This is a genomic window from Asticcacaulis biprosthecium C19, from assembly GCF_000204015.1.
Classification (GTDB): Bacteria; Pseudomonadota; Alphaproteobacteria; order Caulobacterales; family Caulobacteraceae; genus Asticcacaulis; species Asticcacaulis biprosthecius.
In genome coordinates, this window is the sequence record NZ_GL883080.1 from 1 (window position 1) to 57,671 (window position 57,671).

Genomic DNA, 57,671 nt, shown 5'->3' on the forward strand with positions numbered 1-57,671 from the left:
AAAAACTGGCAAGAGGATGTGTCGCCGCAGGATGCCCTGGGGCTGGTCGCGCGGATGGACGGTGTCAAACAGGAGATTCTGGCCAATCGCCACCTGTCGCTCAACCATGCGACGGTTTCGTAGAGGGCAACGACCCTATTCCGGATCGTTGGCGCGGAGCGACCATGAACTGGGGGACAGGACGAGAAGGACAAACAACCCGCCGAAGATGGTGAAAATTCCGCTCGTCAGTACAAAGAACACGTCATCCATGACAGCACCTGTTGTTTACACACAAACACATTCCGCCAGCTAAGCTGACGGCCTAGCGCCACAATGCGTCCGCTGGATTACCGGCGCTTTAATCAATTCTTACAGCGGCGACAGAAGCGCCTCCTGCCGAATGAGCAGCGTGCTCAGGCAACATTTTTACCTCTGACGGCTGGGTAACAAAAGACTTCAATATTCCGCTGGAAGAGGTCAGGACCGTTGTGGGCTATATCCAAAAGGCGGATTTATGCGCACCAAGCTTGCAATGATTGCGGCCATGTCGATCATGGCCATGCCGGGTTTCGCTCTGGCGGCGGCAGACCTGTCCAAAATGACGCCGGGTTACACCTACTACAATAAGTCGGGCGCCACGATAGCCGACCACGACGTCGAAGTGGTCGCCTGCGCTACCGAAGCCATGAAGGTCCAGTCCTTTGGCGGCCAGGTCAATCGGGCCACGGCCAATGGCCTGTTGGGATTCATGATCTCTGACGCGCTATCGGACGCCGCCGATCGCGGCGCCTTCGCCATCAGTCTCGAAAATTGCATGGTGGTTCATGGCTGGCGCGTTGTCCGGGTTCCGGATGCCGAAGGCAAGAAACTGGCGAAATTGCCGCCGGCGGAACTGGTGGCCCAGATCAGCCCCTAGGTAGGGGCCGAGCAGCCTCATGGCGAGGTCGTAAGCGCCCTGGTCACCGGCGCCGCCAACGCCGCCGTGCCACGGTTCGCCATCCGGCCGAAACATAACAATGAAGGGGTGTTGAGCTTCAAGGCCGCCACCGAATCGCCGCTGACAAAGGTCGCCCTGCCCGAAATGACCCCGCTGAAACCGGTGACGCTGGATCCCAAATGGCTGCTAAAGGTCCTGCAACCGTCGGACATCGATTCCGTCATTCCGGATGCCGGGGTTGTCATCATCAATCTGAAAGGCATCAGTGCCAAAAACGGCGTCGGCATTTCGCTGGTGCGTATGGGCGCCGATAAGAACAGCTTCCCGTCGGCCACGGATCATGCCCCGGACCAGCTCGGTTTTTATATCGGCACGCTTTTCGCCAAGAAAACCGGAAACCTGCTGGCCATTGCGGCGCCGCCGGGCCGCTGGCGCATTGCCTCGATCGGCCTGGCGCCGGCCCTGGGCTTTTGCCTGGGAGCGCCGTCCTTCAACCTCGAGGTCGGACAGGTGGTCTATGCCGGTGCTTTCGACCTGAGCGGCGCGGACTTGGGGCAGGATCTGTCCCTGGATGCCCCCAAGGCGTGGCTGGCGGGACAGCCGGCGGCGCAATCGATCCTTCCTGCGGTTTACACCAACGGCGCGGAAGGCCCGTGCGGCTATAACGGTATCTATGCCCTGGAAATCGAAGGGGCTCCCTTCGAGCCGGGTTACACCTGGGGCAGTGCCGCCACGAAAGCGCGGCCGGCTGAAGCCGCGCCTCAATAACAACGGCCTTTTCGATCCAGAAGAGAGCCGCGCCGGTTCCGGTGCGGCTTTCTTTGTAGCGGTCGCCACGCCCTTTACCCGATAGCTCCCCTAAGCCTTGGCTTTGAAAAAGCTGGCTTGTAGACAGCGCGGTAAGCCCCTATCCGTTACAGCCGCAACTTTACCGTCCGAGCCCCCGTGTCGCTGATCCAGTTCGAAGCCATTGCCAAACGTTTCACCGCTTCCGGCCGTTCGCAGGATGCGTTGAGTGACGTCAGTTTCGATGTCAAACGTGGCGAGGTGTTCGGTATTATCGGACTGTCCGGTTCGGGAAAATCGACCCTGGTCCGGCTGATCAACCGGTTGGAAACGCCCACCCGCGGGCGTGTGCGCATCGACGGCACAGACCTAAGCACCGTTTCGCCCCGCGACCTCATACAGTTGCGTCGCAAGCTGGGCATGATCTTTCAGCAGTTCGGCCTGCTATCGTCGCGCACCGCCCGCCAGAATGTCGCCTTCGCGCTGGAACTGGCCAAGCCGAAGCTCGAAGCTACCGACCATAAAAAAGTCGATGATCTGCTCAATCGGGTGGGCCTCGCCGACCACGCCCACAAATATCCGGCGCAGTTGTCTGGTGGACAAAAGCAGCGCGTGGCCATTGCGCGCGCCCTCGCCAACAGCCCGGACATCTTGCTGTGCGACGAGCCGACCAGCGCGCTGGATGGCGAGTCGACCCAGGGTGTGCTCGACCTGTTGAGCGAACTGAACCGCGATCTGGGGCTGACCGTCGTCATTGTCACCCACGAGATGGAGGTGGTGCGCCGCATCTGCGACCGTGTCGCCGTGCTGGATCATGGCCGCCTCGCCGAGGTCGGCACCGTCGCCCAGGTTCTGTTCGACCCGCAAAGCGAGGCTGCCCGCAGCCTGAGCCGCCACCTGCTGCCGGTGCCGCCCGCCGAAATCGGCGCGTCCGAAGACCGACTGCGCCTGACCTATTTCGGCGATGTGGTCACCGGTGACGCCCTAAGCGCTGCGACCCAGGGCGCGCACGTCCGCTTCAGCATCCTCTCCGGCCAGGTCTCGGCGCTGAAGTCCGTGCCCTATGGTCATCTGATCGTCGATATTGCCGGCCCCGACCGCGGCCTGGTCATCGAGCGCCTGAAACACAGCGGCGTCCGCGTGGAGGCGGTGGCATGAACGACGTCCTCCAGTTTTTCAGCAACATAGACCCCGTTGAGATCGCCCTGGCCAGTTGGGAAACCGTGGCCATGCTGCTTGGCTCGCTGGTGCTTAGCGTAGGGCTGGGCCTGCCTCTGGGCGTGTGGTTGTCGGTGACCTCGCCGACCGGCCTGGCGCCCAACCGGCTGACTTATGGCTTGCTCAGTTTCGTGGTCAATGTGCTGCGTTCGATCCCGTTCGTCATTCTGTTTATCTTGCTGATCCCTGTAACCCTGGCCTTGGTCGGCACGTCTTTGGGTGTGCGTGGCGCTATTCCGCCGCTTGTCCTGGGTGCCGCGCCCTTCTTCGCCCGCCTGGTCGAGACGGCGCTTCGCGAAGTCGACCGCTCGGTCGTCGAGGCGACCCAGGCACTCGGGGCCAGCAAGCGCCAGATCGTGCTGCACACACTTGTGCCCGAAGCCATGCCCGGCCTGGTCGCCGCCGTCACGGTGACCGCCATCGCGCTCGTCTCCTACACCGCCATGGCTGGTGTTGTCGGGGCAGGGGGGCTGGGCGACCTGGCCGTGCGCTACGGTTACCAACGTTTCCAGACCGACGTCATGGTCGTCACGGTCGCCCTGATCATCGTCCTGGTACAGGGTCTGCAAATGTTCGGCGACGCCCTGGTGGCGCGTTTCCACAAACGATAGGAGCTTCCGATGCTGTCTCGCCGTCTTTTCATCCTGTCGGGCCTTGCCGTTGGCGCCTGCGCCCAACCACAATCCAAGGCCAATGTCCTGACCGTGGCCGCCACGGCCGTGCCGCACGCCGAGATCCTGAAGGCCATCCAGCCGGACCTGGCGGGGCAGGGGATCGACCTGCAAATCAAGGTATTCAACGATTACGTCCAGCCCAACCTGCAGGTCGACCAGAAGCTGATCGACGCCAACTATTTCCAGACCCTGCCATATCTCGACGCGTTCAATACCGAGCGCGGCACGAAGCTGGTGCCTGTGGTCGGCGTCCATGTCGAGCCGTTCGGTGCCTATTCGCGCAAGGTCAAGACCATCGCCGAGCTGAAGCCCGGCGCGGTCATCGCCGTCCCTAACGATGCGACCAATACCGGCCGCGCCCTGATCCTGCTGCACAAGAACGGTGTCATCACCCTGAAGGATCCCAGCAATATTGCCGCCACGCCCAAGGACATCGTGGCCAATCCGAAGGGGTTTGTGTTCAAGGAGCTGGAATCGCCGTCCCTGCCGCGGGTGCTGGGCGAGGTCGACCTGGCGCTGATCAACACGAACTATGCCCTGGACGCCAAGCTGGATCCGCAGAAGGATGCCCTGATCATTGAAGGTCCCGACAGCCCGTATCTCAACTATCTGGTGGCGCGTGAGGAGAACAAGACCGATCCGCGGATTATGGCTCTGGCGGCGGCTTTGACGTCTCAGAAGGTGCGCGATTTTATTGCGGCGACCTATCATGGTGCGGTGATCGCGGCCAAGGCTTAGGCCAACGGCCCCACCTACTCCGTCAGATACGCCTTCATCTTCCGAAGGTGCCCCACGAACGCCGCCAGTTCACCGTCGTCCAGTTGGCCGAAGGCCGCTTCCACCGGCGGATAGGCGGCCCGGCGCGCCTGGTTCAGCACGTCGAGACCCTTGGCTGTGATCTTGACTTGCTTCACCCGTGCGTCTTCGGCGGAATCGATCTTCTCCACCAAACCCTTGTCCGCCAGGGCGGCCACCGCCTTGGTGACGCCCGGCTGATTGATCGCCATGACCTCGGTCAACTCGGTGATGCTCTGGGCATGATCGGGCCGCCACGAAAAGTGGTTCAGCAAACTCATCTGGGTCAGGTTGATCCCGACCGGGCGCAGGGACGTCTCGATCTGAAAGCGCAAGCGGTCTGTCGCGATCATCAAATCGACGATTCCGCGTTGGATCAAGGGGGCGCGCTGGTCAGTCATGGGCAGGGTTCGGTCCGCATATTGGGTATCACATAAAGCGATCTGGTTGAACTTGACAATGCATTCTGAGGAATATAATAAAACATTCTAAGGAATATAAAAATTGAGGAGAGCTCCTGTGATCACATCGCTCTTATCCCGTTTTCCGCTGTGGGTTTGGTGGATCTCCGCCATAGCCCTGGTGGCGGTCAGCCAGTTTGCCCAGCATGAGTTGGATGCGCTTTACAAGTTGTCGCAGTTTCCGGTGAGCTTCTTCGAAGGGCAGACGAGTTTCGATGCGGCCAAGGTCAAGTCCTGGTACGCCATCCTGGCTGAACGTGGCACCTTCGGCACCTATGTCTGGGTGCAGGTCTTCGACTATGGTTATATGCTGACGGTGTTTGCCGCCTTTTTTACCCTTATGGCGGCGGTGTACCGCAGCCTGCCGGCCAAATCCTGGGCCAGGGGCGTCGCCAAAGCTATGATCGTCATCGCGCCGATGGCGCCGCTGTTCGACGCCTTGGAGAACCTCGTCTCCCTTGTGATGCTGGCCGATCCGCTGAGTTTCGCCGACTGGCTCGTCTATCCCTATTCCACTTTCGCCTGTCTCAAATTTGCGATTTATGGGCTGACCTATCTGTGGGCCATTGCCGGCGTCGTCATCGCCTTGGTGTCCGCGATCATCGCCGTGTTCAGGCCGCGCGCCCAACACGTGGCCTGAACGGAGAAAAGCCGCAGTCAATTAGCCGATCGTCGCGGTGTTCCTTAGCCCATCGTATGTAACAGCTCTCATGTCCATCGTTCTGCTCCCTTGGCCCGAGGCGCGCGCCCAATGACAGAGCTTTTCGTGGCGTCGGGTCTGTGGTTAATGCCGCACAACGGACATTCGTATGTCAACTGTTGCCGTCCGTCATCACCGGATCGTTTTGATGGAATTTCCGCCATGGGCTTGTCTTTTCGTGCCGGGTCATATTCATTTGCGCTTTCTGATTTGCGGACCATATTGAAATGAATTCCAGTACGGCGGGGACAGCCTCAGATTCACGGTTTCTCTATATGCAGGGCCAGCAACAACGAGCCGCCGGCGACGGTCGCGGCGCGCTGGATCTGATGTTACAGGCCGAGGCCTGCGGCAGCCCGTCACCGCATCTGCTGACCGATATCGGTGGACTCTATCTGAAGCTCCGCGACTTCGACGCAGCCGCCCAGTACCTGGCCCGTGCTATCGCCGCCGGCAACAAAGCGGCCGTCGTCTATAAGGACTACGCCTTTGCCCTGCTGGAGTCGGGAGACCACGCCGGCGCCGAGGCCGTCCTGCGGCCCCACGTCACCAAGGGCAAGGACCTGTCGCTGATGAACCTGATGGGCGTCACGCTGAAACGCCAGGGCCGCCTGCGGGAAGCCCTGGACGTCCTGCTCCTGGCGCACCGCAAGGACCCCAGAAGCATCATGCCGGTGGTCAATCTCGGCAATGTCTATTTCGACCTCGAAGAGGCCGAAAAGGCCGAGGCCATGTTCCTCAAGGCGACTCAGTTGCAACCCAAGGAGGGGGAGTATTTCCGCCTGTTGGGGCGGACGCGCCAGCAGAATGGCAAATCGGACCAGGCGGTGCGCGACTTCCGCATGGCACTTGGCCTGTCGCCGGGAAACCTCAAGGCGGTGTCCGACCTGATTTTCACCCTGACCCGCCTCAACCGGACCGAGGAGGCGCATACGGCGCTGGACCGCTATTTACGCCAGTTTCCTAACGAGCCCGGCCTGTTGCTGTCGCGCGCCGACCTACTGCGCCGCACCGGAAAGACCGAAGAGGCCATAGCCGCCTACAACCACCTGTTGCCGCTTCATCCCAACCATGTCGACGGCTGGATGGGCTTTGGCAACATGCTTCTCTTCCTCGATCGCGAAAAGGCCAATAGCTGTTTTGCCAAGGCCATCAGCCTCGATGGCGGCTCCCTGCGCGCCCTGGCCACCCTGTGCGATAGCCTGAATGCCAGCCGCTACGGCAATGAAGCTGCCCATATCCAGGCCTCTTACGACCTGGCCCTGGATATCATTCGCCGCTATCCTCAGGGCGTCCAGAAGGAAGCGTCGCGGCTGAAGGGGGTTCTGGTGCGGTGTCTGGACTATGCCGCGACCGAGCGCCTGGGTCCGCCGAAGGACCTTTATGACGCCTGGCAACGTCAGAACAACATCTCCGCCTTTCACGCCGAAATGGCCCGGGTGGTCACCCTGGACGACCGCCTGCGCCTGCTGGGCTACCACACGACCTGGGGCAACCGGGTATCGCAGCGCGTCGCTTCGAACCGGATCGATGCCAAGCCGCGGGGCAAGCGCGACAAGATTCGCGTCGGCTTCATGTCGAGCGACCTGCGCAATCACCCGGTGACCTATTTCGCCCTGCCGCTGCTCGATTCCTATGACCGCGAACGCTTCGAAGTCTATTGCTATTCGTTCTACGAACGCGAGGCCGACGGTCATCAACGCCTGATCGCCGATACAGTCGACCATTTCCGCCTGTGGCCGAAGATGGCTGATGTCGATGTCGCCCGGGGAATCGCCGCCGACGAACTGGATATTCTGTTCGAACTGGGCGGTTCGACGGCGATGAACAAGATCGAGGTCATGGCCTACCGGCCGGCGCCGGTCCAGGTGAGCTGGCTGGGCTATCCTCATTCGATCGGCCTGCCAGAAATCGACTATATCCTGGTCGACCCCTATATCAATCCGCCCGACACGCGGCTTCTGGCCGAAAAGCCGTTCGAACTGCCGGAAACCTGGGTCACGCTGGGACGTCAGCATCTGTTCACCGATGTCGCCATCGAATCGTCGACACCGGAAGACCGCAACGGCGTCATAACCTTCGGCACGGCCAATAATCCGCTCAAATACGGCGCCGACGCCATCGCCGCCTGGGCGAAGATCCTCAACCGCGTGCCAGGTTCGCGCTTCCTGTTTCTGCGGCCGGAAGGCGACGTGCCGGCCTTCCGCGCTAATGCCGAAAAGCTGTTCGCCGAGCATGGCGTCACGGCTGACCGCATTGCCTATATCGCTATCCGCGGCAACCACCTGCCGCATTATAACCAGATCGACATCGCCCTGGATCCGTTCCCTCATACGGGCGGAACCACGACCTGCGAAGCCCTGTGGATGGGCGTGCCGACTATCACCCTTGTGGGCGCCGCCTTCTTCGAACGCATCAGCTATTCCAACCTGTCCAACACCGGCCTGGCGGATTTGTGCACCTTCACGGTCGACGACTATATCGAAACGGCCGTGACCCTGGCCGGCGACCGGGCGCGCCGGCAGGACCTTCGGCAAACCCTGCGGCAACGCATCGCCGACAATCCCTTGGGCCAGGCCCAGCGCTTCGTCGACAACTTCTACGCAAAGGTAGCCGAAGTGGTGGCCGAGGTGGTGACATGAAGGCGATGATCCTGGCCGGTGGCCGTGGCACCCGCATCAGCGAGGAGTCCCAGACGCGCCCCAAACCGATGATCGAAATCGGCGGCATGCCCATCCTGTGGCATATCCTGAAGATCTACGCCGCCCACGGCATCCGCGAATTCGTCATCTGCCTGGGCTACAAGGGCTATATTATCAAGGACTTCTTCGCCAACTACCTGATGCACCGCTCGGACCTGACCATCGATCTGCGCGACAACCGGCTGCATTTTCATGACAGCCAGGCCGAGGACTGGTCGGTCACCCTGGTTGAAACCGGCGAGGACACCGAAACCGGCGGCCGCGTCCGCCGGGCCGCCCGCTATCTCGGCGACGATGACGACTTCTGCCTGACTTATGGCGACGGCGTCGGCGATATCGACATCTCGGCCGCTATAGCTTTTCACAAGGGCCATGGCGGCCTGGCCACGGTCACTGGGGTCCAGCCGCCGGGTCGCTTCGGCGCCCTGGACATCCAGGGCGAAAAGGTCGGCCACTTCCTTGAAAAGCCACGCGGCGACGGCGCCTATATCAATGGCGGGTTCTTCGTGTTGTCGCGTAAGGTCATCGACTATATCGCCAGTGACGCCACAGTGTGGGAGCGCGAACCGCTGGAACGCCTGGCTGCCGAAGGCCAGCTCAGCGCCTACCGCCATGATGGTTTCTGGCAGCCGATGGACACCCTGCGCGACAAGACCCAGCTCGAGCAGCTCTGGGCGACCGGGAAGGCGCCGTGGCGGGTATGGTAAGCCCGGACTTCTGGCGCCGGCGCCGCGTCCTGCTAACCGGCCATACCGGCTTCAAGGGCTGCTGGACGCGCGTGGTCCTGGAACGTCTCGGCGCGAAGGTCACCGGCCTCAGCCTGGCCGCCGATACCCCGAGCCTGCACGGACTTCTCGGTGGTGGCGATGACGCCGCGGTCGACATCCGCGACCGCGCCGCCGTGCGCGCCGCGGTCGATGCCGCCGAACCCGAGGTCATCCTGCACCTGGCAGCCCAGGCTCTTGTGCGGGCGTCGTTCGACCGGCCGTTCGAGACCATGGAAACCAACATCGCTGGCAGCCTCAATCTGCTGGAAGCTGTCCATGCCGGTGGTGGCGACCCCGCTATCCTGATGATCACCAGCGACAAGGTCTATCGCAACCGCAACACCGGCCAATTCTTCACCGAAGACGACGCCCTTGACGGCGAAGACCCCTACAGTGCTTCGAAGGCCGCTTGTGAGATCGCCGTCCACGCCGCGGCACGGGCCTGCCGGCTGCGCGTTGCCACGGCGCGGGCCGGCAATGTCATCGGTGGGGGTGACTTCGCCGCCGATCGGCTGATCCCCGACATCGTCCGCGCCGTCCAGTCGCAGTCCGGGCTTAAACTTCGCCACCCGGAAGCGACACGGCCGTGGCAGCACGTACTCGACATCATTTTCGGCTACCTGATCTATGCGGAACGCCTTGGCCAGCCAGGCCTGCCGCCGGCGCTCAACTTCGGCCCCGGCGCCGAAGGTTTGACAGTGCGAGAGGTGATTACTCTGATGGAAGCCGCGCTGGGCCAGACGGTGCCGTGGCAGGTCGTGCCATCGGACGACAAGCCCGAACGCACCCGTTTGGAGCTGGATGTAGCCTTGAGCCGTTCGGTGCTGGGTTTCGACAATGCCTTGTCTCAGGACGACGCCATTCGCTGGGCCGGCGACTGGTACCGTCGCTACCTGACCGGCGAGCCCGCCACCCGCGTCACCCACGACCAGCTCGACACCTACATAAAGGACTATCGCCGTGGCTGATCCCCAGCTTTGCCGGTTCTGTAACCGGCCTTTGAACCGCATCTTCCTTGACCTCGGCGAGACGCCCCTGGCCAATTCCTACCTGAAGGCCGAAGCGCTGGACCGGCCGGAACCGTCCTATCTGTTGATGGTGCGGTTGTGCGACGATTGCCTGCTGGTCCAGGCCCAGCCGGTGGTGCCGGCTGACCATATCTTCTCCGACTACGCCTATTTCTCGTCCTTCTCCTCAAGCTGGCTGAAACATGCCCAAGCGTACAGCCACGACATGATCGAACGGCTGAAACTTGATGGCCAAAGCTTCGTGGTCGAGATCGCCAGCAATGACGGTTACCTGCTGCGCAATTTCGTCGCCGCCGGCATTCCGTGCCTTGGCATTGAACCTGCCGAAAACGTCGCCGAAGCCGCCCGAGCCCAGGGTGTGCCGACGGAGGCCGTCTTTTTCGGTGCTGACACCGCAAGGCGTGTCGTGGCAGAACGCGGCCCGGCCGATTTGATGGCGGCCAATAACGTCCTGGCCCACGTGCCCGACCTCAATGATTTCGTGGCGGGGTTCAAGATCCTGCTGGCGCCGACGGGCACGGTGACGATCGAATTTCCGCACGTCCTGCAACTGATCCGTCACGTCCAGTTCGACACCATCTATCACGAACACTATAGCTACTTCTCGCTGGTCACCCTGAACCGCGTCTTCGCGCATCATGGCCTGACCCTGTTCGACGCCCAGGCCTTGCCGACCCACGGCGGATCGCTGCGCATCTTCGTCTGTCACAGCGACGATCCGCGCGCGGGCCTTCCCACCGAGCGCCTGCTGGCCCTGCGCCGTGAAGAGTCCGACGCCGGGCTCGACACGGTTGACGGCTATTCCGGCATGGCGGACAAGGTGGCGCAGGTCGTGACAGAATTGCGCCAATTCCTGGGCGATGCCCGCCGGGACGGCAAGTCGGTCGCCGCCTATGGCGCCGCCGCCAAGGGCAATACCTTGCTCAATGTTGCCGGCATCGGTAGCGACCAGATACTTTTTGTCGCCGACCGCAGCCCGCACAAACAGGATCACCTCCTGCCGGGCAGCCATATCCCGATCGTCGCGCCCGAACGGATCGCCGAGGTCAAACCGGACTACCTGCTGGTCCTGCCGTGGAACCTGATCGACGAGATCCGCGCCGACTGGAAAGACATTGCCGCCTGGGGCGGGCGCTTCGTCACGGCCATTCCTCAGCTCAAGGTCTGGTAATGCGACTGACCCCGACCCTCATCGACGGTGTCGTGGTGGTGGAAAGCGAATCCGCCGCCGATGACCGCGGCAGCTTTGTGCGCACCTGGTGCCGCGACACGTTTGCGGCGGCGGGACTAGACTTCGAGCCAATCCAGGAAAGCCTCTCGCGAAACCTCAAGACGGCGACCCTGCGCGGCATGCACATTCAGGGCGCGCCCTTCGGTGAGCAAAAGCTCGTTCGTTGCCTGCGTGGCCGGATTTTCGACGTCGCGGTCGACCTGCGACCTGACTCGGCCAGCTATTGCCGCTGGTTTGGCCTCGAACTGGACGAAAGCCGTGACGCGGCGCTGTTCCTGCCGCGCGGCGTGGCCCACGGCTTTATCACCCTGAGCGATGATGCCTGGGTCCACTACATGATCGACACCGCCTATGCGCCGGGCCATGCTGGCGGGGTGCGGTGGGACGATCCGGCGTTTGGTATTGCCTGGCCGACCGAACCCGTTGTCATTTCGGACCGCGACCGCAACTGGCCTGACCATGTCTAGGATCCTGGTCACCGGCGCGTCAGGCCTCATCGGCCGCCATACCCTGGCCCACCTGGTCGGCGCCGGTTTCGAAGTTCACGCGGTCGGCCGGTCGACGGCGGAACCGCTGGACCTGCTCAACACGGCGGCGGTGCGGGCGGCGATGGCGCGTATCCGGCCGACCCATCTGCTGCACAATGCCTGGTACACCGAACACGGCCGGTTCTGGCACGCACCGGAAAACGCGGTCTGGCTTGACGCCAGCAAGGCGTTGTTTGCGGCCTTTGCCGAAGCGGGGGGGCGGCGTGTCATCGGCGTCGGCACCTGCGCCGAATACGACTGGGTGCGTTCCGATACGACGCCGTGGCGCGAGAACGATCCGCTGGCCCCGGCGACACCCTATGGCCGCGCCAAGAACGACCTGCACCAATGGCTGGCCGGGCAGGGGATCGACTACGCCTGGGCACGCCTGTTCCTGCTGTTCGGTCCGGGCGAAAACCCGGCGCGGATCGTGCCGCACCTGATCCGTTGCGCCCTGACGGGCGAGCCGGCGCGCTGCTCGTCCGGCCGTCAGGTGCGTGATTTCCTAAGCACCCAGGCGTGTGGCGAGCGCGTGGCGGCCGTGGCGACCTCGAACCTGAGTGGTGCCGTCAATATCGCCAGCGGTGTCGGGCTCAGCCTGCGCGATTTGGCACCGTTGATCGAAGCCGCAACGGGCCGGCCTTTGCGGGCCGAGTTCGGCGCCTTGCCGGACCGTCCGGAAGATCCGCCGTACATGGTGGCCGACGTGGCCAGACTGAACGCGCTGGGTATCCCGACGTTCGACCTGAAGGCAGCCTTGAACATCTATGTGAGCGGGTTCCGATGACCTGTTCCGCTTTTGGGTGCGATAGCGCGGCTCAGGAGAGTGCGAGAACCGTGGCTGCAGTTCGCGCAGATCTTACGACTTGGTCGTCTGCTCTTTGACAACCTATTCCTGAGGATGGGTAGAGTGCACCGTGCAAATCGGACATGAAAAAAGCCCCGGCCGTGACAGCCGGGGCTTGCGATCGAGACGTCGCGAACCTTACCGCGTCCACTCGGCAACCTTGAGGGCGCCGGTGTGGGTCGCCTTCTTGGCCGCGCTGCCGAGATGGCGGCGGGTTTCGTTCAGGCGGTCGAAGTCGACCTTGTTGTAGGTCGAGCGCAGATGGCGGAAATCGACATCCGACAGCCCTAGCTGGTCGCGCAGGCGCTCCAGGCGGCTGGCTGGCTTGCGCTGCTCGTGGCGGTAGTTGGCGTAGGCAGCCACCGCGCCCACGACAGCGGCGCCTGCGGCGACATAGCCCGCCACCTGCCACCAATTGATCTTGCGAACGGCATCCTTGACGTCCTGAACCACCTCGTCAGCCTTTCCGGCGACCTGGGCTTGCAGGTTGCCGGGGGCGTCGATGTCGAAGTCGTCGTCATTGTAGCGGCCGGTCAGAGGCGGCGTTTGCGGTGTGGTGACCTTGTCCAACGTATCCATGTTCGGGCTCCTTGAAGGGGGGAATATCGCAGCGCACCCTAGCAGCCCGGGTGTAAGTAATATCGCAGCACATCGGGTGGTGGGAATTAAGAAGCCATAAGTATTGGAAAGGCCGTCACGCCTGACTGGCCTTGCAGAACTGGCCCGGCGTCCGCCCCGTCCACCGCTTGAAGGCGCGGGCAAAGGCGGCCGGTTCCGAGAACCCGACCAGATAGGCGGTCTCATAGATCGAGGCCTTGCCGCCGCGCAGATAGTCCTCGGCCAGACGCCGCCGCAAACCGTCCAACACCGCAGCAAAGCTCGTGCCTTCCTCCTTCAGCTTGCGGAACAGGGTCTGGCGGCTGAAGCCCAGGCGCGACGCCATGGCGTCGGCGCTGACGTCGCCCCCAAGATCGCCTTTGTGCAGATCCGCCAGCAGCAGAGCTTCCAGCCGGCCTTTCAGGGTGCGCGTGGCGTCCAGCTCGGCCAGCAGGCTATCGGCATGTTTGGTCAGCAGGCCGAAGACATAGCGCGGGTTTTGCGCTACCTTCCAGCCGGTGATCTCAGGGTGCAACTCCATAGCGTTCCAGTCTGAGGAGAAATGCACCGGGCATTGAAATACGCGATCATATTCCGAACGGTAGACAGGTGCCGGATGGGTGACATGGATGGCCATGACGTGCGGCTGGGGCAGGAAGCGGCGCGGACCGCAGACCAGGCGGGCGAAGGATTCCTCGGTCATTTCGGGAAAGTCGTTGGGCTGGCTGCGGTTGAAAACCATGTACAGCTTGCCATCCCTGGGCATGAGCATGACCCGCGGACCGGGATCGCTGTCGACGAACTCGGTGGCCAGGCGGCCATAGCGCTGAAGCTGCAGGAACGCCTCTCCCATCGTCGCCGAGGCCTCCATGATCAGGCCAAGGACCGAGACCTCGGACATGCCGACCTGCTCGCCGAAATGCAGCGCCAAAGCGGGATCGCCGGTCGCTGCCTGGGCCAGACGCATCAGGTCAGTATACTGATGGAACGGGATGCGGTTGTCCGGGTTTTTCAGCTTGTGCGGCGAAAGACCGGCGCCTTTGATCAGGGCATCGCGGTTGGCACCGCCGGCGGATGCAAAATCGATAAGCCCTGATGCCAGCCCGGCTGAAACCGTTGCTTCCACGCTCAAACACCCTTTTTGTTACGCACGGTCAATACCCGTGTCACCGGCGGTCATTGCCAGCCGCCCCTTGCGGCTACACGATATCGCTGTTAGCTGAAAGACAAGAATAGGGGAGAGTTGTGTTGAAAGAGGTTTCGCTGGTGCGCCTGTACCTGTTGCGGGCGTGTTACCTGGTTCTGGTTGTCGGCCTGGCCTGGCAGTTCTGGACAAAGGTGCCGACCGCCACCACCATGCCGTTAATGGAAGCGGCCGTTACGGCCATGTTGAGCGCTCTGGGTCTGTTGTCGGTATTGGGCCTGTTGGCGCCCCTTAAGTTCCTGCCGCTGATTCTGTTTGAACTCGTCTGGAAACTGATCTGGATCCTGGCGGTGGCCGTGCCGCGCTGGCAGGCCGGCACCATTGATGCCCAGACCGCAAACATGCTTTTTGCCTGTGCCATGGTAGCTCCGTTCGTGTTTGCCGTGCCGTGGTCCTATGTCTTCAAAACCTATGTTGGCGGCATCGAACCCTGGCGGGTGACGGCATGAACCGGATTGTCATCTGCGCCGCCGTGATGGCGGCCTTCCTGGCCGGGCCTGCCATGGCCGAAAACCTGCAGGCCGCGCCGGATGCGCCCATCTGGATGCACTGGGGGGCAACCGCCCTCCTGTGGGCCCATATCGGTGGAGGCACTCTGGGCATGCTGTCGGGTGCGACCGCCATACTGAGCCCGAAAGGGAAAACCGTCCATCGCGCGGCGGGCAAGGTCTTTTTCGCCTCGATGTTCGTCACCTACGCCATCGGTGCCGGTGTGGCGCCCTTCCTGACCGAGGGCCAACGTCCCAACTTCGTCGCCGGAATCCTGGCGCTGTACCTGCTGATCACGGCCTTCCTGGCGGCGCGGCGGCGCGACCCGAAGGTCGGCTGGATCGAATATGGTGGTTTGGCCGTGGCCCTGTCGATCGTTGCTGCCGGTGGGCTTTTCATGTGGCAGGGGGCAAATGATCCGTCCGGAACCGTGGATGGATCGCCGCCCCAGGCCTTCGCGCTGTTTATCGTTGCCGGACTGTTTGCGGCGGCAGGTGAGATCCACGTCATCCTCCGGCGCAGCATAGCCGGCGTGTCGCGCATATCGCGTCACCTGTGGCGGATGTGCATGTCGCTGTTCATCGCTTCGGGCTCCTTCTTCCTCGGCCAGCAGCAGGTCCTGCCGAAGGCCGTGGTCGGCACCTTCTGGCAGTTCGCGCCGGTGGTATTCCCGCTGCTGGCCATCGTGATCTGGCTGGTGGTCGAACACCTGCCCCGCAAGAAGGCGGCCTAAATCATCCGGTCATAGTGCGGGAAGAGGTTGCCGAAACTGCGCCAGAAGCCTTCGGGCGACTTGCCTTCCAGTTCGGCGGCCAGGACGTCGAGATGGCTGTGCCAGCCGGCTGAGACCATCACCCTTTCGGTGCGTTCAGGGGCGCGGCTATGGGTGATGGTCAAGCGGACCTTGTCGCCTGCGTCGGCCAGGTCGAACCGGACGTGCGCCGCTTCAGGGCTGGTACCCCAGGTGAAGGCCAGGAGCGAGGTCGGCTCGCAGTCCAAGATATGGCCTTGCAGGCGCTGTTCCTCGCCGAAGGCTTCGAAGGCCGCCGGTGGCGGCGCGTCGCCCGGCGTCAGGCCGTTGTTGTTGAAGATCAGTTCGATATCGCCGCCGTTCGACAGGCTGAATTCGCCAGCCCCCAGCCAGCGGCGGCGCAGGTCGGGCTCGGTCAGATAGCGCCACAGGCGCTCGCGCGGGCCGGGCAGCAGGCGTTCGAGGCGTATGGTGTCGGCGTTTATGGACCGGGCGTAGTCGTCCACGGTGTCAGTCAGGGTCATTCTGTTCTCCTTTGGCTTTGTCATCTTCGATGAGAAGGGCCTCGAGGACATCGAGGCGTTCGGTCCAGAACCGTTCGAAATGCCGGATCCATTCCTGGCCGGCATGCATCGGCGCCGCTTCCAGGCGGCAGATATGGTTGCGTCCCCGGATCTCGCGCCGGACGAGGCCAGCGTCCTCCAGCACACGGATATGCTTGGACGCCGCCGCCAGCGACATGGGGTGGGGGGCGGCCAGGTCGCCGACCGTTGTTTCGCCTTGTGTCAGTTGCCGCAGCATGGAGCGGCGGGTGCCATCGGACAGGGCGTGAAACACGGCATCGAGAATAGCATGTTCAACCATGTGGTTGAATGTAGAGTCTCCGGTGAGCATTGTCAACCGATTGGTTGAATGTTTGTTGCAACCTCGGCGGTTGACAGGTTGCGCGGGGCAACGCAAATCTGCGCATCATGAAAATCCTTCTCATCCATCAGAATATGCCGGGCCAGTTCAAGCATCTGGCGCCCTTGCTGGCCGGGGCCGGGCACGATGTCCGCTTCATCACCAAGCGCAAGGAGATCGAGATCCCCGGCGTGCAGAAGCTGATGTACGAGCCCCACCGCGAGGTCCGCGACTCGACGCACCACTATATGCGCCAGTTCGAGAACGGCGTGCTGCATGGCCAGGCCGTGACCCGCATCTGTCAGGATCTGCGCAAGGAAGGCTGGCGGCCCGACCTGGTCATGGCGCACCCGGGTTGGGGCGAGACCCTGTTCGTCAAGGAGAGCTTCCCCAACTCGCCGCTGATCAGCTATTGCGAATTCTATTATTCGACGCGTGGCGCCGATTTCGGCTTCGATCCGGCGACCTCGACGACCTTCGACGACCATTGCCGCATCCGCACCCGCAACGCCCATCTGCTCCTGAGCCTGGAATTGTGCGACGCCGGTTGGAGCCCGACCCAGTGGCAGAAGTCGCGTCACCCAAAGCCGTTTCAGGACAAGATTAATGTCGTCTTCGATGGCATCGACACCAATACGGCCAGGCCGAATCCCAATGCGAAGTTCGTGCTCGCCGATGGCCGTGTTCTGACACCCCAGGACGAGGTCATCACCTATGTGGCGCGTAACCTGGAACCCTATCGCGGCTTCCCGACGTTTATGCGCGCTCTGCCGGAACTGCTGAAGGCGCGGCCCAATGCTACCGTCCTGGTCTGCGGCGCGACCGGCGTGTCCTACGGATCCAAGCCGAAAAAGGGCGACACCTGGAAGGACGTCATGATCGAAGAGATCGGGCTGCCGTCAGTCCCGGGTTCTGACCGCGTTCACTTCCTGGGCCATCTGCCCTACGACCGCTATATCTCCCTGCTGCAGGTGTCGACGGCGCACATCTACCTGACCTATCCCTTCGTCCTGTCGTGGTCCTTCATGGAGGCCATGTCGGCCGGCTGCCGCATGATCGCGTCGAATACGGCGCCGGTGCTTGAGGTGCTGAAGGAAGGCGAGAATGGCTGGCTGACCGACTTCTTCGACCCGGGCGCCCTGGTCGAGAACGTCGTGCGTGCCCTGGAAGACCCGAACGCGCCCGCCATCCGCGCCGCCGCGCGTGAGACCATCCTTGGCCGTTATGACCTGCAGACCTGCGTCCCGCAGCAACTTAGGATGATCGAGCGGGTCAGTGGCCTGCCGGTGGTGCTGAAGAAAGCCAAAAGCGCCTGAATTTTCGGCACAGCCTCAGGTGGTTATGCCTGCCCGGTCACGCCGTTTCCCGGCTAAACCACCCGCCGCCAGGAAACGAGTTCCCTTGCGGATTGTATCCTTGCAAATGATACCTGCACAGCGGGCCTTCGCTGGCCTGTCATACCCCCTGTTCAGGGGTTGCCAAATACCCTTCCATTACAGCATTTGTAAATATTAAGCCTTTGTTAAAGCGATTAAAAAAGGCGGGTATTGCGTCTTCATAAATGAAGGTCCGGGGACGGACCGACCGGCGGCCAGGGGCTTCTTTTAGCGCAAACCCTTGTCCGGCCGTGCTTTGCAGTGGGAACGGACATGGTCAACTATATCGGTACCGAGAACGACGACACCTTTTCCGGCGCGGGCGGTGAGGATAGTGCCCACGGCAATGACGGCAATGACACCCTGTCCGGCGGCGAAAACCGCGACTACCTCCATGGCGATGGCGGTAACGACAGCTTGGTTGGCGGTGAATGGGGCGATTACCTCTATGGCGGCACCGGCAACGATACCCTGGTCGGCGGCGTCGGCGTAGACGTTCTGCACGGTGGTGAGGGCGACGACCGCTTCGTCTTCACCTTCGGCGACAGCACGGACTGGGACTATATCCGCGTCTCGGAAGGCAGCGTCGGCGACAATGATGTCATCGAAATCCTTGGAGATGTTTCGATTGACGATGTGACTTTCGAACTGGCCCAGGGCTATACGCCTGGTTTCGGTTACGGCTATGTCAACCTGATCATCCGCTACGGCGGTGAGGGTGACGACGAAAACGTCATCGTGCTTGAAAATCAATTCAATGATGACGTTTGGGGGACGACCGGCTCACCCCAGATCCAGAGCCTGATTATTGGCGGCCAGACCTACAGCCTGACGGGTGGGCTGGCGCTGACCGGCCATGACTGGTCTGACAACATGCAGGGGACCTCCGGCGACGACACCATGAGCGGCTTGCTGGGTTACGACACGCTGCGCGGGCGCGACGGTGACGACCAGATCGATGGTGGCGGCGACTACGACAACCTTTACGGTGGTGACGGTAACGACACTCTGACGGGCGGCGGCGACAGTGATGATCTTTTTGGTGAGGCCGGCAGCGACCGTTATGTCTTTGCAGCGGGTGACGGCCATGACCGCGTTCATCTGTCGGACGGCGGTGGCGCCGACACCGAAGTCGTCGAGATCACGGGCGATGTCGACTACAGCGATATCTCATTCCAGCGCGCTTACAACTACGACAATTCGCTTGGCTATGGCTACTACGACCTGATCATCCATTACGGTGAGACCGACAGCATCCAGTTGATCGGGCAATTCCGCAACCGCGTCACTGACACCACGGACTACAATACCGTCACCACCCTGATTGTCGGCGGCATCTCCTATGGTCTGAACCTGGCCGACTGGCATTTCCGCGGCAGCGAAGCCTACGACGATCTGCAGGGTTTTGACGGCAATGACACGATCGAAGGCTTTGACGGCGGCGGCAGTCTGCTCGGTCATGACGGCAATGATAGTCTGACCGGTGGCTTAGACGGCGACAACATGCTGGGCGGTGCTGGCAATGACACCTACGTCATCACAGGCGGGCAAGACACGATTGGCGGGGACGAGGCGGGCGATGCCGACGTTGTGACCTTCGCGGTAGCGGTCGCCCTGCCGTCGATCTGGGCCGAACGCACGTTCGAATATGACGCCGTCCTGGGCTATGTGAACAGCGGTCTGATCCTGCACTACGGCAATGACGGCGATTCCGTCTATTTCGTCGGGCATTTCCTCAACGAAATGAGCGGGACGACCGACTACGCCCAAAAGTCGGAACTCATCATCAACGCGACCCCGTTCAGCCTGCTGGGCGGGCTCAACTTCCTGGGCACGAGCTATCACGACGACCTGCTGGGGACCCAATCCGGCGATATCCTGTCGGCCGGCGAAGGCAATGACACGCTGACGGGCGGCCTGGGCGACGATACCCTGACGGGCGGCCTCGGCAATGACAGTCTGGCGGGTGGCGACGGCACGGACGTCGCACGCTTCGACGGCTTGGAATCCGACTATGCGGTGTCCGAGGAAACCATCGAAGGCGTCGTATACACCTATGTCGCCGACAACCGCGACAATGCACCGGGCGGGATTGATACCTTGACCGGCATTGAGACCCTTCAGTTTTACACGCCCGATCCGGCCGACGGTCCCGTTGCCATTATTGGCACGAACGGCAGCGATACCCTGACAGGCGGCGCCTTCAACGACACCGTCTATGGCTATGATGGCAACGATGACGTGAGTGGTCTGGCTGGCAACGACAGTCTCAGTGCCGGAAGCGGTGACGACAGCCTGGACGGTGGCGCCGGCAACGATGTGCTGAATGGCGGCAGCGGGCTGGATGTCCTGAACGGCGGCGACGGCGACGACGTCATCACGGACGAGGAGGGGGCCAGCGCGGTCGATGCCGGGGGCGGAAACGACTACGTCACCGCGTCGGGTTCCATCTCGGGCGGCGCCGGCGACGATTCACTTTACAGCGCCAACTACGGCACGGCCGGCGACACGATTGACGGCGGCGAAGGCAACGATACCGTCGACGCCAGCGAGAACAACAGCGACTCTGCAAACCTGCTGACCGGTGGCCTGGGTGACGATTACCTTACTGGCGCGGACTATGACGACGATATCTCCGGTGGCGACGGCAACGACGCTCTGTACGCGGGGAACGGCGCCGATACGCTGACCGGCGGCGAAGGCAATGACTACATCTCGACCTCGGATGGCGATGACGTGATCAACACCGGCCTGGGCGACGATACCGTCTACAGCTCGGGCCGCAGTAACCTGACCACCGGCGACGGCAACGATTACATCAACGGTAACGGTGCGGTCGATGCCGGTGCCGGCGACGACACCATCTATGGCTACAACGGTTCGGACGCCGCAGGCGACAGCGTCAGTGGCGGCGACGGCAACGACTACATTCAGGCGACCTCCTACAATACCGACAGCGCCAACACGATCGATGGCGGAGCCGGCGACGACAGCATCCAGGGCGGCAATAAGGCCGACATCATCACCGCAGGTTCCGGCGATGACACCATCTATGGCGGTGACGGCAACGACGCGATCGACGGCGGTCTGGGCCTGGATTCCATCTCCATGAACGGCAACTATGACGATTTCGCCGTTATCTATGACGACGTGACCGACAGCTATACGATTACCGACACCCGTGAATGGTCGGATGCCGGCACCGACACCATCACCGGCGTCGAGATCATCTCCTTCTATGACCGCGCCATCACCGGCGAAGGCAAGGTCTTCGTCGGGACCAGTGATGCCGACAACCTGAACGGAACCGGTGCTAACGACACGATCACGGCGCTGGAGGGCAACGACTATCTTTACGGCAATGGCGGCGCGGATTCCGTCGATGCCGGCGCCGGCGACGATACCTTCTATGGCAGCAGCGGCGACGACACGGTCCTTGGTGGTGATGGCGCCGACAATATCGACGCCGGTCATGGTAACAACAGCATCTCGGGCGGTGCCGATAACGACTATATTTACCTTCAAAACGGCAACGACACGGCCGAGGGCGGCAGCGGCGACGACTATGTGTACGGCGGCCGCGGCAACAACAGCATGTCCGGTGGTGACGGCAATGACAGCCTGTACGGCGCGGGGGCGCTGGATGGCGGCGAGGGCAACGATTATCTCGACAATTACGGCTGGTCGTCCTCGAGCACCTTAGGCGCGACCCTGACCGGTGGCGCGGGCAATGACAGCCTGTATGGCAACGAGAACAACACCGACAGCGCCAATGTGATGTCGGGCGGCGACGGCGACGACTATATCAGCGGCGCCAATGCCGACGGCGACAATGTCATCGAAGCCGGCTCCGGCGACGACACCATCTATTCCGGTGACGGCAATGATACGATCGATGCCGGTCTGGGCTTCGATTCCGTCATCATCCAGTCCTATATGGAGTATTTCACGCTGGACCGTGATGACGTGACCGGTGTTGTCACCATCACCGACAACCGTTCGGGAATGAACGGCGCGACAGACGTCATCACCAATGCCGAGGTCATCCAGTTCTATGACGGAGAAGCCGTTTTTGACGGTGAAGTCATCGACGGTACGGCTGATTCCGAGCAACTGGTCGGGACCATAGCCGACGACACCATCACGGCGTTCGATGGCAATGATACGGTCTATGCCGGTGGCGGCGAGGACAGTGTCGACGCCGGTGAGGGCGAAGACTATGTCAGTGGTGGCGGTTCGCACGACACCGTCACCGGTGGCGGCGGCAATGACCAGGTCTATGGTGAACTGGGCGACGATTCGATCAGCGGCGGAACCGGCGCCGATACCCTGTACGGTGAGGACGGCGATGATACCCTCAGCGGCGGCGATGACGCCGACTTTATCGATGCTGGCTACGGCGATGGTAATTCCGTTACTGGGGATGCCGGCAACGATACCCTGTATGGCGCAGGAACGCTGGACGGCGGCGACGGCGACGACCATGTCCAGACCAACTACTATTACTGGGGCGGCTATACTGCAGTGGGCAGCCACCTGATCGGCGGTGACGGCAACGATACCCTGGTCGGCCATTCCGGCAATTCTGGTGAAGGTGGCGTCTCTTCGGCCATTACGACCCTGCCCAACACCCTGGAAGGCGGCGAGGGCAACGACTCGATTACCGGCGGCAGCCATGAAGATATCATCACCGGCGGCGCCGGCGACGATACCATGGTCACCGATACCGGCAACGATACGGTCGACGGCGGTGCTGGCAACGACATCGCCGTCATTTCGGGCAATCGCGCTGACTTCACCCTGGAGCGCGTTGGCGACACAGTCACCCTGGTTGATCTACGGAACGCCTATGAGGGCGAGACCAAGATCATCACCGGCGTCGAAACTCTGCGCTTCGACGACCAGGACGTCACCAACGAGATCGAAACCATCAACGGTACCGAAGACGGCGAAACCATCGCCGGCACCGCGGCCGGTGAAATCATCCTGGCGCTGGGCGGCAACGATTCCGTCACCGCCGATCAGGGCGACGACAGCGTCGAAGGCGGCGGCGGCAACGACACGGTCTACGCTGGCAATGGCGCCGACACGATCGACGGCGGCGCCGACAACGACCTGCTGTACGGTGAGAGCGGCAACGACTCGTTGTCCGGCGGCATGGGCAACGACACGGTCGAAGACTATAGCGGCGTCAACACGATGTCAGGCGGCGCGGGCAGCGACAGCCTGACCGGCGCGGGCACGCTGGATGGCGGCGATGACAACGATACACTCAGCGCCTACTATGCCGGCCAGGCCGTCACCCTGCTGGGCGGGGCCGGGGCCGACCTGATCTACAGCTCGGGCGCCAGCGACTCGGTCGACGGCGGCACCGGCGACGATACGGTCCATGTCTATGGCGGCAATGATACCGTCGTCGGCGGCGACGGGCGCGATACCCTGGTCATCGCCGCTTACCGCAGCGAGTTCAGCGTCAGCTATGACGAAGGCACGGGCGTCATCACGCTCACTGACCTGCGCGTCGGCTCGCCGTGGGGCACCAAGACCCTGACCGGAATCGAAATCCTCAGCTTCTACGATGATATCGTCAGCACGCCGCTGAACACCGGCAGCCCCGTCACTGGTACGGCTGTGTCGGAAACCCTGGCCGGTACGTCCGGCGACGACACCCTGTCGGGCCTGGAAGGCGCCGACACCATCACCGCCGGTATCGGCAACGACTCGGCCGATGGCGGCGACGGCGCCGACATCATCTATGGCAGCTACGGCGAAGACAGCCTGTCGGGCGCAGAGGGTAACGACACCCTCTATGGCGAAACCGGCCAGGACGAGTTGAGTGGCGGCACCGGCAATGACTATCTCGCCGGCGGCAATGGCAATGACACCGCCGATGGCGGTGACGGCCAGGACCAACTGTACGGCGAGGCCGGCGACGACTCGACGTCGGGCGGCGACGGCAACGATTACGTGAACGACACGACCGGCGACAACACGCTGGCGGGCGGTTCGGGCAGCGACACCTTGGTCGGTTCGGGCTCCTTGTCCGGCGGCGAGGGCGACGACCAGGTCACGGTGGCGGGCGAAGGCTACGGCGATGCCGGTAACGACAGCGTCGACGGCGGCGCGGGCGCGGAATCCCTCTATGGCGGGGCTGGTGACGACAAGCTGCGGGGCATGGCAGGTGCCGACCTGCTGGACGGCGGCGACGGCAACGACATCCTGTTGGGTGACAGCGCCCAGGACGGCAACGACACCATCGCCGGCGGCAGTGGCTACGACGTCGCCATCTATTCCGGCAATGCTTCGGATTACACCATTTCGACGGTGGGCGGCGTCACCACGGTCACCGACAACCGGCCGGGCGCACCCGAAGGCAGCGACGAACTGACCGGAGTCGAACTGCTGATGTTCGACGATGGCGAGTACGAACTGATCGCACCGGCGGCTGGCGTGGTCGTGATCGGTACTGGGGCTGACGATGTCATCCCGGGACCCGTGCCGTTCAACGCGCTGGACCTGACCGGCAGCGACACCATCGATGCCGGTTCCGGCGGCGACCAGGTCGAGGCAGGATCAGGCCATGACGTTGTGCTGGGACGTTTGGCCAATGACGTTCTGAACGGCGAATATGGCAACGACACCCTGATCGGTGGCTCTGGCGACGACACCCTGCTTGGGGCGACGGGCAATGACGTGCTGTATGGCAGCGACGGCGCGGCCGGTGGTTACAGCGATGATGCCGACGGCAATACCGACGGCCATCCCGATTTCGATCGCGACAGCCTGGACGGCGGCGCCGGCAATGACACCCTGATCGGTGGCAATGGCGAAGACCGCCTGACTGACTGGGCCGGCAACAACCTGCTGCAGGGCGGCGACGACGGCGATGTCCTGATCGGCAACGGTACGCTGGAGGGCGGCGCTGGCGGCGACCAGATCACCGGTACCGGCAGCCTGAAGGGCGAGGCCGGGGCCGACACCATTGCTGCCTATGCCGGCGCGACCGCCGAAGGTGGCGAGGGCGGTGACTATCTCTATGGTGCCGGTGGATTCGACGGCGCGCAGACCTTGCTGGGCGGTGCCGGCAGCGACACGATCGCGGCCAACTGGGGCGATGACAGCGCTGCGGGCGGCGAAGGCGACGACCAGATCACCGGCTACTACGGCAATGATACGCTGAGCGGCGACGCAGGTAACGACACCCTCAGCGACAACAGCGGCAGCAACAGCCTGTCGGGCGGCGCCGGCAACGACCTGGTGAGCGGCGGCGACGATAACGATACCCTCAGCGGCGGCGTCGATGACGACACCCTGACCGGCGGCCTGGGTAACGACGTCATCGACGGCGGCGATGGTACGGACGTGACCGGCCTGTCGGGGAATCGTGCCCTCTACAGCGTCATCCGCGATGGCGCCGGCGGCTACTACGCCGTCAACAACCGCGGCACGGATGGCAGCGACCACCTCACGGCGGTGGAAATTGTCCGCTTTGCCGATAGCGACCTGGTGGTCTCGGCCGGCAATACCGGCACCATTATCACCGGCAGCGGCGATGTCACCCTGACCGGCAGTGCTTACGACGACAGCATCATGGGCGGCGCGACGGCAGAAGACATCGCAGCCGGAGCTGGCCAAGACATCGTCAGCGCCGGCAGTGGGGCCGATACGGTCATCGGCGGCGACGGCTTCGACGTCCTGGACGGCGGTGCCGACAACGATAGCGTCTCGGGCGATGCCGGTGAGGACACGATCCTCGGGGGTGACGGCAATGACGTCGTCGACGGCGGCGGCGATGCCGACACCTTGAACGGCGGCGACGGCGACGACACCGTCTCGGGCGGTGCCGGCAACGACACTATCAGTGGTGGCGCCGGAACCGACCTGCTGGACGGCGGCCTCGGCAACGATACGATCAACGGCAATGGCAACCTGTCAGGCGGCGACGGCAACGACTCCCTCTCCGGGACTGGGCAACTGTTCGGCGATGCCGGCAACGACACCGTTGTGGCGTCGTCAGGCACCGCCGATGGCGGCGAAGGCCATGACGCCGTTTATGTCAACGGTGGCACCGGTCGCGGCGGCGAAGGCCACGACACACTGTACGGCCAGTCGTCCGACGACTATCTCGATGGCGGCCTCGGTGAAGACCAGCTTTATGGCTCCAGCGGCGCCGACACCCTGATCGGCGGCCAGAACAACGACACCCTCAGCGGTGGTGGTGGCAACGACGTCATCTATGGCGGTTCCGGCTCCGACCGCGCCTACTTCAGCGGCTACATCGCCGGCTACGTCATCGACAATGTCGCGGGCCACATCACCATTACCGGCGGCGCTTACGTCATCACCTATGACGTCGACGGCGATGGCTTTGTCACCGGCGAGATCGTCGTCAATGGTCCCGATGGTTCGGACACCCTGTTCGGTGTCGAAGCCCTGGTGTTTAGCGATGTCGAACTGGCCGTGCAGCCCTACAGCAATGTCGGCCTGGTGCTGAACGGCACTTCGGGCGACGACATCATCTTCGGCGACATCGGCAACGACACGGTCACCGGTAACGGCGGCCATGACCGCCTGATCGGCGACCAGGGCGATGACAGCCTGTCGGGCAACGACGGCAATGACGTTCTTTACGGCGATGGCGGCAATGACAGCCTGAACGGCGGCGCTGGCCAGGATCATATCTATGCCGGTGAAGGCGCCGACAGCGTCACGGCCGGAGACGGCAACGACACGGTCGATGGCGACCATGGCGGCGATACCATCGCTGGCGGTCTGGGCGATGACAGCCTCATCGGCGGCACGGGCAACGACACTGTGGCGGGCGAAGGCGGCAACGACACCATTTCCGGTGACGCAGGCACCAACCAGTTGGCCGGAGGCGAAGGCGCCGACTATATCACTAACAGCGGCGACGGCACCGCGACCGGTGATGCCGGCAACGACTACCTGTGGGGCAACGGTGCGCTGAGCGGCGGCACCGACAATGACATCATCTATGCCTGGAACCTGGGCCAGGGCGATGGCGGCCATGATGCCCTTTATGTCGTCCATGGCGGCACCGGCGAAGGCGGCGAAGGCAACGATACCCTGGCCGGTTGGGATCCCTATTACGCCGATGGCGTGCAGACCCTGGACGGCGGCGCCGGCGACGACGTCATCGCTGGCAACCACGGCGATGACAGCTTGTCGGGCGGCACCGGCAACGACACCGTCAACGGTGGCACGGGCGACGACTCGGTCGATGGTGGTGAGGACAACGATCTGCTGGTCGGCGCGGGCGGCAATGACAGCCTGGCCGGCGGCCTGGGCAGCGACACGGCTGCCTATGACGGCGACCGCGTCTACTACTCGGTTATCCAGGATGGTGTCGGCGGCTATTTCACCGTCGCCAATCGCTCCGGTGAAGGCGAAGACGCCCTGGATGGTGTCGAAACGGCAGCCTTTGCCGACGTGAACCTGGCCCTCAATTCGGGCACAGCCGGCGAAATCCACACCGGTGACGCCGATGGCAACAGCCTGGCGGGCGGCGGTCTCGACGACAGCCTGGTCGGGCTGGGCGGGGACGACACCGTGTCGGGCGGCAATGGCAACGACATCGTCCGTGGTGGCGATGGCAATGACAGTGTATTGGCCGGCAGTGGCTACGATGTCGTCTATGGCGACGCCGGCGACGACCATGTCGACGCGGGCACTGGTGAAGACCAGGTCCGCGGCGGTGATGGCAACGACACTGTACTGGGCGGCGATGACAACGACACCGTCTATGGCGATGGTGGCACGGACAGCCTGTCGGGCGGCGACGGCGCTGATGCCCTCTACGGCAACGGCACGATCAGCGGCGGCACCGGCAATGATTTGATCCACGGCTCCGGCACCCTGTCGGGCGACGACGGCGCCGATACCATCGAATTGACCGGTGCGGCCCAGGTCTTTGGCGGTGATGGCAACGACACCATCTCCGAAATCTGGCCCTACTTCGCCGACCAGAGTGTCTCCGGCGAGGCCGGTGATGACGTGCTCAACAGCGGCTACGGCAATGATACGCTGAGCGGTGGCATCGGCAACGATACGCAAGGCGGCGGCGAGAACGACGACAGCCTGGCGGGCGACGACGGCGACGACCTGCTGGACGGCGGTAATGGCTACGACCGCGTCGAAGGCGGTGACGGCAACGATACCATCCACGGCGGTGGCGGCGATGACCGCATGTTCGGCAATGCCGGCAACGACGCCTTCTACGCCGAAGGTGGCAACGACAAGATCTATGGCGGCGGCGGAGTCGATGTTGCCCACTTCAGCGGCAATCGCAACGACTACACCATCGTCGAGGACGGCGGCGTCATCATCGTCACCGACAACCGTGGTGGCACACCGGAGGGCCAGGACACCCTGTACGGCGTCTATACACTGGTCTTTGCCGATGGCGATTACCAGGGCGTGCCGAACTACGGCTATACTTATACCGGCAGCACCGGCAACGACACCATCAGCGATCATTCCAGCGACGATGTGACGTCCGATCGGCCGGGTTCTAACGATGCCAGCTCGGGCGACGACACCATTTGGGCCGGCGCGGGCAATGATTCGATCTCCGGCCTGGCCGGTGGTGACGAAATTCACGGCGAGGACGGCAACGACACCGTCGAGGGCGGTACCGAGCCCGATCTGGTCTATGGCGAAGCCGGCGACGACCTCCTCAATGGCGGCGACGAAGACGACCGCCTCGACGGCGGCGACGACAATGACGTGCTGAATGGCGGGGGCGGCGAAGATTACCTGCTGGGTGGCGACGGCCATGACAACCTGTCCGGCGGCGATCAGGACGACCTGCTGGACGGCGGCGCCGGCAACGACACTGTGAACGGCAATGCCGGCGCGGATACGGTCCTGGGCGGCGAGGGCGCCGACCTGGTGGTTGACAGCCAGGGCGACAATCTGCTGTCCGGCGGTGGGGGCAACGACATTGTCAGCGGTACGGGCGACCTGCGCGGCGACGATGGCGACGACGTCCTGACCGGTTCGGGCACGGGCTCGCTGGACGGCGGTGACGGCAACGACACCGTCTCCGGTTCCGGCACCCTGGGTGGTGGCGCGGGCGACGACGTCATCAACGGCAGCAGCGCGGCCGACAGCATCAACGGCGGTGACGGCGATGATACTGTCAACATCGCCGGCAGCCGTGCAGGCTATGCTCTCGTGGCCGATGAGGGCGATTACCTGCTGATCCGCCTCAGCGATGGCGTGACCGATACCATTACGGGCGTCGAGCACCTGATCTTCGGCGACGGCGAAGCCGCCTTGACCGGTGGCGATGTCGTCGACGGCACCACAGCTTCGGAAGCGCTGACGGGTTCGGCGAATGACGACCTGATCACCGGTGGCGAGGGTGGCGACACCATCCTCGGACTCGGCGGCAATGATGTCATCATCTCCGGCGACGGCGACGACAGCCTCAGCGGTGGCATCAGCGGCAACGACAGGATCGAGGCCGGCGACGGCAACGACACGGTCGATGGCCTCAGCGGTGATGACATCGTCCTGGCCGGTGCCGGTGACGACCTGGTCCTGGGCTATGACGGCAACGACACCCTGTCCGCCGGTTTCGGCAATGACACGCTGGAAGGGGCGCAAGGCGCGGACAGCATCGACGGTGCAGACGGCAACGACATCATCGAGGGCGGCGACGACGCGGACGCCATCACGGCGGGCCTGGGCAACGACCATGTCTGGGGCGATGCGGGCAGCGACGTCATCGACGCCGGCGGCGGCAGCGACACGATCGAAGCCGGCAGCGGCGACGACACGGTCAGCGGCGGTGCGGGCGACGACACCCTGACTGGCGACGACGGCAACGACACGCTCAGCGACACCTCCGGCACAAACTGGCTGGACGGCGGTTCGGGCAATGACGCGCTCAACGGGACCGGCACAGTCGATGGCGGCACGGGCAACGACAACATAACGGTCACCGGCGTCGGCAGTGGCGGAGACGACAACGACACCCTCTCGGGCAGCGGAACCCTGTCGGGCGACGCAGGTGATGACCTGATCAGCGCCGGTTCGGGCAACGACACGCTATCGGGCGGGCTCGGCAACGACACGGTTTCAGCCGGTTCGGGCAACGACGACGTCACCGGCGGTGACGGCGGTGACGTCCTGACGGGCAGCTTCGGCAACGACACTCTGTCCGGTGGCGACGGCACGGATACGGCGGTCTACGCCGGTCCGCGCGACCAGTACACGATCGTCTCCGACGAGGCCGGCGGCTACATCATTGTCGACAACTTCCCGGAGAACGGGGACGAAGGCACCGACCATTTCTCGGGCGTCGAGTACCTGCAGTTCGCCGACCAGTTGATTGATGTAACGGCGTCGAACTTCGGCATCATTATCGACGGCAGCGCGATCGCCGACGACAAGACCGGCACCTCGGGCAATGACTTCCTGCGCGGCTTCGGTGGCCAGGATAGCCTGACCGGTCTCGACGGCAACGACACCCTGATCGGTGACGATGATGGCGACTCCCTGACGGGCGGCGCGGGCAGCGATGTGCTCAATGGCGGCTCGGGAATCGACACCCTGATCGGCGGCAGCGGCGACGACACCTATGTCATCGACGACAATAGCGACCTGATCACGGAAGCCGGCAGCGCCGGCACCGACCTGGTCCTGTCCGACGCGGCCGACTACGTGCTGGCGGTGAACGTCGAGAACCTGAACCTGCAAGGCCCCGGCCATATCAATGGCACCGGCAACGCCCTGGCCAACATCATCACTGGCAACAGCGGCAATAACGTCCTGACCGGCGGTGCGGGTGACGACACGATCACCGGTGGGCTGGGTAACGACACCGTGGCCTTCAGCGGCGCCCGCAGCGCCTATGACGTCACGGTCTCGGGCGGGGTCTATACCGTCCATGGTCCGGATGGCACCGAAACGGTCAGCGGCGTCGAATATATCCGCTTCGCCGACGGTACCTTCGAGATCTCTGCTGTCTTGCAAGTGGCACCGGTTGCGGCCGACCAAGCCATCGGCGGCGGCATCGAAGACGAGGCTATGGCGGGCACCGTCACGGCCACCGATGGTGACGGTGATACCTTGACGTACGCCATCGTTGCCGGTCCGGCACACGGCACGGTCACCGCCTTCGATCCTGCGACAGGCGCCTTCACCTACACGCCGGACGCTGGCTACTACGGTACCGACAGCTTCACCTTCCGCGCCAATGATGGCTTCGAAGACGGCAATATCGCTACGGTCAGCTTGACCCTGAACCACCTGATTGCGGGCACCAGCGGAAACGACAGCCTGGCTGGTTCCGGTCTGGATGAAGTGTTGCGCGGGCTGGGCGGGCACGACAGCCTGGACGGTGGTGCAGGTATCGACACCCTGATCGGTGGAGACGGCAACGACACCTATGTCATCGCGGATAGCGATACGGTCGTGGAAGCCGCAGACGCGGGCAGCGATACGGTCGAAGCCTCGATCACTTACAACCTGGGCACCAATGTCGAAAACCTGACCCTGACCGGTTCGGCCAATATCAATGGCACAGGCAACGCCGGCGACAACGTCGTCACCGGCAACACTGGCGTCAACGTCCTGACGGGCGGCCTGGGCAACGATACCTTCTGGGTCCAGAACGCGACGGACACTGTCGTCGAAGCCAATGGCGAAGGCAATGACCTGATCGTCGCCTCTGTCAGCTACAGCCTAGTTGGCCGCTATGCTGAACGCCTGAGCCTGACAGGTTCGGACGATTTGACCGCCACCGGCAACGGCCAGTTCAACGCCCTGAACGGCAACGCCGGTCATAACCTGGTCGATGGTGGCGCCGGCAACGACACCATGGCCGGCGGAGCGGGCAACGACACCTTCGTGGTCAACACGACGGGCGACGTCGTCAATGAAAACGCCGACGAAGGTACGGATACCGTGCGGTCTTCGGTGACCTTCACCCTGGGCGCCAACCTCGAAAACCTTGTCCTGACGGGCCTGGCCGCTGTTAGCGGCACGGGCAACGGGCTGAACAACAGCCTGACCGGTAATATCGCGGTCAATATCCTGACGGGCGGCGCCGGTGACGACACCTATTACATCCAGACCGTCGGCGACACCGTCGTCGAAGTCTCGGGTGAAGGCAACGACCTGGTGGTCTCATCGGTCAGCTACGACTTGAACGGACGCCATGTCGAGACCCTGACCCTGACAGGCTCGGCGAACATCGACGGCACGGGCAACTCGCTGGCCAACATGCTGAACGGCAATGCCGGCAACAACCTGTTGGATGGCGGCGCCGGCTACGATACCTTCGCCGGCGGCGACGGCAACGACACCTACATCGTCAACCTGTCGTCTGAAATCGTAACCGAAGGGCTGAACCAGGGCACCGACACAGTCCTGTCGTCGGCGACCTTTACCTTGGGCGATCACCTCGAAAACCTGACCCTGACGGGCACTGCCAATATCCGGGCGACCGGCAATGGGCTGAATAACGTCCTGACCGGCAATGACGGGATCAACATCCTGACCGGCGGCCTGGGTAACGACAGCTACTATGTCCAGAACAGCACGGACGACGTCGTCGAAAACAACAGCGAAGGCAGCGACTTGATCCTGTCTAGCGTCAGCTACAACCTCACAGGCCGCTTTGTCGAAACCCTGCAATTGACGGGGGCCGGCAATATCGACGCCACCGGCAACAACCAGGTCAATACCCTGATCGGCAACGGCGGCAACAATACGCTGAACGGCAAGGGTGGGGCGGACATCCTGACTGGCGGTCTGGGCGCGGACATCTTCCTGTTCGAAGCCGGCAGCCGCGCAGATACGGTGACCGACTTCAGCGGCAGCGATGGCGACAGTGTCAACATCAACGCCTACACTCACGGTATCGCCAATACTGGCCTGGTGACCCAGGTCGGCCTGGATACGGTCATCACCCTGGGTGGCGGCAATGTCATCACCTTGCAAGGTGTCAACACAGCCGACGTTCTCGGACATATCGTCTGGTAGTTTGGCGAGCGTAAGATTCTGCACGGAATGCCCGGCTGCCAAAGGTAGCCGGGCATTTTTTCATTCAATTCCGGCTGCATCCAGTGGCCGTTCCCCTGTTCAGGGGATGCGGGATCGATTGGGTTACAGCATTTGTAAATATTAAGCGTTTGTTAAAATGCCTAAATAGCGCTGGTATTTCGTCTTGAAAAATAGGGTCCGATCACGGGCCTGTCGACGGGTGGGCTTTTGTGCGCGCAGATCCTTGCCCGGCGGTGCTTTGCAACGGGAATGGACATGGTCGATTACAACGGGACTTCGGGCAACGACAACTTCGGGGGAACGGTCGAAGACGATACCATTCGCGGCAATACCGGTGACGATATACTGGGCGGGGGCGCCGGCAATGACGTCTTCGTCTTCGAAGAAGGTGATGGCAACGACCTGATCGACGTCCAAAACTTCGCCGCGGCCGATATCGATACCATCGTGATCGAAGGCGCCCTGACCATCGACGACGTCTGGATGGAACGCGTCCAGTCCTATAATCCCTATTATGGCTATGGCTATTTCGACCTCGTTATCCACTATGGCAGCCAGGGCGATACCATCACCCTGCGCGGCCAATTCAACAATCAGCTCATCGGCGTCACCACCTATAACGCTGTCCAGACCCTGACGATCGGCGGTCAAACCGTCAGCCTCATCTCCGACCTGGAACTGTTCGGCGGCAACATTGGTGCGCTTGTGCAAGGCACTGACGGCAATGACACCCTATGGGGCGAGGATGGCGCCGACCCGATCTATGGCTATGGCGGTCATGACCTGATCGACGCCGGCACTGGCAATGACGTGATCTACGCCGGAACGGGCAACGATACCGTCACCGGTGGCACAGGCGACGACCAGATTTACGCGTCGACGGGTAGTGATCGCCTGGTCTTTCGTGTCGGCGATGGCAGCGACACGATTTATGTCAGCGATGCCGACGTCACCGATGCCGACGTGATCGAAATCCTCGGCAATCTGACCCTGACCAATGTCTGGTTTCAGCGCACCCAATCCTACCATCCCAGCTATGGCTACGGCTATTACGACCTGGTCATCCATTATGGCGACCAGGGTGACTCCATTACCCTGGTCGGCCAGTATTATAACCAGTTGTTCGGCGTTGCGACTTACAACGAAATTCGTACGCTGATCGTTGGCGGCGTCGAGTACGACATCGTCAGCCATCTGGACCTGCGCGGAACAGCGGCGGGCGAAACGATCCAGGGTAATGGCGGCAACGACACCCTGGTGGGTCTTGACGGCAATGACGGCCTGTACGGCTATGTCGGCAACGACAGTATCGACGGCGGCGGCGGCAATGACGCGCTGTCCGGTCATCAGGGCGCCGACACCCTGATCGGTGGTGCCGGCGACGACCAGATCTATGGCGGCACGGGTGACGATCGTTACGTCTTTACCGTGGGCGATGGCGACGACACGATCAATGTCCAGGACTATGGCGCCGGCGACCAGGACGTTATCGAGATTACCGGAGACATCACGATCGATGACGTCTGGTTCCAGCGCGTTCAATCCTACAACCCGTATTTCGGCTATATCTGGCAGGACCTGATCATCCATTTCGGCGACAGCGGCGACTCGATCTATCTCAGCGGTCAGTTCCAACGCCATTATTTCGGATCGACGGCTTACAACGAAATCACCACCTTGGTGCTCAATGGGGTGGCCTATGATCTGGTCGATCACCTCAATCTGCGCGGCACCGACGGCGGCGAGTACGTTCTGGGCAATGACGGCAACGACACCCTGACAGCGCTCGACGGCAACGACTATGTCTACGGATATGAGGGTAACGATATTGCCGACGGCGGCGGCGGCATCGATACGGTGTATGGCGCCGCCGGTGCCGATACCATCACCGGCGGGACCGGCAACGACCAGCTCTATGGCGGCGCGGGCAATGACAGCTTTGTGTTCGCTGAAGGCGCCGGCAATGACACCCTCTTGGTTCAGGATTACGCCGCCGGTGACGAGGATGTTATCGTTATCGAAGGCGATCTGACGATTGACGACGTCTGGTTCGAGCGCGCACAGTCCTACAACCCGTATTTCGGCTATATCTGGCAGGACCTGATCATCCATTACGGTGATGCCGGCGACACCATCTATTTGAGCGGCCAGTTCCAACGCCACTATTTCGGCAACACCAACTACAATGAGATTGCGACCCTGGTCGTGGGCGGTATCGCCTACAACATCGTCAATCACCTGAATTTGCGCGGCACCGAAGCCAGCGAGTCCGTTCTGGGCAACAGTGGCAACGACACGTTGACTGGCTTTGGTGGCAATGACTATCTGTATGGCTATACCGGCAACGATATCGAAGATGCCGGCGCCGGTAACGACACGGTTTATGGCGCCGAAGACGTCGACACGCTGATCGGCGGTACGGGCAACGATCAGCTGTACACAGGTTCAGGCAACGACATTGTCCGCTTCTCTGAAGGCGACGGCAACGACACGATCTTCGTGCAGAATTCGGCAGCCGCCGATTCCGACACGATCGAACTTCTGGGCGACCTGACGATCAATGACGTCTGGTTCGAACGCACCGCGTCCTATAATCCCTGGTACGGCAATGTCTGGCAGGACCTGGTCCTGCACTATGGCGAGGGTACGGATTCCATCCTTCTCGCAGAGCAGTTCCGCAACGATATTCACGGTAATACCGCCTACAACTGGATCGATACGCTGATCGTGGGCGGTGTGACCTATAGCCTCAGAGATGGCCTGAGTTTTCGTGGGACGGCGGGCGCCGACCCTGTCGTGGCTTCTAACGGCGACGACCGGATATCCGGCCTGGAAGGCAATGACACCATCTATGCCTACGAAGGTGACGACACCATTACTGGCGGCCTCGGCAACGACCTGATCTACGGCTATGGCGGCATCGACGTCGCCTTGTATGACGGCCAGGCCAGCGACTACACCGTCACCGTCAACGGCGACACAACAACCGTCACCGACAATCGCGATGGCAGCCCTAACGGCACAGACACCTTGCAAGGCGTCGAACTGATCGAGTTTGCTGAGCAGGATGCCGCCACCGGACCGGTGACACGCATCGGCACGGCCGGCAACGACACCCTGACCGGCGGTGATTTCGGTGACTCGATCTACGGCTATGATGGCGATGATGTCGTCACCGCCGGTGGTGGCCGCGATGTTGTCTACGGCGGTGCCGGTGCCGACAGCCTGGATCTGGGCGCGGGCGACGATACCGTCGATGGTGGTGCCGGCAATGATACTGTCCTGGGCGGCGACGGCCATGACAGCCTTTCCGACACCTCCGGCGTCAATCTGATCGAGGGCGGTGCCGGCAATGACACGATCGTTTCCGGCGGAACGGTGAATGCCGGCGACGGGCTTGACTCGGTCACCGGGACGGCCGCCACCACTGACAGCCTCAGCGGCGGCGCCGGCAACGACACCCTGCGCGGCGGTAGCGGCGACACGATGAATGGCGACGACGGTGACGACCTGGTCGACGCGACGGCCCAGGCCGGCGGCACGGCGGGCTCGCTGAGCGGCGGCACCGGCAACGACACTCTGCTGGCCAGTGGCGGCAACAGCGACGGCAGTGTGAACACCGTCGACGGCGGCGCCGGGGCGGACTCGATCACCGGCGGCGCCTATGGCGACTCCCTGATCGGTGGTGACGAAGATGACGTGATCCGCGGCGACGGTGGCAACGACGCCGTCAACGGCGGTGCGGGCCTGGACACCATACTGATCAATGGCAACCGTGCCGACTTTACTCTGGTCCGCGACAGCGAGACCGGTGTCATCACCCTGACCGACAACCGTAACGGCGCGCCGCAAGGCATCGACACGATCACTGGCGCCGAAGTCCTGCGTTTCAACGATCTGGACGTCACCTATGAAGGCCGCAGCCTGACGGGCACGGAACTGGTCGACACGCTCACGGGATCGGCGGCCAATGATACCATCACTGCCCTCGGCGGCAACGATGTCATCAATGGCAATGGCGGGGCGGATTCGGTCGATGCCGGGGCCGGGGACGACTCGGTCACCACCAGCTACCAGAACGATTCCGTCCTCGGCGGCGACGGCAACGACACTATTGCCGCCAGCACCGGTGACAATAACGTGGACGGTGGCAGCGGCAATGACAGCCTGACGGCCGGCAGCGGCGCCGATACCTTCGACGGCGGCGACGGTGCCGATTACATCCACGTCGGCTCTGGTCTGAATCAGGTGACGGGCGGCCTCGGCAACGATACCATTTACGCGACCGGTTCGGTCTCGGGCGGTGATGGCGCCGACCATATCAACGCCGATCAGGCGGTGACGTTCGGCGCGACCCTGTCCGGTGGCGCGGGAAATGACACCCTGTTCGCCACCCAGAACAACACCGGCACGATCAATGTCCTCGATGGTGGCGATGACCACGACTATATCGAGGGTGGCAACTACGCCGACAGCCTGATTGGTGGCTCCGGCAATGACAGCCTGTGGGGTTATGGCGGAGCTGACACCATCGCAGGTGACGACGGGGCCGACTACATCCACGCGGGCGCCGGTCTGAACCTGATCAGCGGCGGGATCGGCAATGACACCATCTACGCCACAGGGACGGCCGACGGCGGTGACGGCAATGACTTTATGAATGCCGACCAGGCCGTCGCCTATGGCGCGACCCTGACCGGCGGGGCGGGTGACGACAGCCTGACCGGCACCCAGAATAACACCACCTCGGACAATTCGGTTGACGGTGGTCTCGGCAACGACACGGTTCGCGGTGGCAATAACCGCGACAGCCTGTTCGGCGGCAGCGGCAATGATACCCTCTATGGTTTCGGTGGCGACGACACGATCGATGGCGGCAGCGGCATCGACATCGTCTATATCAGCGGCAATCGCTCAAGCTTCACCATCACCGAGACCGAAGACGGTGACGTGATCGTTGCCGGCAGCACCACGACGGACTATCTCACCGGCATCGAAGTGATCCGCTTCAACGACCAGGACGTCTCCTACCAGGGCCTGACCCTGAACGGCGGCGTTAACGGCGAAACCCTGACCGGCTCGGCCGCTGGCGATACCATCAACGGCGCCGGTGGCGGCGACCGTCTGGAAGGCGAGGGCGGTCGCGACAGCCTGAGCGGCGACGCCGGTAATGACAGCCTCTACGGCGGTGCGGGCGGCGACAGCCTGGCCGGCGGCGACGAGAATGACCTGCTGCTTGGCGAAAGCGGCAATGACAGCCTGTCCGGCGGCGCCGGCGATGATGAGATTGGCGCCGAAGCCGGCGATGACCAGGTGGACGGCGGCACCGGCCGCGACACCGTATTGGTCGATGGCAATGCTTCGGACTTCACGATAAGCGTCGATACCTTGAGCGGTGCGGTCACCCTGACCGACAACCGCGATGGCTCGCCCGTTGGCAGCGACACCCTGACCGGGGTCGAACTGATCCGTTTCAACGATGAATTTGTCGCCCTGGCCGGCAATACCGGTGTGGTCGTGCCCGGCGATGGCGTGTCCAATGTGCTGAGCGGCGGCCTCGGCAATGACAGCCTGTATGGCTACGAAGGTGGCGACCAGATTTCGGCGGGCGTCGGCAACGACCTGATCGAAGGCGGCGACGGCGCCGACCTGGTCTATGGCGGCGACGGCAACGATACGGGGCTGGGCGGCGAAGGCAATGACCAGCTTCTCGGCGATCGTGGCCAGGACAGCCTGGACGGCGGCACCGGCCAGGACCTCCTGTGGGGCGGGGTGGCATCGGATACACTGACCGGCGGCGAAGGCCACGACACACTCTACGGCGAAACCGGGAATGACTCCCTGGTCGGCGGCGAGGGCAACGACTACCTCAACGACAGCTCGGGCAGCAACACCTTTGCCGGCGGCGGTGGCAACGACACCCTGTACGGCAACGGCACCTTGTCGGGTGGTGACGGCGACGACCAGGTCACGGTCTACGGCACGGGCTATGGCGATGCCGGCAATGACAGTGTCGACGGCGTCAGCGGCGACCAGAGTCTCTACGGCGGCGCCGGCGACGACAAGCTGCGTGGCATGGCCGGCGCGGACCTTCTCGACGGCGGTGACGGCAACGACATCCTGCAGGGCGACAGCGCCCAGGACGGCGACGATACCATCGCCGGCGGCAGCGGCTATGATGTCGCCATCTATTCCGGCACGGCATCCGACTACACCATCTCGACCGTCGCAGGTGTGACCACGGTCACTGATAACCGCCCCGGCGCCCCAGAAGGCACCGACGTCCTGACCGGTGTCGAGTTGCTGATGTTTGACGATGGCGAGTACGAACTGATCGCACCCGCGACGGGTATCGTCGTCACAGGCACGGGTGCCGATGACGTCATTCCAGGCCCGGCACCGTTCCACGATCTGGACCTGACCGGCAACGATACGGTTGATGCCGGTTCCGGCGGCGACCGCGTCGAAGCCGGCGGCGGCCACGACGTCGTCCTGGGTCGTCTGGCCAATGACGTTCTCGAAGGCGGCTACGGCGCCGACACCCTGATCGGCGGTTCCGGTGACGACACCCTTCTGGGCGATACCGGCCACGATGTCCTGTATGGCAGCGACGGCGCGGCCGGTGGCTACAGCGATGATGCCGACGGCAATACCGACGGCCATCCCGATTTCGACCGCGACAGCCTGGACGGCGGGCAGGGCAATGACACCCTGATCGGCGGCAATGGCGAAGACCGCCTGAGCGACTGGGTGGGCAACAACCTGCTCCAGGGTGGCGATGACGGCGACACCCTGCTGGGCAACGGTACGCTGGAAGGCGGCGCCGGGGGTGACAACATCACCGGTTACGGCAGCCTGAAGGGCGAGGCCGGGGCCGACACGATCAACGCCTATACCGGCGCCACCGCGGAAGGCGGTGAGGGCGGCGACTATCTGTCCGGCGCGGCGCCGGGCGGAGTCGATGGCAGCCAGACCCTGCTGGGCGGCGCAGGCAACGATACCATCGCCGCCAACTGGGGCGACGACAGCGCGGCGGGCGGCGACGGCGATGACGTCATGACCGGTTACTACGGCCAAGACACCCTGCAAGGTGACGCCGGCAACGACTCGATCAGCGACAACAGCGGCAATAACAGCCTGTCGGGTGGCGATGGCAATGACCAACTCACCGGCGGCGACAGCGACGATACGCTGAGCGGCAATGGCGACGACGATACCCTGACCGGGGCTCTGGGCAATGATTCTCTGGACGGCGGCGCTGGCCAGGATGTGGCCATGCTTTCGGGCAATCGCGCCGTGTACAGCGTCATCCAGGATGGTGCTGGCGGCTATCATGTCGTCAACAACCGCGGTTCGGACGGTAGCGACCGGATATCCTCGATCGAAACCGTTCGCTTTGCCGATGCTGACCTTGTGGTTAGCAGCGCCAATACCGGCGCGATCCTGACCGGCGACAATACGCCGTCGACCCTGACCGGCAGTGCCTTCGATGACAGCCTCACCGGCGGTACGGCGGCCGACGTGATCGTGGCCGCGGCCGGCAACGACATCGTCAGCGGCGGCGAAGGTGGCGACAGCCTGGACGGCGGCGCGGGCTTCGATGTTCTGGACGGCGGCGCCGACCATGACAGCATCGTGGGCGGCACAGGCGAAGATTCTGTCCTCGGCGGCGATGGCAATGACGTCCTGGATGGCGGCGACGATGCCGATACCGTCTCGGGCGGAGCCGGAGATGACACGGCCAGCGGTGGTGCCGGCCATGACGTCGTCAGCGGCGGCGCCGGCACGGATGCGCTGGATGGCGGCCTCGGCAACGATACCGTCACCGGCAATGGCACCCTGTCGGGCGCCGATGGCAATGACAGCGTCGACGGTTCCGGCCAGGTTTCCGGTGATGCCGGCAACGACACGGTCGCGGGTTCCGGTGGTGTGGCCGATGGCGGCGAGGGCGACGACCAGGTCCGCAGCTATGGCGGCACCGGCCGTGGTGGCGACGGTAACGACACCCTGCTGGGCTATGCGGCTCACTCGGGCCAGTCAGCCGACGAATATCTCGACGGCGGCATCGGCCAGGACGCCCTGTACGGCTACGGTGGCAGCGACACCCTGATCGGCGGCCAGAACGACGACACACTGTCGGGCGGTTCCGGCAACGACATCCTGTACGGCGGTTCGGGCGCCGACCGTGCCTATTTTGCCGGCAATCTGGGCAGCTACACGGTCACCACAGACGGGGACAACCATGTCTCGATCGCTGGCCAGGGCTACGCCATCAGCTATACGGTCGACGAAGACGGCTTTGTCGTTGGCGCAGCGGTGGTCACCGGCTACGATGGCACAGATGTGCTGTATGGCGTCGAAGCCCTGGTGTTCGGCGACACCGAACTGGCTCTGTTGCCCTACAGCAATGTCGGGCTTGAGCTGAACGGAACCTCCGGCGACGACATCATCATCGGTGATATCGGCAACGACACCATGGCCGGCAACGGCGGCCATGACCGTCTGACCGGCGACCAGGGCGACGACTCCCTGTCGGGCAATGACGGTAACGACGTCCTTTATGGTGACGGCGGCAATGACAACCTGGCCGGCGGCGAAGGCCAGGATCACCTTTATGCCGGCGAAGGCAATGATGCCGCCGGTGGCGGTGACGGCAACGACACGATCGATGGCAGCCACGGCGGCGATACGCTCGGTGGCGGCCTGGGTGATGACAGCCTTCTGGGCGGAACCGGCGAGGACATCGTTCTGGGTGAAGACGGCAATGACACCCTCTCCGGCGGTGATGGCGCCAACCTGCTGTCCGGCGGCGAAGGTGCCGACTCCATCACCAATAGCGGTACCGGTCTGGCGTCCGGCAATGCTGGCGATGACTGGCTGTGGGGCAATGGTCAGTTGCTCGGCGATGCCGGCAACGACACCCTCTACGCCTGGAGCGAAGCTTTCGGTGATTCCGAGGCGGACGTCCTTTACATCGTGGGCGGCGGCACTGGCGATGGCGGCAGCGGCAACGACACCCTGGCAGGCTGGGATCCGTACAGCTCGGACGGCGCGCAAACCCTTGACGGTTCGACCGGCGACGACGTCGTTTCCGGCAATCACAGCGACGACAGCCTTCTGGGCGGCACCGGCAATGACACGGTGTCCGGCGGTACGGGTAACGACACCATCGACGGCGGCGACGACAACGACGCGGTGAACGGCGGGGAGGGCGATGATACGATCTCCGGAGGTCTCGGCAACGACACTGCCAGCTATGGCGGGAACCGCATCTACTATTCCGTCGTTCAGGATGGCCTCGGCGGCTACGCCGTCGTCGCCAATCGCTCCAGCGAAGGTGAAGACGCACTGAACGGCGTCGAAACCGCAGCCTTCAACGACCTGAGTCTGGCGCTCGACAACACCACGGCGGGCGAAATTCACACCGGCGACGCCGATGGCAACAGCCTGTCGGGCGGTGGTCTCGACGACAGCCTGGTCGGTCTCGATGGCAATGACACCCTGTCGGGCGGCAATGGCAATGACATCGTCCGCGGCGGTGACGGTGACGACAGCCTCCTGGCCGGTTCCGGCAATGACGTCGTCTACGGCGATGCCGGCGATGACCAGGTCGCAGCTGGTGCCGGAGAAGACCAGGTCCGTGGCGGCGCGGGTGACGATACCCTGCTGGGTGAAGGTGACAATGATACCGTCTACGGCGACGGCGGCACGGACAGCCTGTCGGGCGGCGATGGCGCCGACCAGCTTTTCGGCAATGGCACCCTGAGCGGCGGCGAAGGCAATGACCTGGTCCGCGGCAGCGGGACGCTGTACGGCGACGGCGGCGATGACAGCCTCGAACTCACGGGCAGCGCCACGGTGTTTGGTGGCGCCGGCAACGACACCGTGTCGGAGCTGTGGCCCTATTTCGCTGACCACGCCATCTCTGGCGAAGCCGGCGACGATGTCGTTACGTCCGGCTACGGCAATGACACGCTCAGCGGTGGTATCGGCAACGATACGCTGGGCGGTGGTGACAATGACGACAGCTTGGCGGGCGACGACGGCGATGATCAGTTGGACGGCGGCAACAGCTATGACCGCATCGAAGGCGGCGACGGCAATGACACCCTCTTTGGCGGTGCTGGCGATGACCGGCTGTTCGGCCAGGCCGGCAACGATGTCTTCCATGCCCAGGGCGGCAATGACAAGATCTATGGCGGTGGCGGCGTGGATGTCGCCCACTACAGCGGCAATCGCAACGACTATACGATCGTCGAGGATAATGGCGTCATCATTGTCACCGACAACCGCGGCGGCGCACCCGAAGGCCAGGATACACTTTACGGCGTCTACACCCTGGTGTTCACCGATGGCGATTATCAGGGCACACCGAACTACGGTTACAACTATACCGGTTCGGCGCTCAACGACACCATCACCGACCATTCCAGCGAGGACGTGACCTCCGATCGCCCGGGCTCCAACGACGTCAGTTCTGGTGACGACACTATCCGGGCGGGCGCTGGAAACGACCTGGTCTCCGGACTGGCGGGCGCCGACGAAATCCACGGCGAGGACGGCGACGATACGATCGACGGCGGTACCGAGCCCGACCTGATCTACGGCGAAGCCGGCAGTGACGTTCTGAACGGTGGCGACGAAGACGACCGTCTCGACGGTGGCGCCGACAACGACGCCCTCAGCGGCGGCGGCGGCGAGGACTATCTGCTGGGCGGTGAAGGCAACGACAATCTGGCGGGCGGCGATCAGGACGACCTGATCGAAGCCGGCGCCGGCAGCGATACCCTGACCGGTAACAGCGGTGCTGACACCCTGTACGGTGAAGGCGACCACGATCTCATCTCGGACAGCGACGGCGATAACCTGGTGTTGGGAGGTGACGGCAACGACACCCTCACCGGCACGGGCGATCTGCGCGGCGAGGCCGGTGACGACGTCCTGACCGGCGGTACTGCGACCAGCCTGAGCGGCGGCGAAGGCAACGATTCCCTGAGTGGTTCAGGCGCCATGAACGGCGGCGACGGCGATGACCTGATCACGGTCAGCGCCCTGGCCGACACCGTCGACGGTGGTCTCGGTGACGATACGGTCGTCATGAGCGGCGACCGTGCCGGCTACGCCCTGATGGCGGTCGATGGCGGCGGCTATGCCGTCGTGCGCCTGGCGGACCTGTCGGCCGACCTGATCAGCGATGTCGAACATCTGGTCTTTGCCGATGGTGAAGCGGCGTTGTCGGGCGGCGATATCGTCACTGGCGCGGACGACAGCAATGATCTGACGGGTACGGCCTTCGACGACTCGATCGCGGGCGGCCTCGGAGATGACACGGTCACCGGCCTGGCCGGCAATGACCTGCTGTTCGGCGGTGACGGCAACGACGATATCGCGGCCGGAGACGGCCATGACCATGGCGATGGCGGTGCCGGTGACGACAGCCTAGCCGGCGGACTCGGAAGCGATGTTCTGCTGGGCGGTCTGGGCCACGACGCGGTGAGCGGCGGCAGCGATGACGACCGGCTCGAAGGCGGTGACGGCGTCGATACCCTGCATGGCGACGATGGCGATGACAACCTGTTCGGCGGCAACAGCAGCGACGTCTTGAACGGCGATGCTGGCAATGACACGCTGGACGGAGGCGCCGGTAGCGACTTTATCTGGGGCAGTGAAGGCGACGACGTGGTCAGCGGTGGGGCCGGCGATGACGGTCTGGCCGGCGATGACGGCGCCGACAACCTCAGTGACGCCAGCGGCGACAACACCTTAGTCGGCGGTGCCGGCAACGACACTCTGTCCGGCACCGGTACGCTGGACGGCGGTGACGGCCAAGACGTTGTCAGCGGCTCAGGCACGCTCACCGGCGCAGAGGGCAACGACTCGCTTTCGGGCAGCGGCTCCCTGTCCGGGGATGCCGGCGCGGACGTCGTGACGGGCGGCGCCAATGCCGATGTGCTGGATGGCGGTACTGACAATGATACGGTCTCCGGTAACGGCGGCAATGATGACATCACTGGCGGTACGGGCGACGACGCCCTGACCGGCGGGGCGGGCAATGACACCTTGTCGGGCGGCGACGGCGGCGATACGGCGATCTTCGCCGGGGCGCGTGACCAGTACACCATCGTTTCCGACCAGGCCGGCGGTTACGTCATCGTCGACAACTTCCCGGAAAATGGCGACGAAGGCACAGACCACTTCTCGGGCGTCGAATACCTGCAGTTTGCCGACCAGACGATTGACGTCACGGCCTCGAACTTCGGCATCATTATCGACGGCAGCGCGATCGCCGACAACAAGACCGGTACCTCGGGCAACGACTTCCTGCGTGGCTTCGGCGGCCAGGACACCCTGACCGGTCTCGACGGTAATGACACCCTGATCGGCGACGACGACGCCGACCAGTTGTCGGGCGGCAATGGCGAAGACGTGCTGAACGGGGGTTCGGCGGCGGACAACCTGGCCGGCGGCAGCGGCAACGACACCTATGCCGTCGACGACACTGCCGACCTGATCGTCGAAAGCGACGGTGGCGGGACCGATCTGGTCTTGTCTGACGCGGCCGACTACGTCCTGGCGGATCACGTCGAGAACCTCAGCCTGCAAGGCCCCGGCCATATCAACGGCACCGGCAATGCTCTGAACAACCTGATCACCGGCAATGACGGCAATAACCTCCTGACCGGCGGTGCAGGTAACGACACCCTCACCGGTGGACTGGGCGACGACACGTTTGCCGTCAGTGGTCTGCGCAGCGCCTATCACGTCACAGTTTCGGGCGGTGTCTACACCGTCAACGGCACGGATGGCACCGATACGGTCAGCGGCGTCGAGAATATCGAATTTGCCGACGGCACCTTCGCCATCGCGGCCATCCTGCAGGTCGCCCCGGTGGCCGCCAGCCAGGCCATCGGCAACGGCGTTGAGGGCGAAGTCATCACCGGCGCCATCGCCGCGACCGATGCCGAAAATGACGCCCTGACCTACAGCATCGTCTCCGGACCGGCTCATGGCACGATCACCGCCTTCGATGCGGCGACCGGCGCCTTCACCTACACGCCGGACGCTGGCTACTATGGTCCGGACAGCTTCACCTTCCGCGCCAATGACGGCTATGCCGACAGCGATATCGCCACGGTCTCGCTGACCCTGTATCACTTGGTACAGGGTGACGGCGGTGACAACACCCTTGCGGGCTCCGGTCTGGATGAGGTTGTGCGCGGCCTGGGCGGCCATGACAGCCTCGACGGCGGCACGGGTCTTGATACCCTGTCCGGCGGCGCCGGTAACGACACCTTTGTCATCGCCGACGGCGATACCGTGGTGGAACTTGCCGACGAAGGCACGGATACGGTTGAGGCTTCGATCACCTATGGGCTCACCGCCCATGTCGAAAACCTGACCCTGACCGGTGCGGCGGCCATCAACGGCACCGGCAACGCTGGCGACAATGTTCTGACCGGCAATGCGGGGAACAACCTGCTGAGTGGCGGCCTGGGCAACGACACCTATGTCGTCCAGAATGCCGGTGATGCGGTCGTTGAGGCCTTGGGCGAGGGGACGGACGCCATCATCGCTTCGGTCAGCTACACCCTGGCCGGACGCGCGGTCGAGGCCCTGACCCTGACCGGCTCCGCTGATCTGACCGCGACAGGTAACAGCCTCGCCAATATGCTCAGCGGCAATGCCGGTCATAACCTGATCGATGGCGGCGCCGGCAATGACACGATGGGCGGCAGCGGCGGAAACGACACCTATGTCGTCAACACCACCGGCGACGTGGTCAACGAAAACGCCGATGAGGGCAGCGATACGGTCCGCGCGGCGGTCACCTTCACCCTCGGCGCCAACCTCGAAAACCTGGTCCTGACCGGCGTCGCCAACATCAACGGCATCGGCAACGGCCTGGGCAACAGCCTGACCGGCAACGCTGCGGTCAACGTCCTGGCGGGCGGGCTGGGTGACGACAGCTACTACGTCCAGACGCTGGGTGATGACGTCCTCGAAATCCTGGGTGAGGGCACGGATGTCGTCTTCGCTTCGGTCAGTTACGACCTGAATGGCCGCCACGTTGAGACCCTGACCCTGACCGGTTCGGCGAACATCGACGGCACCGGAAACAGCCTGGCCAACATGCTGAACGGCAATGCCGGCAACAATTTGCTGGATGGCGGCGCGGGCTACGATACCTTCGCTGGCGGCGACGGAAACGACACCTATATTGTCAACCTGTCGTCTGAAACCGTGACCGAAGGGCTGAACCAGGGCACCGATACCGTCCTCTCCTCAGCCACCTTCAGCCTGGGCGATCACCTCGAAAACCTGACCCTGACGGGTACGGCCAATATCAAGGCTACGGGCAACGGGCTGAACAACGTCCTGACCGGCAATGACGGCATCAATACCCTAACGGGCGGTCTGGGCAACGACAGCTACTATGTCCAGAACTCGACCGACAATGTTGTCGAAAATGCTGGCGAAGGCACAGACCTTATCCTGTCCAGCGTCAGCTACTCCCTGCTGGGGCGTCTGGTCGAAACCCTGCAACTGACCGGCGCCGACAACATCGACGCCACCGGCAACAACCAGGTCAATACCCTGATCGGCAACGCCGGCAGCAATACACTGAACGGCAAAGGCGGGGCGGACATCCTGATTGGCGGTCTGGGCGCCGACATCTTCCTGTTCGAAGCCGGCAGCCGTGCCGATACGGTGACTGACTTCAACGGCAGCGATGGCGATAGCGTCAATATCAACGCCTATACCCATGGCGTCGCCAATGCTGGCCTCGTCACCCAGGTCGGCAGCGATACGGTCATCACCCTGGGCGCCGGCAATGTCATCACTCTGCAAGGTGTCAACACCGCCGACGTCCTGGGCCATATCGTTTGGTAACAGCCAACGCCCGGCCCTGAACAGGCCGGGCGTTATTAACTACAGTCCCAGTTTCGTCTCGACGTACGTCAGGGCCTCGTCCTTTGCGGAAACGTGTCGCGAAGGCGGCCTCGAGCCTTGCCTCGAGTTTGGCAACCGTCGCCGCTTGGGCTTCGAAGTTCAGGCTGTCGGTGGCTAGGAAGGTGCGGGTTGTTCAAGTCCCAATGTGTCGGCCAAGTGTTTGAGATCAGTCATGACCAGCCGGCCCTCGGGCAGGATGACGGAATAGAGCAGGGCGACATAGGTTGTAATGAGCAAAGTCTAGCGGCTTGAAAACGCGCGGGCAATGTGTTCTTATTTTGTTCTGTAATTTTGAGATGCAGAATGTCCGCCCTTTCCTTATTCGACCTTTTTGAGCCGGAGCCCGTACCGGGTCTCAGCTATCGCGAAGACTATATCACGCCGGCTGAAGAGTCTGAGTTGATCGCGCAGATCGACCGCCGGCCATGGTCGCTGGAATTGATGCGGCGGCGGCAATGGTATGGCTGGGCCTATGACGACGCGGCACCGGCGCAATACCAGGCACAGCCGATGGAGGAGTGGCTCAACCTTCATGCCAGACGGCTACATGCCGACGGCTGGTTTGCCGGCGTGCCGCAGCGTGCCTTGATCAACGACTATGAGCCGGGGCAAGGGATCGGGGCGCACAAGGACCGGGACATCGACCATATCCGGTCGGTGGCGATCCTCAGCCTGGGTTCGGCGGTGATGATGGATTTTACCCGGCCGGGTCACGTGACGCGGTCGCACTATCTTCGCCCGCGCAGCCTGGTGGTGATGACGGGCGAGGTGCGTGAACACTGGATGCATGGTATTGCCGGCCGCAAGAGTGACCGGGTCGGCGGTCTGGTGTTGCCGCGCGCCCGGCGTCTGTCACTGACCATGCGCTACGCGGCAGATGAGCGGTAGCTACCTCCGCGTCCCTGCCTTGATCATAGCCTCGCGCTCGTCCGGCGTCATAAACCGCCACTGGCCTTCCGGCAAATCGCCCAACTGTAAAGGTCCGATACGGTCGCGATACAGGTCAGTCACCCTTAGTTCCACCATGTCGCACATGCGGCGGATCTGGCGCTTGCGGCCTTCCTTCAGTACGAAGGTCAGGCTCTGCGGTCCGGTCTGGGTGATCTCGGCGGGTTTCAACTTGCGCCCGTCCAGTTCCAGGCCGTGACGCAGCCAGGCCAACTTGGCCTCGATGATCTGGCCGCGGACCTGGACGTGGTAAGCCTTGTCCAGTTCCGAGTCGGGACCAATAACCGCCTTGGCGAGGACACCGTCCTCCGACAGAACCAACAAACCATGCGAATCCTTGTCCAGTCGGCCGATCGGCGCCAGTTTCGAAGTCTGGTCGGGATAGACATCGGCCGGACCAAAGACATTGGCGCGACGGATCATGCGCACCGCCGGCGTCTCGCCGGGTTCCGGTTGGCCCGAGACGATGCCGATCGGCTTGTTGTAGATGACGGTCATCGGCAGGGTTTCGCCGCGATCCAAGGTCACGGTCTGGCCGGGTAGGATCTTGCGGCCGGCATCGCGAACGGTTTCGCCAGCAATGGCGACACAGCCTTCTTCGATCAGGGTGTCGGCTTCGCGGCGTGAACAGACGCCGCTTTGGGCCAGCCACTTGTTCAGCCGAACCGGTTCGGCGCCGTCATAAGTTTTGCTCAGGGACATAGCGCGGTCCTAGCGAAATTTGCGCGCTTGCGCTAGTCACAGACGGATGAGCGATGTTTTCGACCGTTATCACACCTGGCTCGCCGCGCGCACGGAGCGCCCCGCCGAAGTTATCCGCGGCCTGCACGGTGACTGCGACCGGGTGCGCCTGGATGCCGAAGGTCTGGCGGCGAAGAATTGGCCGGTGAATTTCCCCGCCGACTTGCCGGTACAGAAGGGCGATCGCCTGGCCTGGGGCGGCTATGACGAGGATCGCGCGATTTATGACAGCCCGGTCTTTGTGCCGGAATCGGGGGAGCCACGTACCATCCATCTCGGCATCGACATCTTTGCCGCTGCCGGGAGCGAGGTCCTCGCGCCACTGGCCGGACGGGTGCACAGCTTCCAGGACAATGCCAATGTCAAGGATTACGGCCCTACGATCCTGCTGGAACACGCGGTTGACGGCCTGACCTTCTGGACCCTCTATGGGCACCTGAGTCGCGAGAGTCTGGACGGATTAAGCATCGGCCAACCCGTGGAGACTGGCGATCGTATCGCCTGGCTGGGGGCGGCGGATGTGAATGGCGGCTGGACCCCACACCTGCATTTCCAGGTCATTCTGGATATTCTGGACAAGTCGGGCGACTATCCCGGCGTCTTCAAACGCAGCGAACGCGACCAGTGGAAGCGGATATGCCCTGATCCGGCAGGTTTGCTGGGGCTAGCCTGATGCCGCTGTGAGGCGGCCGTTTAGGTAAAAGGGTTGTCTACAGATAAGCCAGATAAGCCAGATGGGCAGAGCTATAAGTATCAGTATTTGCTAATATTTTTTTATATCTTCGACGAGCTATACTCGTCAGTAAGCCTTTCAGTACATGACACTGGCGGTCCTCAGATACGCTGTTCATCTGACTTATCTGGCTTATCTGTGGACAACCCTTTTTCAGACTCTGTCGCTGCACATCAGCTTCAAAATTACGTCTGTCGATACGGCTCATAGGTATAGTATTTCGGCCGCTGATCAATTCGCACATGGAGCCAGGATACGCCCAGCCCTGATGTGCTGAGCCAGAAATGCCGATCGCATTGCAGCCAGCCCTGCACGGTTTCGCCGATATGGTGCCACAACGCCGTCGCTTGCCCCATGGGCGCTGTTCGCAGGAAGCTGGCCAAATGGGTGTACATAGCGCCTTCGGCGATGTCGCAAGGCACGACCAAATCCGCATCCCGGCCCAGACTTTCGAACACGATGACATTTGTGCCTGGCGGTATGGCGTCGAATTGTGCCGCAAAAGACTGCGGATTGGCCTTTCGCTTCGCCAGGGCAGGGGCGGGCGTAACGACGCACTCGAACGGTTGGCCGACAGTCTTGGCCGACCAAACCGGAGTTTCCCAGAAAAAGGCGTCAAACGGAATCCCTGCCAGGGCCTCGGAAAAGGTGCGACTAAATTCCGGATCCGACGCCCATCGATGAGCGACCTCTATGCAGGACAGGTCTGAGAAACGCAGGCGCAATCCATCGCCAACTGTATCGGTCAGGATGCTGGCCATCACACCCTTATCCCCGCCTTCAAAGCCGCACGCGCCAGGGCTTTCAACTCGGCCTCGCTCAGACCCTCTACCTCGGTGGCAAAGTCAGTCTCCGGCACATCGATCAGCCGCCCCTTCGACAGCCGCAAAACCCGGTCGGCCAGACGCTCGATCTCGAAGGCATCGTGGCTGACATACAAAACCGGTAAGGTCTTGCCGATCGCCGCGATCACCGGGATCAAGCCCGCCTTGGCGTCGCCGTCCAGGCTGGACAGGGGCTCATCCATCAACAAAACATCCGGCGCCGACAGCAGGGTGCGGGCAATCGCCACCCGCTGGCGTTCACCGCCCGACAGTTTCGTCACGCCACGGCCCAGTAAACCATCGATACCGGTCTGGGCCACGATCTTGTCGAAATCCACAGCCGCATCCGAGCGATAACGAGCATAGTCGAGATTGCCCTGAACGCTCAGGTGCGACAGCAGCGACGGTTCCTGAAACACGTAGCCGATCCGGCGCTGATGCACCGGGGTGAACCTTGCATCGTCCTGCCAGACCGCATCACCGATCCGAACGCGCCCGTTCAGTTGCACCAACCCGGCGATGGCGCGCAAAAGCGTGGTCTTGCCCGAGCCTGACGGCCCCCAGATCGCGGTTACACCCTGGGCCGGGACACTGAAAGTCGCGTCCAGCGCAAAGCCGCCAACCGAGCCGCAGAGCGAAACCTCAATCACGCACAGCCCTCCCGATACGGCGCTCGATCACCAGCAGGGCCAGCAGTACGACAAAGGCGAACACCAGCAGCCCGCCGGCCAGCCAATGCGCGCCGGCGAAATTAAGCTGCTCAACCAGTTGGAAGATGCGGATCGACACCACCTCGGTCTTGCCGGGAATAGCGCCACCGATCATAAGCACCACCCCGAACTCGCCCACCGTATGGGCAAAGACCAGCAGCGCCGCCGTCAGGAAGCCCTTGCGTGCCTGGGGCAGGGCAACGCTCCAGAAGGCGTCCCACGGCGAGGCGCGTAGGGTCGCTGCCACCTCGAACGGTAGCGCACCAATGGCTTCGAAGGCATTGCGGATAGGCTGGACGGCGAACGGCAGCGAATAGAGGATCGACCCGATGACCAGGCCGGCAAAGGTAAAGTTCAGGGTGCGAACACCAAACGGCTGTAGCACGACCATCAGCGGCGAGTTCGGCCCCATGGCCACCAGCAGATAGAAGCCCAGCACGGTCGGCGGCAGCACCACGGGCAGGGCGACCACAGCCGTCACCACATCACGCACCAGCCCGTGCCCGCGCGACAGCCACCAGGCCAGCGGCGTGGCCAGCACCACCAGACAGACCGTGGTCACGGCCGCCAGGTTGATGGTGACGATGATGGCGTCCCCCAGACCCGTCATTATTCGGGTGTGTGGCAGACGGCTTCGATATTGTGTCCGTCCGGATCGAGCACGAAGGCGCCGTAATAGTTGGGGTGATAGTGTTCACGGATGCCCGGAGGCCCGTTGTCCTTGGCGCCCGCCGCCATGGCGGCTTCATAGAAGGCGTCGACCGCGGCGCGGTTTGCGGCCTGCACCGCGACATGCAGGTGATCCTTGGGTGCGCCGTCGGCCAGCCAGAAATCCGGCTTGTTGACGCCAAACCCGCTGCCGTAAGGCCCGTCCATCACCAGTTTGTAGCCCAAAGGCGCGAAGGCCGCAGTGTAAAACGCCTTGCTGCGTTCGCGGTCCGAAACCAGTATGCCCATATGATCGATCATCACTTCACCTCGTAGCCATAGGATTTGATGATGGCAATGGCCGGCGGACTGCGCAAAAAGTCAAGATAGGCCTTGGCGGCCGGGTCTTTCACGCCGGGCTTCAGCAGGATGGCCTGCTGGTCGACCGGCGTATAATACGTCTTCGGTACCACCCAGCGCGAACCGCCTTTTTCGTTGATGACCTGCGACAGGGCGACAAAACCCAGTTCCGCCGAACCGGTCGACACAAAGCTATAGGCCTGGGCGATCGAGGTCCCCTTGACGATCTTTGGCGCAACCTGATCGTACAGCCCCAATTTTTTCAGGGTTTCGACCGCGGCAACACCATACGGCGCTGCCGCCGGATCGGCGATGGCCAGGTGATCGTATCGGCCCTTCAACACCGCGCCCTGGTTATCGACAAAGCCGGGTTTGGCGCTCCACAGCACCAGGGTGCCAAAGGCATAGACGAAGCGCGTGCCTTTTACCCCCAGGCCCTCGGCTTCCAGGCGCGTTGGGCGCTCGGCATCGGCCGACAGGAAGACTTCGAACGGCGCGCCATGTTGGATCTGGCTGTAGAAGCCGCCCGACGGGCCGAAGCTCTGGGTGACAGTGTGGCCGGTCTTCTTCTGGAAGGCTGCGGCAATCGCCTTGGCCGGTTCGGTGAAGTTGGCGGCCACCGCCACCTGGACATCGCCTGCGCTGGCCTGACCGGCACAAACTAACAAGGCCAGGGACAGCAGGATAGGCTTCATGATGGCTCCGAAGGTCTAGAAGCCGAACTGGCTCCGCACCGCCAGCGTAGTATAGTCCTGGCCGATCTGCACGCCCGAACTGTTGCGGCGTTCGACTTTGACATCCTGCCCCTGCACGATAAAGCGCATAGCCGGATTGAGCGTCCAGCCCAGACCCAGCGAGGTGATGTCCTGCTTGCCGCCACGGACACGGTCTGCCGTTAGTGCGACATCCGGGTTGTAGTCGAGATCCAGGGTCGAATAGCGCGCAACCAGTTCGAAGGCGCCCCACTGGCCCTTCTTCGGGTCGAAATTGTTCTTCGGCGTGATGCCGTCGAAGGCCGCCGTGATCGTGTTGTACTTGCGCGATTCCCCCGTCAGCACCCAGCCGCCTTCGACATACCAGCCCGAAAAGTCGGGATTGGAAACGCCCGGCGCCGGGTTGTAGCGTTCGATGCCCAGATTGAAGGTTTCCACCTGGGTAAAGAAGCGGCCGTTCTGATAGGCCAGTTCCAGGCCGGTAATCGCCGCCGATTGCGCATTGATGGCGCCGGTATCGATCAGGCGCGTGCTGTCTAGGCGCAGTTCCGGCCGGTCACGGAATTGAACCGGATAACGCGTCGCCGCCGAAGCGCCGGCATCGGCGGGGTTGATGATGGCCGAATGGTTGATGCCGGCATGGAGCAGCCAGCCATCGCCCTTCAGCGGCGTTCCGGCCAGGCGGGCAGTAAAGCCGAGCTGTTCGTCAGCACTGGCGCCGGTGAAGCCGGACGATTGGGTGTTGAGGGCAGAGACCGTATTGCCGGTCACCGACACATACCACAGCCAGCGGTCATGGGCATTGAAGGCCGCCACGCCCATACGGGTATCGCCGGCCACCAGGCTGCGCTGGATGTCAGAGACCGAAGCCCGTTCCATGAAGGGCGAGGTCATCATTGAGCCAGCATCGCCCAGCCCCACATTGGGGGCGAACTCGCCAATGCGCAGCTTGACCGACTTGAACCCGGAATATTGTAGCCAGGCTTCGTGGACGCGGCCGACATCCTCGGCGCCCGAACCGCCGAACTCGAGCGTGACGTTGTAATCGAAATCGGTGAACAGCTTGCCGACCATGCCGATGCGGGCGCGGCGGAAATTGGTGCCGGAATTGAAGTCGCGGCCGATCACGGCCGGGTCCAGGTTCTTGTCCTGGCGGAAGCTGGCGGCGTCCAGTTGGAACACGCTCTTCAACGATACGCTGAAGGCATTGTCGGCGGAGGCAATCGTCGCGGTGCCGTTCTTGATCGTGACCGGCGCGGTCTGAGGCGGCAGGGGAGCGGGGGCAGGGACGGGAGCTGCCGCAACCTTCGTTGCCGGTGCGGGCGCGCCATATTGTTTGGCGACCTCGGATTTCAACCCGTCCAGTTCCGACTGCTGGCTGTCGATCTGCTTCTGCTGGGCGTCGATTTGGGCCTGCATGGCGTCGATTCGCGCCTGAACCTCCGGCGGCACCTGCTGCGCCAGGGCGGGCACGGCCATGGCCATGGCGAGGGTGCTGAGGGCGAAGACCCGGCTTGTCCGGTTGAACCTACGCATGCAAAACGACTCCTGTACTGATCTCTTAACCATATAGTTGCGGATGATTAATCACCTGTTACGCGAGACCGGTTCGCCGCCTATGGCGTGAGTCGCTGGGAGAACGAAGTTCTTTTGTGACAGTTCGGTGACGGGCTGGCCAGCCGCCGCAAAAGGCTTTATGTGCACGCTTTGACGAAAGGAACCGGCCATGGCCATTGCCCAGAGCGAACTGCAGGCGCGTATCGAAGCCGCCTTTCCCGATGCCGAGGTGACCATCACCGACCTGGCGGGCGACGGCGACCACTATAAGGCGCGGATCGTGTCGGGCGCCTTCAACGGCTTAGCCCGCGTGCGCCAGCATCAGTTGGTCAACCGCGCCCTGGCCGATCTGCTCAGCGGCCCGCTGCATGCCCTGGCGCTGGAGACGGTGGCCCTAGATACGGTGGCAAAGGACGGCTGATGCTGTCCAGGGTCAGTTCCGGCACGCTCGGACTCCTGTGTGGCATGGGCGCCGGCGCGCTGTGGGGACTGGTCTTCCTGGCGCCGGAGCTGGCACGGGCCTTCACGCCGCTGCAACTGACGGTCGGGCGCTATCTCGCCTATGGCGTCATCTCGGGGGTGCTGATCGCGCCGCGCTGGAAGTCGCTGGTCGCCGTCATCACCGGGCGGGAATGGCGGGCGCTGTGTTGGCTGGCCCTGACCGGGAACACCCTCTACTACATCTTTCTGTCGTCGGCGGTGCAGACGGGTGGCATCGCCATGACCTCGCTGGTCATCGGTTTCCTGCCTGTGGCGGTGACCCTGATCGGCAGCCGCGCCCATGGCGCCGTTCCCGTGGTGAAGTTGCTACCCTCGCTGCTGCTCTGTGCCGGCGGGGCCGTCTGTATCGGTTGGCAGGCCCTGGCGGTGCCTGCGCAGTCCCCGGTTGCCCAGCTTGTCGGTCTGCTCTGTGCTGTCGGGGCGCTGATATCGTGGACGATCTATGCCGTCGGCAACCGTCATTGGCTGGAAAAGCTCGGCACCGTATCGGCTCAGGACTGGAATCTGCTGACGGGTGTCGTCACCGGCGGCCAGGCCCTGCTGCTGATCCCGATCGCGCTTGTTCTGGATCGCACGCATCATGACGTTTCGGCCTGGATGCAGTTTGCCTCTGTTTCGATCGGCGTGGCGGTGGTGGCCTCGATCATCGGCAATGCCCTGTGGAACCGGATGAGCCGCCTGCTGCCCCTGACCCTGGTCGGCCAGATGATCCTGTTCGAGACCCTGTTCGCCCTGATCTACGGCTTTGTCTGGGAGCAGCGCTTGCCGACCGTGCTCGAAGCTGCCGCCTTTGTGCTGATCTGTGCCGGGGTGATCTCGTGCATTTCGGCGCACCGGACGCAGGTGGAACCCCACTGAAGGATATTATTTATCGCCTCACGTTTATCCAAAAAGTGGCATCCACTTTTTGGCGCGAGGCTATTATCCTGAATCGCTTCAACAATTTATCCGCCTTGACTCCTGATCATTTTTGGAACAAAACAGGAACATATTTCCGAAGAAATCGGAAGAATGGTGAGTGGTTCCAATGGCGAAACCTGCGTTCGAAAATCTCGAAGCGCTGCGCCGGCACGTCCAACTGCTGGAGGGCAGCCGGCGTGTCGCCGGTGTGCTGCCGTTCGGTATTGAACGGATCGACGCCCGCCTGCCGGGCGGCGGACTGACCCTTGGCGCCCTGCATGAGGTCGCCGGCCGCGACCAGGGCGTGATCGACGGCGCGGCGGCGGCGCTGTTCGTAGCGGGTATCGCCGCCCGCACCGAAGGTCAGGTCCTGTGGTGCCTGACCCAGGCCGACCTGTTTGCCCCCGGCCTGGCTCAGGCAGGACTGGATCCGCAACGCGTGCTCTGCGTCGAGGCCGGCGACGAGAAAAGCGTCCTGCTGTGCTGCGAGGAAGCCCTGCGTCATGGCGGCCTGGGCGCCGTGGTCGCCGAGGTGTCGCGCCTGTCGCTAACGGCATCGCGGCGGCTGCAACTGGCGGCCGAGAACACCCGAACCCTGGCTCTGGCGCTGCGGCGGTGGGGGCAGGTGAAGGCGGCGGCCGAGTTCGGCCTGCCGACGGCGGCTGTAACGCGCTGGCGTATTGCGTCGGCCCGTTCCCACGCCCTGCCGGTGGCCGGGATCGGCACGGCGCGCTGGCGGCTGGAACTGTTGCGCTGCAAGGGCGGGGATGCCGCTGAATTCGATGTGGAGGCAAGAGATGGCCAGGCTGGTCTCGCTCTATCTGCCCCGCTGGCCGACCGACCGGCTGCGGCGACAGTGGCAGCACGACAAGACGGCTTCCGCGCCGCCTCCTGAGACGCCGCTGGTGCTGAAGGGGATGGACGGCCGCCGCCGCGTCGTCACGGCCGCCGACCACGCTGCCCATGCCGCGGGGCTGCGTGTTGGTATGCCCCTGACCAAGGCCCAGGCCCTGGTCGAGAACCTGGCCGTCTACAATGCCGATCCTGACGGCGACCGCGACGCGCTGGAACGG

General features: G+C 63.1%; 35 protein-coding genes (1 of these 35 running past the window's edge). 23 read left to right on the top strand and 12 right to left on the bottom strand.

The features are described from left to right. The first annotated feature begins 496 nt into the window (after positions 1-496). From ABI_RS18665 to ABI_RS18685, 5 genes are all read left to right on the top strand, one after another. Positions 497-898 (top strand): hypothetical protein, encoded by a 402-nt coding sequence (locus tag ABI_RS18665; RefSeq protein ID WP_040309732.1) that lies wholly within the window; start codon positions 497-499, stop codon positions 896-898. Positions 899-1,009: 111 nt separating this feature from the next. Then, positions 1,010-1,687: a hypothetical protein gene (locus tag ABI_RS18670; protein WP_040309733.1), complete on the top strand. Its 678-nt coding sequence runs from the start codon at positions 1,010-1,012 to the stop codon at positions 1,685-1,687. Between the two features lie 183 nt (positions 1,688-1,870). Continuing rightward, a complete protein-coding gene (locus ABI_RS18675; protein WP_040309852.1) occupies positions 1,871-2,863 on the top strand; it encodes a methionine ABC transporter ATP-binding protein in 993 nt (330 codons plus the stop codon). After that, complete coding sequence (locus tag ABI_RS18680; protein WP_006274617.1) at positions 2,860-3,534, top strand: methionine ABC transporter permease; 675 nt, start codon at positions 2,860-2,862, stop codon at positions 3,532-3,534. Before ABI_RS18675 ends, ABI_RS18680 begins: the two co-directional genes overlap by 4 nt. A gap of 9 nt (positions 3,535-3,543) precedes the next feature. Continuing rightward, a complete protein-coding gene (locus ABI_RS18685) occupies positions 3,544-4,335 on the top strand; it encodes a MetQ/NlpA family ABC transporter substrate-binding protein (RefSeq protein ID WP_006274618.1) in 792 nt (263 codons plus the stop codon). Positions 4,336-4,349: 14 nt separating this feature from the next. On the opposite strand, the gene ABI_RS18690 is transcribed toward ABI_RS18685, so the two are convergent. Next, positions 4,350-4,793 (bottom strand): MarR family winged helix-turn-helix transcriptional regulator, encoded by a 444-nt coding sequence (locus ABI_RS18690; protein WP_050808358.1) that lies wholly within the window; start codon positions 4,791-4,793, stop codon positions 4,350-4,352. Between the two features lie 118 nt (positions 4,794-4,911). Here ABI_RS18690 and ABI_RS18695 point away from each other — a divergent pair, with 118 nt between their 5' ends. The 7 genes from ABI_RS18695 to ABI_RS18725 all read left to right on the top strand — a co-directional run bounded on the left by ABI_RS18695 (position 4,912) and on the right by ABI_RS18725 (position 12,595). Next, the gene (locus ABI_RS18695) at positions 4,912-5,493 is read left to right on the top strand and encodes a hypothetical protein (protein WP_006274620.1); all 582 of its coding nucleotides are present in this window, start codon (positions 4,912-4,914) and stop codon (positions 5,491-5,493) included. 287 nt (positions 5,494-5,780) lie between these two features. Next, positions 5,781-8,195: an O-linked N-acetylglucosamine transferase family protein gene (locus tag ABI_RS18700; protein WP_006274621.1), complete on the top strand. Its 2,415-nt coding sequence runs from the start codon at positions 5,781-5,783 to the stop codon at positions 8,193-8,195. Further along, positions 8,192-8,962, top strand: coding sequence for a glucose-1-phosphate cytidylyltransferase (rfbF, locus tag ABI_RS18705; protein ID WP_006274622.1), 771 nt, complete (start codon positions 8,192-8,194; stop codon positions 8,960-8,962). The genes ABI_RS18700 and rfbF overlap by 4 nt, the downstream gene beginning before the upstream one ends. Beyond that, positions 8,956-9,990, top strand: a complete 1,035-nt coding sequence (rfbG, locus tag ABI_RS18710; protein WP_006274623.1) for a CDP-glucose 4,6-dehydratase — start codon at positions 8,956-8,958, stop codon at positions 9,988-9,990. Before rfbF ends, rfbG begins: the two co-directional genes overlap by 7 nt. Continuing rightward, a complete protein-coding gene (locus tag ABI_RS18715; protein WP_006274624.1) occupies positions 9,983-11,221 on the top strand; it encodes a class I SAM-dependent methyltransferase in 1,239 nt (412 codons plus the stop codon). Before rfbG ends, ABI_RS18715 begins: the two co-directional genes overlap by 8 nt. Continuing rightward, positions 11,221-11,748, top strand: a complete 528-nt coding sequence (gene rfbC, locus ABI_RS18720; RefSeq protein ID WP_006274625.1) for a dTDP-4-dehydrorhamnose 3,5-epimerase — start codon at positions 11,221-11,223, stop codon at positions 11,746-11,748. The genes ABI_RS18715 and rfbC overlap by 1 nt, the downstream gene beginning before the upstream one ends. Next, positions 11,741-12,595: an NAD-dependent epimerase/dehydratase family protein gene (locus ABI_RS18725; RefSeq protein WP_006274626.1), complete on the top strand. Its 855-nt coding sequence runs from the start codon at positions 11,741-11,743 to the stop codon at positions 12,593-12,595. The genes rfbC and ABI_RS18725 overlap by 8 nt, the downstream gene beginning before the upstream one ends. A gap of 198 nt (positions 12,596-12,793) precedes the next feature. On the opposite strand, the gene ABI_RS18730 is transcribed toward ABI_RS18725, so the two are convergent. Continuing rightward, the gene (locus ABI_RS18730; RefSeq protein WP_006274627.1) at positions 12,794-13,234 is read right to left on the bottom strand and encodes a hypothetical protein; all 441 of its coding nucleotides are present in this window, start codon (positions 13,232-13,234) and stop codon (positions 12,794-12,796) included. A 115-nt stretch (positions 13,235-13,349) separates the two neighbouring features. Continuing rightward, entirely contained in the window at positions 13,350-14,378 is a 1,029-nt protein-coding gene (locus tag ABI_RS18735; protein WP_006274628.1) for an AraC family transcriptional regulator, read from the bottom strand. A 119-nt stretch (positions 14,379-14,497) separates the two neighbouring features. Between ABI_RS18735 and ABI_RS18740 the strand changes: the two genes are divergently transcribed. Both ABI_RS18740 and ABI_RS18745 read left to right on the top strand, forming a co-directional pair. Then, positions 14,498-14,905 carry a hypothetical protein gene (locus tag ABI_RS18740; protein ID WP_006274629.1) on the top strand — a complete coding sequence of 136 codons (408 nt, stop codon included), beginning with the start codon at positions 14,498-14,500 and terminating at the stop codon, positions 14,903-14,905. After that, positions 14,902-15,678: a DUF2306 domain-containing protein gene (locus ABI_RS18745; RefSeq protein ID WP_006274630.1), complete on the top strand. Its 777-nt coding sequence runs from the start codon at positions 14,902-14,904 to the stop codon at positions 15,676-15,678. Before ABI_RS18740 ends, ABI_RS18745 begins: the two co-directional genes overlap by 4 nt. Here the strand turns inward: ABI_RS18745 and ABI_RS18750 are convergent. Together ABI_RS18750 and ABI_RS18755 are read right to left on the bottom strand one after the other, a co-directional pair. Continuing rightward, positions 15,675-16,220, bottom strand: a complete 546-nt coding sequence (locus ABI_RS18750; protein ID WP_050808359.1) for an SRPBCC family protein — start codon at positions 16,218-16,220, stop codon at positions 15,675-15,677. The genes ABI_RS18745 and ABI_RS18750 overlap by 4 nt on opposite strands. After that, the gene (locus tag ABI_RS18755; RefSeq protein WP_006274632.1) at positions 16,207-16,560 is read right to left on the bottom strand and encodes an ArsR/SmtB family transcription factor; all 354 of its coding nucleotides are present in this window, start codon (positions 16,558-16,560) and stop codon (positions 16,207-16,209) included. The genes ABI_RS18750 and ABI_RS18755 overlap by 14 nt, the downstream gene beginning before the upstream one ends. A 107-nt stretch (positions 16,561-16,667) precedes the next feature. On the opposite strand from ABI_RS18755, the gene ABI_RS18760 reads away from it, so the two are divergent. The 4 genes from ABI_RS18760 (at position 16,668) to ABI_RS18775 (ending at position 48,851) form a co-directional block, all read left to right on the top strand. Further along, positions 16,668-17,915 carry a glycosyltransferase family 4 protein gene (locus tag ABI_RS18760; protein ID WP_006274633.1) on the top strand — a complete coding sequence of 416 codons (1,248 nt, stop codon included), beginning with the start codon at positions 16,668-16,670 and terminating at the stop codon, positions 17,913-17,915. Between the two features lie 333 nt (positions 17,916-18,248). Next, a complete protein-coding gene (locus ABI_RS18765; RefSeq protein ID WP_040309736.1) occupies positions 18,249-32,990 on the top strand; it encodes a beta strand repeat-containing protein in 14,742 nt (4,913 codons plus the stop codon). Positions 32,991-33,260: 270 nt separating this feature from the next. Further along, entirely contained in the window at positions 33,261-47,903 is a 14,643-nt protein-coding gene (locus ABI_RS18770; protein WP_006274635.1) for a cadherin-like domain-containing protein, read from the top strand. A 363-nt stretch (positions 47,904-48,266) separates the two neighbouring features. Further along, a complete protein-coding gene (locus ABI_RS18775) occupies positions 48,267-48,851 on the top strand; it encodes an alpha-ketoglutarate-dependent dioxygenase AlkB (protein ID WP_006274637.1) in 585 nt (194 codons plus the stop codon). On the opposite strand, the gene ABI_RS18780 is transcribed toward ABI_RS18775, so the two are convergent. Continuing rightward, on the bottom strand, positions 48,852-49,613 hold the full coding sequence (locus ABI_RS18780) for a pseudouridine synthase (RefSeq protein WP_006274638.1): 762 nt from the start codon (positions 49,611-49,613) through the stop codon (positions 48,852-48,854). Between the two features lie 46 nt (positions 49,614-49,659). Here ABI_RS18780 and ABI_RS18785 point away from each other — a divergent pair, with 46 nt between their 5' ends. Continuing rightward, positions 49,660-50,325, top strand: a complete 666-nt coding sequence (locus tag ABI_RS18785) for a peptidoglycan DD-metalloendopeptidase family protein (RefSeq protein WP_006274639.1) — start codon at positions 49,660-49,662, stop codon at positions 50,323-50,325. A 245-nt stretch (positions 50,326-50,570) separates the two neighbouring features. On the opposite strand, the gene ABI_RS18790 is transcribed toward ABI_RS18785, so the two are convergent. The 6 genes from ABI_RS18790 to ABI_RS18815 are packed head-to-tail and all read right to left on the bottom strand — an operon-like array spanning position 50,571 to position 55,176. Next, positions 50,571-51,146, bottom strand: coding sequence for a DUF6940 family protein (locus tag ABI_RS18790; protein ID WP_006274640.1), 576 nt, complete (start codon positions 51,144-51,146; stop codon positions 50,571-50,573). Continuing rightward, the gene (locus tag ABI_RS18795; RefSeq protein WP_006274641.1) at positions 51,146-51,859 is read right to left on the bottom strand and encodes an ATP-binding cassette domain-containing protein; all 714 of its coding nucleotides are present in this window, start codon (positions 51,857-51,859) and stop codon (positions 51,146-51,148) included. Before ABI_RS18795 ends, ABI_RS18790 begins: the two co-directional genes overlap by 1 nt. Further along, entirely contained in the window at positions 51,852-52,529 is a 678-nt protein-coding gene (gene modB / locus ABI_RS18800; RefSeq protein WP_006274642.1) for a molybdate ABC transporter permease subunit, read from the bottom strand. Before modB ends, ABI_RS18795 begins: the two co-directional genes overlap by 8 nt. Continuing rightward, positions 52,529-52,888: a VOC family protein gene (locus tag ABI_RS18805; RefSeq protein WP_006274643.1), complete on the bottom strand. Its 360-nt coding sequence runs from the start codon at positions 52,886-52,888 to the stop codon at positions 52,529-52,531. The genes modB and ABI_RS18805 overlap by 1 nt, the downstream gene beginning before the upstream one ends. Then, positions 52,888-53,622: a molybdate ABC transporter substrate-binding protein gene (gene modA / locus ABI_RS18810; protein ID WP_006274644.1), complete on the bottom strand. Its 735-nt coding sequence runs from the start codon at positions 53,620-53,622 to the stop codon at positions 52,888-52,890. Before modA ends, ABI_RS18805 begins: the two co-directional genes overlap by 1 nt. 15 nt (positions 53,623-53,637) lie before the next feature. After that, the gene (locus ABI_RS18815; protein WP_006274645.1) at positions 53,638-55,176 is read right to left on the bottom strand and encodes an OprO/OprP family phosphate-selective porin; all 1,539 of its coding nucleotides are present in this window, start codon (positions 55,174-55,176) and stop codon (positions 53,638-53,640) included. 190 nt (positions 55,177-55,366) lie between these two features. Here ABI_RS18815 and ABI_RS18820 point away from each other — a divergent pair, with 190 nt between their 5' ends. The 4 genes from ABI_RS18820 to ABI_RS18835 form a co-directional block, all read left to right on the top strand. Next, the gene (locus ABI_RS18820) at positions 55,367-55,618 is read left to right on the top strand and encodes a BolA/IbaG family iron-sulfur metabolism protein (RefSeq protein WP_006274647.1); all 252 of its coding nucleotides are present in this window, start codon (positions 55,367-55,369) and stop codon (positions 55,616-55,618) included. Then, on the top strand, positions 55,618-56,556 hold the full coding sequence (locus ABI_RS18825) for a DMT family transporter (RefSeq protein ID WP_040309738.1): 939 nt from the start codon (positions 55,618-55,620) through the stop codon (positions 56,554-56,556). The genes ABI_RS18820 and ABI_RS18825 overlap by 1 nt, the downstream gene beginning before the upstream one ends. Positions 56,557-56,725: 169 nt before the next feature. After that, positions 56,726-57,493: an ImuA family protein gene (locus ABI_RS18830; protein ID WP_040309739.1), complete on the top strand. Its 768-nt coding sequence runs from the start codon at positions 56,726-56,728 to the stop codon at positions 57,491-57,493. Beyond that, positions 57,396-57,671: the 5' end (the start) of a Y-family DNA polymerase gene (locus ABI_RS18835; protein WP_040309740.1), read on the top strand. It continues 1,263 nt past the right edge of the window; the window shows 276 of its 1,539 coding nt (coding positions 1-276); the start codon lies at positions 57,396-57,398; its stop codon lies off the right edge, out of view. The genes ABI_RS18830 and ABI_RS18835 overlap by 98 nt, the downstream gene beginning before the upstream one ends.

Excerpts from the sequence above, each read along its gene's own strand:
- ABI_RS18665 (WP_040309732.1), top strand. The coding sequence starts at position 497 with ATGCGCACCAAGCTTGCAATGATTGCGGCCATGTCGATCATGGCCATG.
- ABI_RS18680 (WP_006274617.1), top strand. The coding sequence starts at position 2,860 with ATGAACGACGTCCTCCAGTTTTTCAGCAACATAGACCCCGTTGAGATC.
- ABI_RS18685 (WP_006274618.1), top strand. The coding sequence starts at position 3,544 with ATGCTGTCTCGCCGTCTTTTCATCCTGTCGGGCCTTGCCGTTGGCGCC.
- ABI_RS18690 (WP_050808358.1), bottom strand. The coding sequence starts at position 4,793 with ATGACTGACCAGCGCGCCCCCTTGATCCAACGCGGAATCGTCGATTTG.
- ABI_RS18700 (WP_006274621.1), top strand. The coding sequence starts at position 5,781 with ATGAATTCCAGTACGGCGGGGACAGCCTCAGATTCACGGTTTCTCTAT.
- rfbF (WP_006274622.1), top strand. The coding sequence starts at position 8,192 with ATGAAGGCGATGATCCTGGCCGGTGGCCGTGGCACCCGCATCAGCGAG.
- rfbG (WP_006274623.1), top strand. The coding sequence starts at position 8,956 with ATGGTAAGCCCGGACTTCTGGCGCCGGCGCCGCGTCCTGCTAACCGGC.
- rfbC (WP_006274625.1), top strand. The coding sequence starts at position 11,221 with ATGCGACTGACCCCGACCCTCATCGACGGTGTCGTGGTGGTGGAAAGC.
- ABI_RS18725 (WP_006274626.1), top strand. The coding sequence starts at position 11,741 with ATGTCTAGGATCCTGGTCACCGGCGCGTCAGGCCTCATCGGCCGCCAT.
- ABI_RS18730 (WP_006274627.1), bottom strand. The coding sequence starts at position 13,234 with ATGGATACGTTGGACAAGGTCACCACACCGCAAACGCCGCCTCTGACC.
- ABI_RS18745 (WP_006274630.1), top strand. The coding sequence starts at position 14,902 with ATGAACCGGATTGTCATCTGCGCCGCCGTGATGGCGGCCTTCCTGGCC.
- ABI_RS18750 (WP_050808359.1), bottom strand. The coding sequence starts at position 16,220 with ATGACCCTGACTGACACCGTGGACGACTACGCCCGGTCCATAAACGCC.
- ABI_RS18755 (WP_006274632.1), bottom strand. The coding sequence starts at position 16,560 with ATGGTTGAACATGCTATTCTCGATGCCGTGTTTCACGCCCTGTCCGAT.
- ABI_RS18760 (WP_006274633.1), top strand. The coding sequence starts at position 16,668 with ATGAAAATCCTTCTCATCCATCAGAATATGCCGGGCCAGTTCAAGCAT.
- ABI_RS18765 (WP_040309736.1), top strand. The coding sequence starts at position 18,249 with ATGGTCAACTATATCGGTACCGAGAACGACGACACCTTTTCCGGCGCG.
- ABI_RS18770 (WP_006274635.1), top strand. The coding sequence starts at position 33,261 with ATGGACATGGTCGATTACAACGGGACTTCGGGCAACGACAACTTCGGG.
- ABI_RS18775 (WP_006274637.1), top strand. The coding sequence starts at position 48,267 with ATGTCCGCCCTTTCCTTATTCGACCTTTTTGAGCCGGAGCCCGTACCG.
- ABI_RS18780 (WP_006274638.1), bottom strand. The coding sequence starts at position 49,613 with ATGTCCCTGAGCAAAACTTATGACGGCGCCGAACCGGTTCGGCTGAAC.
- ABI_RS18785 (WP_006274639.1), top strand. The coding sequence starts at position 49,660 with ATGAGCGATGTTTTCGACCGTTATCACACCTGGCTCGCCGCGCGCACG.
- ABI_RS18790 (WP_006274640.1), bottom strand. The coding sequence starts at position 51,146 with ATGGCCAGCATCCTGACCGATACAGTTGGCGATGGATTGCGCCTGCGT.
- modB (WP_006274642.1), bottom strand. The coding sequence starts at position 52,529 with ATGACGGGTCTGGGGGACGCCATCATCGTCACCATCAACCTGGCGGCC.
- ABI_RS18805 (WP_006274643.1), bottom strand. The coding sequence starts at position 52,888 with ATGATCGATCATATGGGCATACTGGTTTCGGACCGCGAACGCAGCAAG.
- modA (WP_006274644.1), bottom strand. The coding sequence starts at position 53,622 with ATGAAGCCTATCCTGCTGTCCCTGGCCTTGTTAGTTTGTGCCGGTCAG.
- ABI_RS18815 (WP_006274645.1), bottom strand. The coding sequence starts at position 55,176 with ATGCGTAGGTTCAACCGGACAAGCCGGGTCTTCGCCCTCAGCACCCTC.
- ABI_RS18820 (WP_006274647.1), top strand. The coding sequence starts at position 55,367 with ATGGCCATTGCCCAGAGCGAACTGCAGGCGCGTATCGAAGCCGCCTTT.
- ABI_RS18825 (WP_040309738.1), top strand. The coding sequence starts at position 55,618 with ATGCTGTCCAGGGTCAGTTCCGGCACGCTCGGACTCCTGTGTGGCATG.
- ABI_RS18830 (WP_040309739.1), top strand. The coding sequence starts at position 56,726 with ATGGCGAAACCTGCGTTCGAAAATCTCGAAGCGCTGCGCCGGCACGTC.